This is a genomic window from Sinorhizobium terangae (genome assembly GCF_029714365.1).
Classification (GTDB): domain Bacteria; phylum Pseudomonadota; class Alphaproteobacteria; order Rhizobiales; family Rhizobiaceae; genus Sinorhizobium; species Sinorhizobium terangae.
The window spans coordinates 115,344-173,014 of record NZ_CP121661.1 but is presented as its reverse complement, the minus strand read 5'-3'; the positions used below and the strand labels follow the sequence as shown (position 1 = coordinate 173,014).

The following is a 57,671-nucleotide window of genomic DNA, read 5'->3' as shown; positions in this document are numbered from 1 at the left end:
TTCTCGACGAATGGCCGTCCACCGTCGATGCAGAACATGCCGTTCTCGTTGAGCGGCGCGTTGCCCTCGACGGCCAGGATGTACTTGCGCTTATACTTCGCCTTGGTTTCCTCGAGAATGGCCTCGGCCTGATGGCCGGCAGCGGCCATAATCATCTCATCGTAATCGAGCGAGATCATCGACAGCACGACATCCTTTACCAACGGATGGCCCGAACGGATGAAGCTTTCCGAGCAGCAGGTGCATTCGAGCCCGTGCATCCAGATGACGGGCACGCGTTCCCTGGTCTCGAGCGCCTCGGCCATGGCGGTCGCCGCACCCGGACCGAGGCCAAGACTCGCAGCCGTCAGACTGCAGAATTTGGTGAAGCTGCGCCGGGTGATCCCCTGGCTGCGAATGACATCATAGAAGGTTTCAACAGTTGCCATCGCGCTCCTCCAGCAATCCGTCCCCCCATTCAATCGTCCGGATCGGCAACCGGCTCAGTCACAGGGAGATTCTGCAAGAAACGGACCGGTCCAAGTTATTTACCGACCGCCCTGTCGCTGGCGGATTGTTCGAGTTATCTATTTCGGGGAGGAACCGAAGCGGATTGGCGTGGCAACGATCGTGATCGCCGTCCTCAAACGACATGCGAGAAGGCAGATAACGGCTCATCAATCGAGTTCGTCTTCGGCACTGCCGGTGGTCCCGCGGCTTTCGTCAACATCGTTTCGAGTGAATCGGACATTAGGCTGTCCCAGTCCTCCGAATAGTGTCCCACGAGTGGTCGTCGCCAACCCAGGCCGATGAGGGTGATTGCCGACAATTCTGTCGTATTTGTCGAACGCGCGACATAATTGGTTCGACGGCTCTTTTTCAGTTGAACGCTAATAAGCGGAGAACTACCGCGAAATCGGTTTGTCGATACCCGGCAGCGCAATCGGCATGCGTTTTGAACCTCCATGCTTGAAAGGCGGCGGGCATTGCCGAATGGCATTCAGGTAGCGGAAAACGGTGATGGCTGACGGCCAAAAAAGCATCCTGGGCGCGGGATCCCATTCGATGCAAGGGGAGAGGACGCGAGGGATCCGGACATCCTCTCGGTCCGAGTGGGGACGAAAGTCAGCCGGCATCACGGCGCCGACCTCGCTTCATACAAAGTATTATGATGCCCGCCTGCCTTGGTACACGATCTATCCAACCGTACCGGAGTTTTCCCAGGCGGTCGGCACCAAGGCCTGCGAGGAATGGCTGAAAGTTTTGGCAACTGACGATGCCGTGTCGATCTATCTCCACGTTCCATTCTGTCGGTCGATGTGCTGGTATTGCGGCTTTCCGACCAGCATCACTCGTCGGGATGCGTCGATCGTCGATTACCTGGCGATGCTACGCACGGAAATCAGTTTAGTTGCGGCGCAGGCGCCGCAGGCACTAACCGTGAGAGACGTGCATTTCGGCGGCGGATCGCCAACCATCATGCCGCCAGCGGAGTTTCTCACCCTAGTGGAACTTCTGCGCCGCCGCTTCGCGTTCGAGAAAGCGGCTACCGTCGCTGTCGAGATCGACCCGCGCACGTTCACCACGGAGATGGCCGAAGCCTTGGAAGCAGCGGAGGTGAGCCGCGCGAGCCTCGGCGTGCAGAGCTTCGATCCGATTGTCCAAAAGGCGATCAATCGAGTCCAGAGCGAGGCGCAGGTGACGGCTGCCGTCGTGAACCTGCGCCGGCATAAAGTAAGCCGCATCAATTTCGACCTCATGTACGGTCTCCCGCATCAAACAGTGCAGTCCTGTGTCGAGAGCGCGACGACGGCAATCGCGATGCGCCCCGACCGGTTTGCGGTGTTCGGTTACGCACACGTTCCTTCCTATCGAAAAAATCAGCGCCTCATCGATGAGACGGCACTGCCGGACGCGGCTGCCCGCGCGGAACAGGCAGCGGCCGTGGCCGGCACGCTGGTTGCCGCCGGGTATCGCCAGATCGGGCTCGACCATTTCGCGTTGCCGGATGACGAGCTCGCGCTGGCGCAGAGAGCCGGACGCCTGCGGCGCAATTCCCTGGGTTACTCGGCCGACACCTGCCAAACCCTGATCGGCTTCGGTGCGTCGGCTATCGGTCGTCTCGGCGAAGGATATGTCCAGAACGAAGTTACTCAGACTTCGTATAGCCGACACATCGCAGCCGGTCACCTTGCGACATCAAGGGGCTGCCGTCTCACCGGTGAAGATCGCGTGCGAGCCGAGATCATCGAGCGGCTCATGTGCAATTTAGAGGCGGACGTGCCGGCAATCTGCGCCGCTCACGGATTTGATCCGATCCTCTTTGTCGATCCAGCCGAGCGTTTGGCGATGTTGGCCGAGGACGGGATCGTGGACATTGACAATGGTTTCGTCCGCGTGCGGCAGGAGCATCGCTTTTTGCTTCGAGCTGTCGCTGCCGCATTTGACGCTTATCTCGACCGCGCCCCCTACTAGCGCCGTGTTCCCGGCATCTGCGACCGGTATCTGCAGTGCGCGACGGCGGCGCCCGCCGAGCTTGGTTCACATGCCTTGCATTCGGCAGCGCAAGTCGGACGCAGGATTTCGCAGGCTTCCAGACAGTGCAGACCACTGAGCAGATGTCGCGATTCCCTTGCTGCCGGTGTTGCTGAGTCGCACGCTACGCTTGACCACAAGCACGTGCGCAGGCCCGAGGGCCCGGCCAGCCGCCCATGGCGAAGCCCGGCCGCGCCGCGAGAGGCGAGCTTTCCCTGTGGCCCGTTATCCTTTCCTTCCCTCGAGCGGCGCTCCGACGATCATCACGGCGGGGTCAGCGGAGAGAAGCTGTTTTGCGACCGACCGGACATCCTCCACGGTTACGGCCTGGATCAGCTGTTTCCGCCGCTCGATGTAGTCGATGCCGAGATCTTCCATCTGGATTGCGACCAGAGTGTTGGCGATCGCGCTGGATGAGTTGAGATGGTCGACGGCGTAACCGCCGATCACGTTTTTCTTCGCTGCTTCGAGCTCCTCCTCGCTGACGCCCTCCTCCGTCATCCGCCTCACCTCGGCGCGAACGAGGGACAGCGTCTCTGCGGCACGATCCGGGCGGGTCCCCGTGCCGATAACGAGCGCCGAGGCATGGTCGCTGTTCACGAGGGTAGATCCGATGTGATAAGCGAGCCCTCGCTTCTCGCGGACCTCGTTCCAGAGCCTAGACGTGAACGCTTCTCCCCCGAGGATGTGGTTCATCAGATAGGCTGCGAAGAACCGCGGGTCTTTGTCGCTGACCCCGGCATAAGCCAGGCGCAGCCCAGTCTGGGGCAGGTCATACGGGATGCGAACCTCCTGCGCCAGCTTGGGCGCGGTTTCTGCAACCGGCACCAGGGAGGGTTCAGCAGGCAACCCGCCGAATATCCGATCCAGATCGCGCTTGAGCGCACCCGCGTCGATCGCTCCCGCCACGGCGATGGTCAGGTTGCCGCGCGCGAAAAGGCGCTTACGAAGCGCCTTAAGATCGGAGGGTTTGGCAGCGGCAAGGGTCTGCTCGGTGCCTTCGTCCTGCCGGGAGTACGGATGCTCGCCATAGAGCGCCTTCCCCCATGCGATCTTTGCCACCGCCTCCGGATCCTTGGCCTGCGCGGTGATGCCGGAAACGATCTGAGCGCGGACGCGATCCGTCGGTCCCTGGTCGAAGCGTGGCTGTTCGATGGCCAGCCGGAGAAGATCGAACGCAACATCCTTTTGATCGGCAAGCACTCGCATGGAGCCGTAGACCGCATCGCGCCCGGCGTCGAACCGCATCTCGGCGCCAGCATCGTCCAGCCGCTCCTGGAAGGCTTCTCTGTCAAGGTCGCCGGCCCCTTCGTCGAACAATCCGGCCATGAGATTGGCAAGGCCCTCCTTACCGGAGGGATCCTGCGTGCTCCCGCCCCGGAACGCGAAACGGACGGTAACGATCGGTATCGAATAGTCTTCCACCAGCCAGGCCTTGATCCCGCTCGATGTCCTGACTTCCTGGATGGCCATGGCCGCCCGAGCCGGTATCGCGGCAAGGCCTAAGAATACGAGCGCGACGAGCAGTGGCTTGGCGGCACCGATCGGCAGTCGGTTGAACATTGTCATCGGCGTTTGTCTCCTGAGGTCGCGCTTTCCCGCGGCAACAGATATCCCGCCACCGATCGGTCCGGATTAAGATATTTTCTGGCAACCGCCTGCACCTGCGTCGAAGTTACCGCGCGGACCCTCAACGGCCATGCCTCTAAGTCGTAAACAGTGCTGCCGGTCGCAAGCGCCTTCCCGTAGATGCTGGCCATTCCCGTCTGGCTGTCGCGTGCGAAGATCATCGAGCGCACCAAGCGGTTCTTGCCCTTCTCCAGTTCGACATCGGTAACACCGGTCTCGATGATTTTCCGGACTTCAGCGTCGAGCGCGTCTTCCACCGCCTCGATCGTCGCCTCGCCCCGCGGCGAGCCATAGATCGTGAAGCTGGACGGATCGAGCGATCTTCCCTGGAAATAGGCGCCGCCCCAGGAGGCAATTCCCTGTTTCACCACCAATTCCTGATTGATCCGGCTCCGCGTTCCTCCGCCAAGAATTTCCGCCAGAAGATCAAGGGCTTCCGCTTCACCCGGCTCGGTTATTCTGTAGCAGGGCGCCACCCACGACTTTTCGAAGCTCGGCACGGTCACGCGAGGATCGGTGAGCACGACCGTTCGTTTGGTGTTCTGCTCCGGCTCCTGCGGCCTCACCCGCTGCGGCAGGTCCGGGCCGCGCGGTATGGCCCCGTAGGTCTTGTCCGCGAGCCGCCACACCGTTCCGGCGTCCACATCGCCTGCCACGACCAGTATGGCGTTGTTCGGGGCGTAGTAGCGATCGTAGAACGCCACGGCGTCCGTGCGATCGAGCTGTTCCATCTCGTGCATCCAGCCGATGACCGGGATACGGTAAGGATGGTTCTGATAGAGCGTCGCCTGTGTCTCCTCCTCGAGAAGCCCCTCCGGATTGTCTTCGACCCTCAAGCGCCGCTCCTGGAGAATGACATCGCGCTCCGGCACGATCACCGCGTCCGTGAGCACGAGATGGCGCATCCGGTCAGCTTCGAATTCCATCATCGTCCCGAGCGCCTCCGGCGTGACAGTCTGATAGTAGGCGGTGTAGTCGGACGACGTGAAGGCGTTCTCCTCGCCGCCGATCTCTGCGACCTTTGCGTCAAACTCGCCGGCCGGGTGCTTGCTCGTGCCCTTGAACATGAGATGTTCCAGGAAATGAGCAATGCCCGATTTGCCGGGTGGCTCATCGGCGTTACCGGCTTTGTAAAAGACCATCTGCGTGACAGTCGGCGCCCGGTGATCCGGTATGACGACCACATCCATGCCGTTGCTCAGCAGGAAATTTGCGATCTCGGATTCGCCTAGCGGGGCCTCGACGGCAGCCGCTTCGAAGGTCATCAGAGTTTGCAGCGCAACGATGCTCAGGGCAAATGCACGTATACGCGAATTTATTCCTCCATGATTCATCGGCCGCCCTCCAAGCGAAGATGGCTGTTGTGGCTCGACCTATTTAGCACCGCAGCCAGGAAGGCCGGATCGAAGGCGGACCGCTTCACATCGACCGGCATGAACCGGTGCTCGCCACGACTGGTCCCGCGGTAGGCGAACCCCTCGGCCCCATTCAATCGGAACGGCCGCCGTAGGATTTTGCCGGCAAGCAGGCCATAGTGATCGTTGCGGCCGCGCAAGGACAAACTCGGCAAAAGCGCCCGTGCAGCGTCGGCTCGACTGTTGCTTGGGGGGTTCGGGCCTTTGCCTCTACGGCATTTGGAACGTCCAGCTGTGGAATGACCGGACGAAGGTACTGATAAAAAGCATGGTGGTAACATTTCGCCATCTCCGCGCGTTTATCTTTGATCCCATGACGCGTCTCAAGATGCCTGAAGCAATATGCGTGCCGAAGGAACCGTCTTTGGAACCAACGTGTTCGATTGAACCGCAGTCTCGCCATGTCCAACATTGTCGTATATCGGACAATGCCAAGCGACATTGACGTGTTGCAGGCGTGACGAGCGCAACGGACTCCTGACAGCTTCTCGTGCGGGACCGTCGCCCCAACGACTCCGATGCGGGCGCCAAGCGTCTCGATCATGAAAGGCGACGCCGGGTGAAGTGAAAATCGCTGATATGTAGGATAGTAAGCAATCAAAGAGCAAATCGGTATAAAGGCGCAGGCACTCATCGTGACCTTGCGCAGATCAAGGAAACGCCGCATATAAGTCAGAGGTTTAATCGTGATTAGAATTATGAAGAAGAGATCTGAGACAACGCCGGTAAAGGGCGGGTGGGTTAAGCGCGAAGCTGCCACAGGCCGTTTCATGGAGGTTGTCACACACAAGGGTGCTGCTAAGGCAAGCTCGAAAACGGAGGCTACGGTAAGGGAAGCTTCGTCCAAGCGCAGTTCGGCGCTGAAGCGCCTGGCAGATCGCTAGCCGTCGGCATTACAGGCTGACCCTCGCAGACGCCATCACAGCTCACGATGAAGCTCTGACGTATGGCGGCCTGGAAGGCGTTAGTAGCTTGCACTTGATCGAGTCTGCGCTGGCGCGACCCTATTCGGGCTATCATCGCCCCATTGCTCAAAAGGCCGCAGCTCTTCTGCACAGCATGGTGGGCAATCACGGTTTTGCGGACGGTAATAAACGAACAGCTTGGCTTCTTGTCGAGATCTTAATCGACCGTAGTGGATATAAGCTGGATATTCCGGACGATGAACCCGTCGATGATCTCGTCGTTGCCGTCGCCGCTGGAGAGATTGATTTCGACGAACTGGTGACCTGGTTTAAGTCTAGGTTAGTGAGAGACAGTAGCTAGCTGTGAGTTTTCCATAGGTTGTCCATCCGGTCCGGACCGGGAACGCTGAGGTTGTCGAACCGGCGATCGTATTAGCAGTTGAGGTTCGCCCGCCTGATGACGAGTTTTACGCCGGTAGGAGATCTGGCGAGGGTCTTCCTCGTAAGCGCGCGTGTCGACCTGGCAGCATCGGTTGCGGTAGTGCAAGGACTTCACCCGGCTTAGTATAGACCTTCGTCAGGCAGTCGGATTGGAGTGAATCCGTCGCGCCGAAACCAAAATTGTGCATCTCCCGCCTGTAGCCGGGGCGGATTTGGCAAACTGCAAGGTCGCGCGAATCTGGGGACCAGCTAAGTGTCGAGAAGGCATAATAGTGGCGTTCCTCCTGTCTGCATGAACAGCACGCACGTTAAAGCGCCCATTACCGCGCGACAATGAACGTGAGATTTCAGCGTTAATCAGGATGGGAGTCTGCCGCGATCGTGTAGCACAGAGACGGCGTAGCCAAAGTCCTGACCCTGGTCCGGTTTAACGCCTCGAATCTTCAGATCGCTTATCTGGGCGCCTGAGCACCGCCCACCGCGAGGCCCGGAAATTTTCAGTCGGACGACGTGCGCGGAAATACATCCATCACGTGGATACTTTCAATCAAAACAATCGATTACGCCAAGTGTCCCATGAGGAGTATGAAGACGTCACGGGCGGTCGGGCATTGCATCACAAGGAGTATTTGCGATGGAAAAGTTTTTCCGGGGCAACGATGGCGCGGACACCCTCTTCGGCAGCAATGGCGACGATGTGATCATCGATTTTGCCGGCAATGACTGGATCGACTCTCGTGCGGGCACTGACCGCGCCTTCGGCGGCGCGGGAAATGACCGGGTACTCGGCGGCTCGGGCAATGACCAGGTCTACGGCGAAGAGGGCAGCGACTATCTCTCCGGCGACAACGGCCGCGACAAACCCCGCATTGCCGGCGAGGACAATGACTATCTCTCCGGTGGTGCCGGCGATGATGTTCTCTTCGTCGGGGACGGTAGGGATTGGCTGAGAGGGGGCGACGGGGGCGACATGTTCGTGTTCCAGTTCCACAACCCGGTGCGCGGTTCCCACAACCCGATGCCAGGGGTGTTCCCCAAACAGGGGCCGGACCCGGATATCTCCACCATCCTCGATTTCGACCCGGCTCAGGATACCTTCGCCTTCGATGCGGCGGGCCTCTACAACGACGGCTTTGGCGCGAACTTCATTAACCACGCCAGCGTGCAGTCGGGCTACCCCGTAGACACCTTCTACAGCGGCGCGGCCTCGGGTGCGAAGGGCGAGCACGTCGTGGTGATCACCGACCAGAGTTTCGCCAGTGGCTCAGCCGCCGCGAGGGCGATTTCCGGCGAGGCCGCTGGCGACATCATCGTCTACCACGACCTCAAGACCCACACAGCCAACCTCGCCTATGTCACCTCGGCAAACAACGTGGACGAGTTGATTCACCTTTCTGATGTGTACAGTGTGAGCAACCTTGCCAATCTCCACCTGACCGCGTCGGACTTCACATTCGTCTGATTCCGCTATTTGCCTACGAGCCGCAGCGCCCAGCGGACACGCCGTTTTCAGCTTGCCCGTGAGTCCGCTGGTCGCAATCCCAATACTCCTGAAGGTCGGAAGCGTTCGATCGGCATGCCCCACCACCCAAATGGCGCTCGGCTTGGCGACGCGCGCCATCATGCCCGGAACCTGAGAACAACCCGAGGGGCGTGCCGCTCGCATTTAAGTTTGAAGAAGCCACACAGCCCAGCTTATCTGTGCCGGCTCACCATCTTCGCTTCGGCGCGAGAGCGCAGATTCTCAGCTTCACTGCATCGGAGAGACGCTTCAACGCATGCCGCTATGAAGCAATTCCTTGCGGAATTCGCGTATTCGGAGTGATGCAACGCTTCACGGCAGACCTGCACCGCCCGTGCGTGCTGCATCCCCTGCCTCGGCCATTCATTCTCCAGGAAATCAAGTGCGTCGTAGGGCCCGCAGAACTGGCGCTTCATGCCGTTTTGCAACGTCACCCACAGTGGGGCACGCCATGGCACTTCTCTCATTTTCGGACCTCCTCGAAGATCGTACTCAGAACCGCAAACCCCTCGTGTTCGTTCCCACGCTACAACGATTCGTTACCCTTGATGACCCATAAGCCAAGCGGCGCAAAATATCGCGCATCAGGGCAGGTCCGCGACCGGGCTAAGCTGGGCTGCACTCCCGAGTTCAAGTGACCGCGCCGACAGGAAGAACCCCTCCATGCATCGCGCACTGGGCGAGACAACCGCCCCGTTCTCCGCTGACGGAAATCGAAGATGAGAAGCAAAGACCTCTCTAGGCAAAGGAATCGCAAGAGACGCCACCGCAATTGCAGCCACCTCTATCCGCGTTTGCGGCATTTTTTGGTTCCTCCAGCACGGAGTTCAGGCAGCGCTTGAGGAGGTTGTCGGACGGATTGCCGTATTATCTGGACGCATGCTATCGGTGCGGAGCCGCTCACCAGCAGCGAGCCACCCGCGTGGAATGCTGCGACACAAATGCTCGCCGCTGAAATCCTAAGCGCCCTCACGACCGTAACCCCGGGGTGTCCCTTGGCATGGTGCTTGCGTGGGATCCCGGGACAGGCGCAGATCTTACCCGTACGCGCGGCCGATTTCATTTCGGCGGCGGAATGAAGGAGATCGGTGCCCCAACCGACTGTGGAGGTACTTTTGACGGTGAGTGCCGCAAGCCTTTGTTTTACGGCCCCCGCAACTCGACCCAATGTTGGGGCGAGATCACCGCCTCTTGCCACCCGGATTGGCAAGGCCGTGGTGAACGAGCACCGCGGCGATCAGGCTGACCGATGCCGGACATTTCACCCCGATATATCCATGGCATCGATGACCCCCATCCAAACAATCGATTGTGATTATGCTACGGCCTGTTGCATGAAGATAAACGTGATCCGAAGGCGGAGCGGCATGCATGGTGAGGAGCTGCCGGCGGGCACCAGCATGCACTCTCTTGATTGGCTACCGACGAGACAGCAATGGTGAACACAGGTCAGGCCCGGTCGGGCGAAGGGGAAACTTCGCTTCGGCGGCTCGATGCCGCCCTGAACCGGTTGAAACACCTGCACGAAACTCTCCTCGACAGGTTACAGTGCCTCGACTCCGACAATGACCAGGTGTCCAGCCTGACCGCGCCCCCGCGGACGCAGCGCTCCGAATGCATGGTTATCGTGTGGCCGGCTGCTCGTGGACACGGTGACATCGGGCCTAGGATCAATGCCGCACCCCATCTCACCGCGATCCAGCAAAAAGAACAACTCCATGGCGCTCGCGCGGATTCGGCAATGTGCTGATGCCGTGAACTACGAGGATTTATAGTTGAGGAAGCCGTCCATCCCACTCGCCACTGTTCTTTTCTGTGCAGCACTGCTTCCCTTCGGGAGTGCCATGGCGGATCAGCTGGCAGCACCTGCACTTACGGTATCGCTGGTAACGCCGGCGCTGCGGGAGTGGCCGGAAACAATTCCTGCAAGCGGATGGCTCAAACCTTGGCAGGAAGCGGTCATCGCCTCCGAGACGAGCGGGCTTCGCGTAACGGACGTTCTGGTCGATGTCGGATCGGTTGTGGCCAAGGGTCAGACGCTGGTCCAGCTTTCGCAGCAGAGCGTGCTGGCGGACCTTCGAAAGCAAGCCGCAGCCGTCGAAACCGCCAAGGCAGATTTAGCAAAGGCCAAGGCGAACGCGGACCGAGCCCGGCAGCTTGGGCCCTCGGGAGCAATTTCGGATGAGAAGGTCGCCGAGCGTTTAACTGACGAACAGATGGCAATAGCAAGCCTCGAATCCCAACAGGCCGCGCTCGACAGCCAGAAGATCAAGCTCGCTCAGACGACTGTCACTGCCGTAGACGACGGGCTGATAACGTCACGCACCGCCAATCTCGGCGCAGTCGTTTCCGCTGGCACCGAGCTGTTCCGCCTGGTCCGTCAGCAGCGCGTCGAGTGGCAGGCCGAAGTTTCGGCACGCTTCCTGTCACGCATTGCGGGAGGATTGAGCGTCAGGATCAACGTCCCGGATGAGCGCCCCGTTCAGGGTAAGGTGAGACTTGTCGGACCGTCTGTCAGCACCGAGACCGGCCGCGCAATCGTTTATGTCACGCTTCCCGCCGGCGTCCATCCGCCTGTCGGTCTTTATGTCACCGGCAGCATCGAGCTAAAGACGACTTCGGCCCTCACGGTTCCCGAGACAGCGATCGTGTTCCGCGACGGCATGAGCTACGTCTTTACGATCGGCGACGACAGGCGGGTGCGACGGGTCCGGGCGGAGACGGGCCGCCACAAGAACGGCGAAGTCGAGATTCTCTCCGGCATAGATCAGTCCTCAAGGATCGTGGCATCGGGCGGAGCGTTTTTGTCGGACAACGACCTCGTGAATGTCGCCGAGCAAGGCTGATGAATTTCTCCGCCTGGTCGATACTCAATCCCATACCGGCGATACTGCTCTTCGCAATGCTCACGATCGGCGGGATATTGGCTTTTGAGCGCCTGCCGGTCCAATACTTCCCGGATATGGACCTTCCGAGGATCAGCATAACCGCGACACTCGATGGCGCGGCGCCGGCGCAGCTCGAGACGGAGGTTGCACGCATTATCGAGGACCGGGTGGCCTCGTTGACTCATCTCAACCACATTGCCACAACGATCACCGACGGAACCGTCGCACTCAGCGTCACCTTCGAGCTGGAGAAGAACACCGATGACGCTTTAAACGAGGTCCGCAATGCTGTCGACAGTGCGAAGGGGGATCTCCCGGCGCAGATGCAGACGCCGAGCGTCACCAAAGCTACCCTGCAGAGCGCCGCGCTGGTCACCTACGCGATCCGTTCGTCTCATCTTAGTGAGACCGAGCTTTCCTGGTTCATCGACAACGACATGACGAAGGCACTGCTGTCGGTGCCGGGAGTGGGACAGGTGAGTCGCGTCGGCGGGATCGATCGCGAAGTTCATGTCGACCTCGATCCCACAACGATGGCGTCGCTCGGGGTCACTGCAGCGACTGTTTCAGCACAGTTGAAGTCGGTCCAGGCTGATACGTCGGGTGGGCTTGGAGAAATCGGCGGAGCCCGCCAGACGTTGCGGACGCTCGGCGCCGTCGCATCCGTCGAAGACCTCAAGAGACTGCAAGTTCCGCTGCCCAACGGCCAGCAGGTCCGTCTTGACGATGTCGCTTCCGTCACTGACAGCTTCGCGGACCGGTCGTCGCTTGCCTATCTCGACGGCCAGCCAGTGATCGCTGTCGCGATCAAACGCTCTAACGGGTTCTCGGACACCGGCGTTGCCGCTGACGTCGACGAGGAGGTAGCACAGTTCGCCGCCGAACATCCCGACGTGCAGATCGATAAGGTCTACAGCACCGTCGGGGCGGTGCTCGAGAACTATCACGGTTCGATGCGGATGTTATTCGAGGGGGCGATCCTCGCGGTCGTGGTGGTCTGGTTCTTCCTCCGGGATTGGCGCGCGACGATCTTGTCCGCCGTGACGCTGCCGTTGTCAGTCATACCGACCTTCCTTTTGATGTACGCCGCTGACTTCAGTCTTAATATCATCACTCTGCTTGCACTGTCGCTGGTGGTCGGCATTCTTGTCGATGATGCCATCGTGGAGATCGAAAACATCGCTCGCCACCTCCAGATGGGCAAGCGACCGATGGATGCAGCCCTCGAGGCGGCCAATGAGATCTGGTTAGCAGTTGTCGCGACCACGCTCACGCTCGTCGCGGTCTTCCTGCCCACGGCATTCATGGGCGGCATATCAGGGCTGCTCTTCCGCCAGTTCGGCATCACCGCCGCAGTCGCCGTACTCGCCTCTCTGATCGTTGCGCGCCTGCTAACGCCGATGATGGCCGCCTATTTCATGAAGCCGCATTCCACCCAGGAAGAGGATGGGCGGATCATGCGTGCCTACATGGCGATTGTGAAGGCGTCTTTGAAGCACAGGAAGAAAACGCTCCTCGTGACCGCAGTCTTCGTCGCACTCTCGCTTTCCACCATCCCGTTCCTGAAATCGGGCTTCCTGCCGGCTGCCGACGACGCCCGGACCCGGGTGACGCTGACCCAGCAGCCCGGAGCCACAATCGACCAGATGGACACAACGGTCAGGAAGGCGGCGGACATCGTAAGCAAGCTGCGCGATGTGACGCATGTCTTCTCGTCGGTCGGTTCTGCATCATCGGGTGATGGCCCGGAGATCAGTATTGGAACAGCCACGCTCGACGTCATGCTGACGCCCATTAACGAACGAGACCGCAAGCAGTCAGAGATCGAAAAGGATATCCGCTCGGCCCTCTCGGTGCTCCCCGGCGTGCGGGTTGCGGTCGACAACGGTGGCCACGGCACGCAGCTCGTCATCACCCTTGCAAGCGACGACTCAAATGCCCTTGACGAAGCAACCAATGCGCTTGAGGAGCAACTCCGAACGCTCAATGGGATCGGAGCGGTGACTTCGACCGCTTCGAGGCAGGCGCCTGAGGTTCAGATCACCCCGGACTTTGTACGCGCAGCCGCACTCGGGGTGACGTCAAGCGCCATCGCGGAAGCCGTGCGCGTTGCGACGCGTGGAGACTACTCTTCCGCCCTGCCAAAGCTCAATCTGCCTCAGCGGCAAATCCCCATCGTCGTCCGCTTCAAGCCCGAGGCACGCACAAATCTCGACGACATCAGGAACATAAGGGTGCCCGGAAGCCATGGCAGCGTCGATCTTGGATCAATCGCCGACATACGTATCGGCGGAAGTCCTTCCGAGATCGATCGCATCGATCAGATGCGCAACATGACCCTTTCCGTCGAGCTCAACGGCCGTATCCTGGGCGACGTCTATCGCGAGGCAAAGGCGCTGCCGGCTCTTGAGCACCTGCCGGCGGGCGTCACGCTCGTGAAGCAAGGAGAACTTCAGCGCAGTTCGGAACTGTTCCAAAGCTTCGCTCTTGCGATGGCGATCGGCGTGTTCTGCGTCTATGCGGTGCTCGTCCTGCTCTTCCACGACTTCCTGCAACCGTTCACCATCCTCATGGCCCTTCCTCTTTCGCTCGGAGGCGCACTGCTGCCACTAGTGGTGACCGGAACCAGCTTCTCGATGCCGGTGGTCATCGGCCTGCTGATGCTCATGGGCGTGGTGACGAAAAACTCGATCCTTCTCGTCGAATACGCGATCATGTCGCGCCGCCAGGGAATGTCGCGGTTCGATGCACTCGTCGATGCCTGCCGCAAGCGCGGGCGTCCCATTGTCATGACGACCATCGCCATGGCATCGGGCATGCTCCCGGTTGCTTTGAGCCTGACGGGGGGCGATTCAAGTTTCCGACGGCCGATGGCCATTGTGGTGATCGGCGGTGTAATGACGTCAACGCTACTCAGCCTTATTGTGATCCCCATCATCTTCACGTTCGTCGACGACCTGCTTGAGGCACTGAAACGGCTCGGACGCCGGACGCAGGCACGCAACGAAACCGCCGGGCAGGAAACGGATGCATTCGACAATTGCGAGCCGATTGCCTTCAAACGTAGCCCCGCCGCTCGAGGACATGGCCAGAGCTGATTAATTCCCAAAGCCACGTACCTGTCTGTGCCGTAGAGCCCGTGCAGGGGCTTGGCAGAGGGGATGCCCCTTTCACAACGGACCGCATGGCCGACCTGATGAGGACGCAGGCGATCGACTATAAGGTCGGCTCTCCGACGAATGATCCGGCCGATATTCTTGATCCGGTTGCCCCCCATGGAGCTTCTCGCTGTTTTCGTCGACCGGACGATGTCGTCACCGCCAACAGTCGGGCCTGGTTCCAGGCTGCGCCGAGTTCGCTCTGAAAATCGACACCCCTGGTCCCGCACGATGATGAAGTGCGCTCCGTCAACAGGGGCGATTTTGCTCGATTTGACTTGAGCGTTGGTGAATGTTAGGTGTGGGTAATCGTTAACCCTTGGTGAAGCCGTGACCGTCTCCCTCAACGACATTGCCGAACGCGCGGGCGTCTCCGTCAAGACGGTTTCCGGCGCGCTGCACGGCGGTTCGGCCCGCATGGCCGAAGCGACCAGGCAGCGCATCAAGGAGATAGCCGAGGAACTCGGCTACGTCACCAATCTCGCCGCACGCAGCATGCGGCAGGGCTGGATGCCGCTGATCGGCGTCGTTGCCGACGAGTTGATCACCTCCCCTTTCGCGACGGAAATCATCCGGGGGCTCGATGGTGCGGCGCGAGCCTCTGACATGGCCGTTTTTGCGATGACCCTGAACGGCAGCCGCGATGTGGGCGCGGTGATAGAGGAAGTGCGCCGCTTTCGCCCGCGGGCGATTGCCTACGCGGCCATGTATCACAAGACGGTCTCGCTTCCCGCCGAATTCGCCGGCACAGTTGGCGTGATGATCAATTGCCGCGAGGCGAACGATCGGGTGACGTCACTGGTGCCCGACGAATTCGGCGCGGCGCACGAGATCACCACCTACCTGATCGAGGCGGGGCGCCGGAATATCGCTTTCATCAACCTGCCGGGCCTGCTCGCCGGGGAATTGCGCGAGTCGGGCTTCCGTCAGGCGATGACCGAAGCCGGGCTCGATGGCGACGGCGCCCGGGTGCTCCCGGCAGTCCGCAGGGCGATCTACAGCGACAGGGCCCATAGCCTGGTTCTTTCGCATGTAGCCGAACTGATGGCCGGATCCGAACCGCCTGACGCGATTCTCTGCGGCAATGATCGCGTCGCGATGGAGGTCTATGCGGCGCTACGCCGCGTCGGGGCGCAAATCCCCGACGACGTCGCCGTCGCCAGCTTCGACAATCAGGTCGAAATTGCATCGCGTCTCGACCCAGCCTTGACGACCATGGCCCTGCCGCATCGGGCGATGGGGCGCCTGGCCGCGGACATCCTGCTTGCCGGTGACACGATGCCAAGCGAGGTGCACAAGCTTCCGTTCCAATTGGTGGAGCGGTCATCCGTATAAATCAGTAGTTGCGTGAACCCTGTTGAGGAGGAGATACAGTGATGGGTAATCGTTTACTTTCGTTCCTGGTGGCGTCTGTCGCGTTCGGCGGCCTGGCGGAAGCAAAAACCGTCATTCACGTGATGCACCAGGGCGACCCCGGTTGGGTCTCGACCTATGGCGAAGTTGCCAAGCGCTTCGAGGCCGCTAACCCGGACGTCGACATCGAGCTCATCTATGCTCCCCACGACGCCTATAACGAGAAGTTCAGCGCCGCCGTCATGTCCAAGCAATTGCCGGACGTCATGGAGCTCGACGCGCCCTTCCTCGCCAACTACGTCTGGTCGGGGTACCTGCAGCCGATCAAGCCGTTGATCGATCAGGATGTCATCGACGACATGACCGAATCCAACGTCGCGCAGGGCACCTACCCCATAGACAAGGAGCTTTACGCCGTCGGGCTGACCGACTCCTCCGTCGTCCTCTACGGCAACAGGAAATATCTCGAAGCGATCGGCGCCCGCATCCCCAAGTCGGTCGACGACGCCTGGACCCGGGAAGAGTTCGAGGGCTATCTCGAAAAGCTCTCGAACCTCGACGGCGTCAAATGGCCGATCGACACCTTCCGCGGCTACGGCATCAAGACCGAATGGATCACCTATGCCTACGGTCCGATCCTGCAATCGGCCGGCTGCGACCTGATCGACCGCAAGACCTGGAAGTCTGTCGGCACTCTCGACAGCGATCCTTGTGTCGATGCGCTGACGATGATGCAGAAATGGGTGAAGAACGGCTGGGTCGTGCCGCAATCCTCCGGCACCAACCAGTTCTTCGCTGAGGGACATCCAGCGGCGCTCGCGCTCGGCGGTCACTGGTTCTATGCGGAAGCCGCGGCTTCGATGAAGGACGACATCGTGGTCATGCCGCTGCCTAAATTCGGGCAGAAAAGCGCGAGCCCCAACGGCACCTGGATCTGGGGGATCACCACCGCCTCCGAACATCCGGATATCGCCGGAAAGTTCGTCAGCTTCATGCTTAAGGACAAGGCATTCCGAGATTATGCGAAGGAAGATTCCGCCTATCCTGGCTTGAAGAGCTTCGCCGCCGGTTCACCGCTTTACGCCGACGGCGGCGCGATGGCGGTGGCCTTCGAGCAGGCATCGAAAACCGCGATCGCACGGCCCCCGCATCCGGCCTATCCGATCATCACCTCGGCCTTCATGGGAGCGGTGGACGAGATCTTCAATGGCGGCGACGTCAAGGCTGCACTCACCGCGGCAGCCGAGAAGATCGACGAGGATATCGAAGAAAACGACGGCTATCCGCCCTTCGACGAACAGTAATAACTCCAGGACGGTGCGGCCGCGGCGCGAATGCCGCGCGGCCGTACGCCCGAAAGACCCGACAGCCCCAGACAGCCATTGTCGCGCGGCTCCCGATGACGCGATCTTGTGAGGAGGAGGAGATCATGACTTTGCAGCAACCGGCGCTAGCGGCGACGGCAGTCGCGGCGCGCCCGGCCAGACGGCGCGACCAGAGCCGCCTGTTCCAGGAAGTCGGCATGCTAGCGCCCGCGGTCATCCTGCTGACGATCTTCCTTGTCGTGCCGTTCCTTCTGTCTTTCTGGACGGCGATGACCAACCAGCCGCTGGTGCCGCGCCCGACCCCCGTCCGTTTCATCGGGTTCACAAACTTCCTGCGTATCTTCAAGGATGATCTGTTCTGGACGTCACTCTGGAACGTCTCGCGCTTCACCTTCTGGATCCTGCCGGTGCAATGCGGCCTCGCCTTTGCGACAGCGTTGCTCCTCCACCAGAAGCTGCCGTTCCGCAATTTCTTTCGCAGCTTGTTCTTCCTGCCCGCGATCACCTCCATGGTCGTCGTCTGCGTGATCTGGGGCACGCTCTTCCAGTATCCGACCGGCCCCCTCAATCAGGTGATCGGCTTTCTCTCGGGCGGCCACATCCAGCCGATTGACTGGCTCGGCGATCCGGACTGGGCGATGTTCTCGATCGTGCTCCTGTCGGCATGGCAGGCCTACGGCTTCCAGATGATCGTCTATCTCGCCGGCCTCCAGGGCATTCCGGACGAGCTCTATGATGCCGCCCGCATCGACGGCGCCAACGCATTGCAGCGCTTCTGGCACGTGACCATGCCGGGCTTGAGGCCGACCCATGTCTTCGTGCTGGTCATCACCACGATCCAGGCCTTCAAACTCTACACCCAGGTCGCGATCCTGACCCAAGGCGGCCCGAAAAGCAGCACCGAGACCGTGGTCCATTACATGGTGCGCTCCGGTTTCGAGGAACAGAAACTCGGCTACGCTTCGGCCGTGTCGGTCATTCTCTTCCTCATCGTTCTCGTCATCGCGCTCCTGCAGCGTCAACTTCTGAGGCGTTTCGATGTCTGATCTCGCTCTCCCCACCCTGCAGACAGAGGCAAAGCGCGAGCGCTCCGCGATCGGTTCGCTGCGCATCGTCCAGACGGCCTCGATCCTCGTGGTCGCGCTCGTTATCGTGTCGCCGCTGTTCATGCTCGTGATCGCGAGCCTCAAGGACGACCGCTTCCAGATTCTGGCCGATATGGGAAGTTTCCGGGCCTTTTGGGTCTCCAACCCGACACTCTCCAATTTCGCGGAAGTGAGCAATCTCTCAGGCGAGCTCGCCTTCGGCCGCTACCTTCTGAACTCGTTGTTCATTCTCGCCTGCACGGTCGGCGCCGGCCTGATCGTCAATTCGATGGCGGGCTTCGTGCTCGCCTGGGGTTCGCTACGCGGCCGCGCCGTGGTCCTGTCCCTGGTCATTGCTCTCTACGTGATCCCGCAGGAGAGCATCATCATGCCGCTCGTCATCATGGTGTCGCGGGCCGGCATGACCGACACCTTCGCTGTGCAGATCGTCCCCTGGATCGCGAGCCCCCTCTACATCTTCCTGTTCTACCAGTTCTTCGCCCAGCTTCCGAAGGAACTCTTCGAAGCGGCTCAGATCGACGGCGCTTCGGTGTTCCGCATCTACCGCTCGATCTTCCTGCCACTCAGCCTGCCGGCGCTCGCAACCGTCTCGATCCTCATGGGGATCGAGAGCTGGAACCAGTATCTCTGGCCGATCCTGGTAACGCAGACCGACTATGCCCGGCCGATCGCCGTCGCGATCGCCACGTTCTTCGGCCAGGACAGCATCTACTGGGACCGCGCGATGGCCGCCTCCGTCCTGATGATGATCCCGATCCTCGCCCTCTACCTCGCCTTCCAGCGCTGGTTCGTGAGTTCCTTTATTGGCTCCGCCGTGAAAGGTTGATCAATGACAGGCCATACGCCCCCCTCTTCCCTTCTCGACGGCAGCCTGAAAACACTCAGCGCCGCGCTTGCCGCCGGGACCACGCTCCACGCGTGGCTGAAGCCAGTCGATTCGGGTACGCCGGCCGAGCTGAAAGCGAGCCAAGACGGACAGGAAATTGGTCGCATAACCGCGCGAAACACCGAGGAGTTCGAGTTCCAGGCGCTCCTGATCGAAACCGCCGGCGAAATCTCTTTCAGCTATGACGCCAGGACCACCAAACTCTCCATCGTCTATGCTTTCTCGGAAACGGACGTCTTGGAAAAAGGCATCGTTGTTCTTTACAGCGGCGAGGCCAATTCGACACCCCTTGTTCCTGGCGGCTATCACTTCCGCCCGCCTTTCGGCTGGATGAACGACCCCAACGGTTTCGGCCGTTTCGGCGACAAGGTTCATCTCTTCTATCAGCACTATCCCCACAGCCTGCGCTGGAACACAATGCATTGGGGCCATGCAGTCTCGGGTGACTATCTCCGCTGGAAGCACCTTCCGATGTTTCTGTTTCCGTCGGCGGGGCTTTCGGCTCGCGCGGACGGCCGCGGCGGCGCCTTCTCCGGCTCGGCAATTCCCCTTGCGGGAGAGGAGCCCGGGATCCGTGTCTTCTTCACCGAACAGGTGAAAGATCGCGAGCCGGAAGAGCAGATCCAGTTGACTGCCGTCAGTCGCGACCAGATCAGCGCCGCTCCGGCGGAGATCATCCTGCCGCAACGGCCGTCCGGCCTCGACCTGACGCTCGATTTCCGTGATCCCTATGTAATCAAAGGTCCGGACGGCCGCTGGAAGATGCTGCTTGGCAGCCGCGATCACGCGGGGGGAGTAATCCTGCTCTACGAGACAGCCGATCCGGACGCCGCGGTTGGTTGGAGCTTCGTCGGGATTCTTCACCGCGAGAACCGCTTCGGCATGACCGCGGCCGAATGCCCTTGCATGGTCCCGCTCGGTGGTCCTGTCGACGACCCGCAAACCCGTTGGGCGCTGATCTTCGGACTGCTCACCAGCCGCGATCCGGCAACGGCGCGGCGCAACATCACGCTTGCAACCGTCGGCCGCTTCGACGGCAGCACCTTCGTCAAGGAGTTCGAGCAGGAACTCGATTTTGCCACCGACGCCTATGCCTTCCAGGCCTTCGTCGACCATTCCGGCCCCGTGGGCATCGCGTGGCTGGCGAACTGGACGGAGATCTCGAAGAGGATCGATTTTCCCACGGCCATGACGCTCCCCCGCCGGGTACTGCTTGATGAGGGTGTGTTGCTAACCCCACCGGTCGATGCGGTCGACAGCTTGCGCCAAGATTTGATCGACGAGCGGCGACTGCTTTCCGGAGACAGGGTGGAACTCGCCAACGGAGCCGTTGAGATCGTGATCGATCTCGCCGCCCCCGGCGCCGCCTTCGATCTCGAATTCGACCATCCCGACGTCGAGCTCGGCGTCCGGGTCGATCCGGAAGGGCTGAGCATCGTCTACGACATTCCCGACGGCAAACTGCTGCCCCGCTACCTCGCAGCCGGAGCAACGCCCTCGACGCTTCGCATCTTTCTGGACATGGGGTCGATCGAGGTCTTTGCGGATAACGGTCGCTGGACGGGGACCAAGCGTTTGCCCGGAGTTGCAGGCGTTCGTTCCGCCTACCTCAGCGCGCCCACAGGCAATGTCGCCGCCGCAAAGATCTGGCAGCTCAAGCTATAGCTGAGACTCAAAAGGAGAAATTTCATGGCATCCGTCTCGATGGATCAGGTTCGCAAACAATACGGCGCCGTTCCGGTGATTCATGACATCTCCATGAACATCGAAGATGGTGAGTTCGTCACCCTCGTCGGCCCTTCCGGCTGTGGCAAGTCGACCCTGTTGCGCATGCTTGCGGGGCTAGAGGACATCAGCGGCGGCGAGATCCGCATCGGTGGCCGCCTTGTCAACGACGTGGCCCCGAAGGAGCGTGACATCGCCATGGTCTTCCAAAGCTATGCCCTTTATCCGCACATGACCGTCGCGGAAAACATGGGCTTCGCGCTTAAGCTGAACGGTCAGGACAGGGCCACGATCGAAAAGAGCGTGCGCGAAGCGGCCGACATCCTGGCGCTCGGGCCGCTGCTCGATCGCCTGCCGAAACAGCTTTCCGGTGGCCAGCGGCAGCGCGTGGCAATGGGACGGGCGATCGTCCGCCAGCCGCAGGTCTACCTTTTCGACGAGCCGCTTTCGAACCTCGACGCCAAGCTCCGCGTCACGATGCGCGCCGAGATCAAGGATCTGCATCAGCGGCTGAAAACCACCACGGTTTATGTCACCCACGACCAGATCGAGGCGATGACGATGGCCGACCGGATCGTCGTCATGCGCGGCGGCAATGTCGAGCAGATCGGCAAACCGCTGGAGCTTTACGACCGGCCGGCCAACACCTTCGTCGCCACCTTCATCGGCTCGCCTGCGATGAACCTCTTCGAGGGGGCGATCGCCAATGGGCAGTTTGTCACCCATGGCGGGGCAGCGCTTCCACTACCCGATGGCTATCAAGGCGGGACAGCGGCGGTCTACGGTGTCCGTCCGGAACATCTGACGATTGGCGAGCATGGTGTCCCCGCCAGCGTGGTCGTGGTCGAGCCGACCGGGTCCGAAACACATGTGCTGGCGAAGATCGGCCCGGCAGACGTAAACCTCGTGCTGCGCGACCGGATCGATCTTCAACCCGGCCAGACGGTCATGGTCGCCCCCGACATAAGAAGGGTCCACTTGTTTACATCGCAGGGGCTACGCGCAAACTGATTGGCCTTCAGCGCACCGGGAAATTTGGCATCAGCAAGCGTGCGGCAACGCCGTGACTATCAGGTTGCTCTGGCTTCGCTATCTCGCGAATGCTCCGCAGCGTTGCCGGACGCCCCCTTGCGCCGGAATGGCAACCTTACGAGGCGGTGCAATGCCAATCGGTCATTCAAGGGGCGTAAGGTGGCCGCCCTTCCCGAAAGGCTGGCAGTTTAGGCGAGGGCGGCGGTACCGTTGTCAAACATGGAGGGGTCTTCGAGAACATTCGCCGTCAGCATTGCGCCTTCGAGGGTGGCGAGCACCTGCAGCGCGCTGTTGTGAGACAATCCTGCCTCCATTAGTTTGTCGATTCCGAGCAGGAAGAACCTTTTCACTTCCTCTCTGACTTCACCGGCCAAATCTTGCGACGTCGCCCCCAACGCGCCGCACAGGCACATTCTCCCGTCGCGATGTAGAGCAACGCGAAAGACTTGCCGCCAAGCTTCGACGATATCTTCGCCGCCGGCGACCTGGTGGTCGACGGCTGCTAGAAAACGATCCGTGTAACGGCGGGCGACTGCTGCCGCGAGCTTCTCCTTAGTCGGAAAATGATAGTGAACGCTGGCGCTCTTCACGCCTACGTCGACAGCAATCTCGCGAAAGCTAAAGCCACTGTAGCCTGCTCGGCGAATCCGCTCCTCCGCGGCGTCCATTATCGCATCTGTTGTTTCGCTCATTCTTATAGCCTTTTAGATGCCGTTCTCGATCTATCAGTAGATAGGCTAATCCGACCCAAAAAACAACGCCGAACATGATTTGCTTATCTATCGGTAGATAGGTCTTGCAAGTCGCGGAAGGAGCGGCTAAGTAATCGCCGCCTATCTATCGCTAGATAGACAGAACAATTACCGAACCGAAAGGAAGCTCCTATGAGCACTGGCAACAAGCAAAAGCGCATCCTCCTCGTCATGTCCTCGGTTGACGAAATGGGCATCAGCGGCAAGCAGACCGGCACGTGGTTTCATGAACTCGCCGCGCCCTACTATATTTTGACCGAAGCCGGCCATGAGGTCGTGTTCGCCTCTCCCCGAGGCGGCGAAGCTCCGATCGACCTTCTCAGCAGGAAGGCGCCGTTTACCACCGAATATACAGACCGTTTTCTGGCCGATCCGGTCGCTATCTTTGCTGCTCGTAATACCCGCAAGCTGCGTAACATCGACTACAGCACGTTCGACGCTGTCTTCTTCCCCGGTGGTTACGGCCTGCTGTGGGATCTCGCCTCCGACTCCTTCGCCATCAAGCTGATCCGTGACTTTCACAAGGTAGGTCGTCCGATCGCCATGGTGTGCCATGCGCCGGCGATCCTGCGCGACATCAAAAAGGACGATGGGCAGTACCTAGTGAAAGGCATAAGCCTCACCGGCTTCAAGAACGCCGAAGACACCGAAATCGAACTGCTCAACCACCTGCTGTTCTCGCTCGAGGACGAACTCAAGAACCGCGGTGCCGACTACCAGAGCAAGGCGAACTGGGAACCGAACGTCGTCATCGATGGCGTCCTGATGACGGGTCAGAGCCCGGCTTCTGCCGTGCCGCTCGCCGAAGCCCTTGCTGAGCGTCTCGGCTAAATCCTGAGCTTCTGGGGCGCTCAAGAGCGCCCCAGAAAGAGAAGCTTTCAAGCACCAAGAGACCCCAAATTGGCGCCGTGTCAACGGTTGTCGGGCGCCACGCCGATACTCGAAGACGTTGCGCGATCGGACCTGCCTTCCGCGTGATACGACTGGCTTTCGATGACCAACTTTCCCGTAGCGCAAAGCCCTGTCGATAATCAAAAGTGAGATTTCTCATGGGCGGATTGGGAGGGCGGCATCCCAAGCTTTCGGCAATCTTGGTCAGCCGGTCGCTGTTGTCGCGCTCATCCGCTTCGCTGTCGTCGGCACTGCGAAGCAGCCGCACCAGAGGTTGTTCCTCATCGACGAATCCAGCCATATAGTCTGATCCAATATCGGTCCTTTGCCGTGCAAATTCCAACGCGGCAAAGGACTGAGGATAATCAGATCACTCAATGCGCGGAGGCAATGGTCGATTCACGAAATGAGATCGCTGGAATGAGAAGCAGGGCGACGATTGCTAATATGCCAACGCCAGCAATTGCATTTGGAAGCCCAATGACCTCGGCAGCGTGACCGATGAGTGCGGGTCCGATCAAAATTCCAGCATAACCAAGCGTTCCCGTCGCGGCGATTGCTTGGGGGGCCGGCATCGATCGCTGTACCGCAGCGAGCGAGAACAGGATCGGGACTATATTTCCCGCGGCCAGCCCTGCGATGGTGATGGCTGCCAAAGTCATCGAGACAGTCTCGGCGTAGGCGGCGAAGATTATACCCAAAGCAGCCACTGAAATGCCGAAGACGAGCATCATGGACTCGCCGAGGCGTTCAACCGCCTTGTCGCCCACAAATCTACTAACGGTCATCGCGATTGCAAAGAGAGCATAGCCGCTGCCCGAAAATGAAACTTTCAATTTCTTGGAGGTCAGCAAAATGGCTCCCCAGTCGAGCATCGCACCTTCCGCTAGGAAGATGACCATCAAAAGCAAACCGACCGCGAGCACCCTTCCTCTGGGAACCGCAAAAATCGCCCCGTCGGAAGCTGGCTTCGTTTTAAGAAATCCGGGTACCGCGCAAACAATGCAAATGATCATAACCAATGATGCCACGGCGGAAGCGGCGAGGACGCCGGGCCCGACCGCGATAAGGAAAGTCATTCCTGCCGCCCCGACCAGCCCGCCAATACTGTAGACGCCGTGAAACCCTGACATCAGGGGCACGCCTGCAAGATCTTGAACTTCGGCTCCATGCATATTGGTGGCGACATCAATCGCGCCAATTGAGCAACCAAACAGCAGAAGTGCAATTGCGAGGACTATCGGGTTCGCCAGCGCCGCCATGAGCGGCAGCACCGTGGCTAGGCCCACAGCCCCGGCAATCAAGACTGGCCTGCTTCCTATCCTGTTGGAGACTATACCTGCAGTCGGCATGCCCACGACCGCGCCAAGGCCAAGGCACAGAAGCACCGATCCCAAGGTCGCAGAATCTGCGTCAATGCGGCTTTGCGCGTATGGCACCATCGGTGCCCAGCATGCCAGCGCGAAGCCTGAAATGAAGAAGGAAAGCCGCGTAGCGCGCTTACTGTCTCGCAACTGCACATCAGCATCGGGGTTGATCGCAGAATTCCTGCGGGCCAGCTTCAATTTCGAATCTGTCATGGACCCATCTTTTGATTTCCTGAGTTCCAGCCATCTAACTCTGGAACGGAGAACGGGTTTTCGATATAATGCCGACTTACGTCGCTAATCCGTCAAGAACAGGATCCGCATGCTTATGCGCGGGTCCACCCGATGACCATCACTGGATTCTGCCGACCTCCGGGCAGACGCGCGAGTTCCGACTTACGTCAACGCTTATCACGACGATCGATCCGGCGTTGCCGATGGGCAGCGTCAGTGCGGTGCAACAGGCGTGGGCGCGCAGGTAACCTGCCGCCTTCAGGTCGACGTTGGCGACGACAGGCCAGTCGAAACGTGGCTGCCCGTTGGGTCCTCTACCTGCGCGTTGGTCTCCCTCGCTTCCTCGCATCCGGCGTTCCCAGAGGTTTTAGCCGGCTCGGGATCGCGACGCTTTCAAGTTGAAACGGCAACATCGACTAAGCGGTAAGCACCCGGGCGCTTGCCCCACTATGTTAGTGCCCGCCCCTGCTCTGTAAATTCGGGTGCCACTTCCTACGTCTACGACGCTACTCCGCTGCCCCTCCTCGGCGGCTTGGAAAGGTGCTGCAGCGCTTGCGCACTATCGGTCACGACCGCGATTTGCACCAATGGGACATAGGTCAGTCAGGTTCGCGGTGATCCGCCACGCCCTTCTTCCAGTACCCGCTCGCATGAACCGCGCAGGTTTCAAGCGATTGTTGTCTTTTTAGCTCGGTCCTGATCGCCGAAACCTGGCCTGATTCTGCCGTTACCCAAACCAGGGAACCCGATGGGACGGATAGATCCTTAACAGCATCAACCAGTGTCTCGCCGAGCTCGCGGCAGAGCCAGCGCACTGAAACTGCCGCCGCTGCGCCAACGGACTGCATCTCTTCAGCATTCGCGATCTCAATGAATACTTGCGCTTCCGCCGTCGGAGGAAGCGCCTCCACGATGGCGGCGACAGCTGGCAAACCGGTCTCGTCGGCGAAAAGAATGTAGTTCCTGATTTCCGGATTAATCGAGATTCCGCTCCGCGTGTTAGGCCTGCTTATTTCCAATCTATCGCCGGCTTCTGCTCGGGACGCCCACCTGGATATGTTGCCCTCGTCGCCGTGCAATACAAAGTCGAGCTCAAGTTCACTCGTCGTCGGATTGAACCGCCTAACAGTATAAGCGCGCCCAGGCTGCCGAAATCCGTCTGAGTCGCGAACGAAAACTTTCAGGTATTGACCAGGCAGATCTGGTCGCAGCCCCGATACTTCTTGCGCATCCACGCTTATGCGCTTCAAGAGCGGGGTTATCAACGTCGCTTTTTTTACGGTCACGCTGAAGATATCGTAGGGGGGATTCACATCCGCTTTGTTCATATCCGCACGGCCTCGTCGCTATTGTCCTAGATTCACCAGGCGTTCTGGAAAGGCTTAAAGGACTTGCGCGGCGGCCGATATTGAGGAACGGACAGCCTGTAGCGATATCCTGACAGCGCCAACTGGTTTGTGAGTTTTTCTGGTTCAGCCTCGTTGAGCTTGTGACGGCTGCGAAACGCTGTGCTTTTTTGACGAACCTCGTTGCCTTGCCAAAAACCCTCAGGCTCGCGACCAAGATCGAGCGCTACATCGTGCACCCTTCGCCGAAGGAGGATCCGTCTTTCGCAAAATCCACATTTCCGTCCATAGCCGGATCCCTAGCCTGCGTGTTTGACATGGTCAGCGCTTAGCAAAGGACCTGCCCTTTTGGCATACTGTTTTGGGGGAAGGCCCATGACCCGGCGGAACATGGTGGTGAAGGCGCCGATATTGCCGTAGCCCGCCTCGAGCGCGACAGATGTCACCGGCTGCCCCGCTGAAAGACGGGGCAAGCTTGAAAACACTATCGCCTGTTGGCGCCATTTCAGAAAGCTTACGCCAGTCTCTCGGCGGAAAAAACGCGTGAAGGCTCTGCGGCTCATCCCGAGCTTCCCGGCCCAATCATCAATATGATCGTTAGGCGTTGGAGCTTCCAAGAAGCCGCGGCATAGGTTTGCGAGCCTCACATCTGAGGGCAACGAGAGCACGAGATGTTTTTCTTCCAAATTCGTGATCTCTTCGAGCAGGAGTTCTTGCACTAGACAAGACCTTGGGTTTGCGACGGCAGCTTCCTTCAGCTTGACGGCTTCCAGCAAGAGGCTACGGCCAAGATCCGTCACTTCAAAAACAAAGGGCTCTTGCCGCCCAACGCCTTCTGTCGGATTCAAATAGACGGAAACCATCATTACGTCGCTGAGGACGATGTGAGAATGTGGCAGCCCGGCAGGCACAACGAGGCCATGACCGGGCGGCGTCATAAAGCGCCCGCCGTCTGTTTCAACCAGGACCACACCGGCAAAAACGCAAATAAGCTGGACACGGGCGTGAAGATGGCGCGTGACCACGTGCGCCGACGGGTAATGATGCCATCGGAACATGACACGCGGGTCGCCAAGAGCCTCATCGCCATCATCGAGCATTTCGAGTGTCGTGTTCGACGCTGATATCGTGCGATCATAGTCCATCATGACACCCTTTGATTGCGCCGTGCTTGGCTCCAACGGGTGCGAATAGGAAACGCAGTCGGTAGGATAATTTGTTCTGTCCTCTCCACGGCTTCGGGCCACGTGGCTGCGCAGTAGGCGCCCCGCCCCGCCTGCGACAATGTAGAGGCGGGCGCGTTGCGTCTCTCGTGGTGAAGTGCGGGCCAGAATATCAGCCGATTCAGCGAGGTAATATCTGCAGGCGGCCAATATTTATTGATGACGCGACAGCGCCACGGCCGGACTCGCGATCGGCGCTTCCCGTCCATGCCGTCAGAGCGGATGTTTCTCCAACTGGATCGCACGACGATTTATCGATATAATCTGCGTCTATGTTGCCCTCTCGTCAAAACGACTCCGATCCTGATTTCGCCTCCGCTCCTGTTGTGGGCCAGGTCGAAAGCTGGTCATCAAGTGAGGGATCTTTCCACAATCACCGGCGCCACCAACTGATTTACGCGATAAAAGGTGTGATTCACGTATCGACACAAGCTAGCAGATGGGTGCTTCCTCCCACACGGGCATTGTGGATATGCGCAAATACAGACCACAAATTGAGCGTGGCGAGAGCAGCCGAAATCCGCGTTCTTTACATCGACCCGGATGCTGTTTGTGCACCGACCTCATCGTCGTGTGTTGTTGTGGAGGTGACGCCGCTTGTACGCGAGCTGATCTCATCGTGCGCGGGTCTGTCGTGGAACTATCAGTCAGGTTCGAAGGAAGCTCGGCTTTGCGAGGTTTTGCTTGACCAGATCGCGACGCTCGACCGCTCGCCTGTCGATCTGCCTGTCCCCAGTGATCCACGGGGTTTGCGCATAGTGGAGATCCTCAAGCGCGATCCCTCGAGTCGCGAACCACTCGCCTCATTGGCTGCACGAGTGGGGGCGAGTTCAAGAACCGTCGAACGCATTTTCGTGCGGGAAACCCATCTTGCGTTTGGTGCCTGGCGTCAACGTCTCCGCTTGCTGGCGGCACTTGAACTTCTGGCTTACGGAGAAGCTGTGACCAATGTCGCCTTGGATGTCGGTTACGAGTCCGCCTCCAGTTTTGTAGCAGCGTTCCGCGAAACGTTCGGAACAACACCCGCCCGGTTCTTCAAGTGAGCCGCCCCGGTTTATGTGAGCACAAGCTACTAACGTCCCACCCGAGTGCCGGCTCGATCGGTGCAGCAACGTCCAAAGACTTTATCTGCAGCAGGATGACCCTCTGTGCAGATGGTCATCAGGTCTGCCATGCGCCAACGGGTGCGCAAGAGTTTTACGGCAGCTGTTGCGCAGGTGGGGGCGGAAACTGTGACTGAGTGGCGGCACAGCGACACAAGGGCGAGCACAAGCGACGTGAATTCGTGGCCGAGTGGAAGCCGGCAAAGGTCAGTTTAATATCGCGTCCTGGGCTACTCAGCGAGAAGGAAGGGGCGCGACGCACGTCGTCATGACGCTGCTTGAGCGTGAGTTGAGGCCCTGACGGAAGACATGCGCTTTGAAAGGCTTTAGCGAGGTATTCAGAACAGACATCGAAGCTCCTGGGTGTGTGACGGAAGCTGAAATGCAACGCGAGACGCGCGCTTGGCTAGGAGTGTGATTGCTGGCGATCCGCGGTAATAACGACGTGCTCCGAGAGTTCCATTTCGATGGAACGCGTTATCCGCGTGCGAAAAGGGCTGGGCTTCCCCCGGTGTGCACGAAAACCACATCACTGCCTGCCGGGATCGTCTCCCCGAGGGATGCGATCAAACCCGCGAAGACCTTTCCCGTATATGTCGGGTCCAAAAAAACCCCTTCAGCTCCTGCTACCTTGCGGATTGCAGCATTCCCTTCTTCGCTGGCGATCCCGTATTCCGGCCCGATATGCTGATAGTTGAGCAACAGATCTTCCGCATCCCAGCGCCGATCGACACCGGCAAGTCGGGCGGTGTCGTTCGTCAATGACGCCGCGCATTCGCGCGAAGCAAAGGCCGCTGTTGTAATAACGATACCGAGAACTTGCGTGTTGGGCAGATATCGCGCGCATCCTGCGACGAGGCCGGCATACGTGCCGCCCGAGCCCATTGCGACCACGATATAATCCGGATGTCTCTGCCGGCGCGCATCGAACTGCTCGCGCATCTCTTTGGCGCAATCGACGTAACCAAGAGCTCCCAAGGGGCTCGACCCGCCAATCGGGATGACATAGGCGCGCTCGCCTGAGGCTTCCAGCTCTGCCTTGCGCTCCAGCATAAGGTCCACGACCATGGCGTTGAAGTCGTCACGATCGTGAAATTCCAACTCCGCGCCCAAAAGTCGATCGAGAAGCAGGTTTCCCGAGGGGTTGGAGGGCAGCTGCCCGCGAAGCAGGGCTAAAGGCCGCATGCCATGTTTTCTGGCGACAGCCGCGGTTTGCCGGACATGGTTCGATTGCGCGGCGCCCGCCGTGATCAGCGTCGTTGCCTTTTCCGCTTTGGCTTCGGCAAGAAGATATTGCAGCTTCCTGATCTTGTTTCCGCCGCCGCCCAGGCCGGAAAGATCATCCCGCTTCGCGCTGAGCGAAATGCCGAGTTCACGCCCAAGGTTTTCCCAGTTGTCGATCGGGGTTGGGAAGAAGCCAAGTGGGACCAAATCAACTTGATCTGTCATCGCGCTAACCTCTAAGGGGATGCGTTTTCATTACAAGGCCGCCGCGGCGCAGGATCCCTTACAAACATGATCCGCTTCACCTGGAATGACGGCGATAGCCTCGATTTCAACTTGAGCGCCCATCGGCAACGCCGCCACCTGATAGGTCGCGCGTGCCGGACAGGGCTTTGAGAAGGCCGCAGCATAAATCTCGTTCAACTGCTTGAACTTCGAAAGATCGGTCACGAGCACGGTCGTCTTCAGGACATTGGACATCTTTGCCCCCGCCGCAGTCACAATCGCTTCGATATTTGCCAGCACCTGGCGCATCTGCGCTTCCGCGTCGCTCGCCATGGTCCCTGTCACGGGGTCAAGAGGCAGTTGGCCTGAAACGAAAAGCAGATTTCCATGGCGTCTCGCCTGGCTATAGGGACCGACAGCTGCGGGCGCGTTAGGGGTCGAGATTTCCATGGCTTCCTCACAAGAGTTGGAGATGGGCGTCTTACGCAATGCATCACGGCATATCGAATTCGAACGGATCGCGTGTCGGCACTTGTTCGCGCCGACATATCGTTGAGTGATAGCTAACAGGGGGGGAATGCCGCGATCATCTTTCGTGGCTGGACAATGCTTCCGCCATTCGCTCGAGTCCTTGAGCAAGAACAGACCTTGGCGTGCCGATATTCAGGCGGATATGTCCTTCACCGCCGGGCCCATAGTCTTCACCATAGTTGAGGACGAGGCCGTGCCTTGTTTCAAACAAGTCGAGCATTTCCTGGTGCGACATGCCGTAATCCGACAGGTCAAGCCACATGAAGTAGGTGGATTCCGTCGGGCGCGCGCGAATACGCGGAAGTCTTTCCTTGAAGAAAGCCTCGGCGAAGGCATAGTTTCCGGCAACATACCTCATGAGATCGCCCAGCCACCCATCGCAATCCCGGTATGCCACCTCGGTCGCGGCGTGGCCGAATAGAGAACCGCCGTAGCCGGAGGTATCGCGCTTCAACCCCTCGAGATACTCATGCATGAGCCGAGGATTGGCGGCAATGACTTGAGAGTGCTTCAGTCCGGTCAAATTAAACATCTTGCTGGCGGAAAGCAGGCTCACCGAATTCATGAGAGCCTCTGATGAAACGCTCGCGAAAGGAGTAAAGTGAGCGCCTTCGTGCAGCAGGCCGCAATAGACCTCGTCGGAAACGACAACGACGTTGTGCTGCTGGCAAAATTCCGCAAGCCGCGCCAATTCTTCTCGCGACCATACCCGGCCGACAGGGTTGTGAGGGTTGCAAAGCAAGAGCAGTCTTGTGCGGCTGCTTACGCAGCGGGACAGCTGATCGAAGTCGAATTCATAACGGCCATTGCGTAGCATCAGAGGGTTTGCAACCGGCACGCGACCGGCGGCGGCCACTATATTCCTGAACTGGAAGTGGACCGGCGGCTGGTAGATGATCTCGTCGCCCTCGACACTCAGGCGATCGATCAAGGGTCGCATGGAGGGGTAGATGCCAACATTGTGGGCGATCCACTCGCGCCTGATCTCCCACCCGAAATGCCTCTTGTAGAAGCCGCTCAGCGCGTCGTAGTAGCTGTTTGGCTTGTAGGGGTACCCGAAATGGCCAAGCCGCGCGGTGCGCTCAAGAGCCGCTGCAATTGGCTTGGGCGACCGGAAGTCCATATCTGCTGTACCGAAGCCGAGCAGGGATTTGTTCCCGGTACGATCAATTTCCATTTCCCATTTGACGGTGCTCAGGGTCGAGCGGTCGAGGACTTCGTCAAAGTTGGTCGTTTCCGCGGCGGCGTCGGCCGGCGCCCGGTGCAAATCGTGCATAATATTCTCCGATTATCTGTCTGGTCGTTCCAGCGCGGCTAAAGGACTTTGGCCAGGAACTCGCGTGTGCGGGGTGACTTGGGGTTGGCGATCATCTCGCGCGGATCGCCTTGTTCCATGACGGTTCCCCCGTCCATGAAGATCAACTGGTCCGCGACTTCACGGGCGAATCCGATTTCATGCGTGACCACGACCATCGTCATCCCGTCACGGGCCAGGTCCTTCATGACTGAGAGGACCTCGCCGACCAATTCGGGATCGAGCGCCGAGGTCGGCTCATCGAACAGCAACACTTTCGGGCGCATCGCCAAGGCTCGCGCGATCGCAACTCGCTGCTGCTGGCCGCCGGACAGTTGTCTTGGATAGGCGGAAGCCTTTTCGGCCAGCCCTACTCGGCGCAAAAGCTCCAAAGCGTGTTGCCGCGCTTCGACGCGCTTCTCACCGCGGACGCGGACCGGAGCTTCCATGAGGTTTTCAAGCACGGTCATATGCGGGAACAGATTGAAATGCTGGAAGACCATGCCGATTTCGGCACGCCGTGCACAAATCTGCGACGCCCTCAGTTCATGGAGCCTGTCGTCTTTCAAGCGGTACCCAACGAAGTCCCCATCGACCAGCAGCAGTCCGCTGTTGATCTCCTCGAGATGATTGATGCACCTGAGAAATGTGCTCTTACCAGAGCCGGACGGTCCGATAATGCAGGCGACCGATCCGTTCGGCACCGAGACATTCACGCCCTTCAGTACTTCATAGCTACCGTAGGATTTCCTGACATCTGACGCGTGTATCATGACGGAGGAAGAGACACCGAACCGTTCGAAGTGATTGGTCTTCATTGTGCGGCTCTCCATTTTTCACGCATAGTGAGGATCAAACCAAGCCGTGATAGGCCAACCGGAGCGGAGTCGTGTCCGGCTTCATCTCTTGAGTAGTAACGTTCCAGGTAGCCTTGACCGACGGTCATTATGGAGACGACAACGAGGTACCAGAAAGTGGCGACGAGCAAGAGAGGGATGGTTTCGAACGTCCGGGCATAAATCGCCTGCGCCGAGTACAAAAGGTCGCCGACGGCAATGATACTGACGAGGGACGTCGTTTTGAGCAGATTGATCGTCTCGTTTCCGGTCGGAGGAATGATGACGCGCATCGCTTGAGGGATAACAATCCGTCGCAGCAACAGAGACGGTTTCATCCCAAGACACAGAGCCGCTTCGGTTTGGCCACGGCTCACTGATTTCAATCCGTTTCGGATGATCTCCGCCATATAGCCCGCTTCATGGAGGGACAGCGCAACGACCGCCGCAACCAACGGCGTCATTATCGTGTTCGTGGGAATCGAAAAGATCGTACCAAGGCCCGGCAACCAAAGCGTGATGTCTTTGAAGATGAGCGACAGGTTGTACCAAAGGATAAGCTGGACGAGCGCTGGTGTGCCCCGGAACCACCAGATGAACCCTGCGGCCGGGAGTGACAGCATTCTGCTCGGCGAAAGCATCATCAAGGCGACGATCATGCCAATGACGCTGGCAAAAAACATGATGGCCAGGGTCAATCCGACAGTTATCCATAGCCCTTGCAAGATAATCGGGTTCAGGATGTAGGAGGCTACGACGGGCCACTGAAGGTTGGGATTGCTGACGACTGCCTGCATCAGCAGAAGCATAAGAATTGCGACCAAACCAGCAGCCGTCCAGCGCCAGGGATGACGGAGAGGCACCACCTTGAACTGCGTCGTGTGCTTTGCAGCGACGCTATCGTCTTTGAGGGGGAGAACGTTCAAGTCCTCGATTCCTTCTTAGAGTGATATGATGACTTTTCGCAAATCGAGTTGCGGCCGAATTACCTGTTCTCCCCGCTCTGCCAGATCGGCAGAGCGGGGAGATGGAGGTCAATCTTTGAGCTGGGATACATCCGTGTAGACGATCGGCTTTGCGATCGCGGCCGAAGACATGCCGTATTTGTCGAGGATGGCCTTGTAGGTGCCGTCGTCAATCAATTTTTGGATCGTGGCAGCAAGCATGGTGGCGGTTTCGGCGTCGCCCTTCTTGATGATGTGGCCGATAGGTTTCTTGTGAAAGACCTCGCCCGTCAGAACGAGTTTTCCCTTGCTGACCTGCGAGTAGTATCCGGCTGACGTAGAGTCATCCAGATAAGCGTCAGCCCGTCCGGTGATGACGGCCTGAACAGTGTCCTGCTGCGACGGATATATATCCTTCTTGAATTCCTGAAGGCCGGCGGTTTTGCACTCCTGGTTCAGCTGATCCGCAGAAAAGTCGGCTGCCGTGCCGGACTGAACCGCGACCGTGCCACCACACAGTGCCGTGCGCTTCGCGTATTTGTCTTTGTTTTCGGGGAGGGTCGAAGCGATGGTGCCGTCCTCCATCCACGCGACGAAATCCGCTTGCTTGAGACGTTCTTCAGTTACCGATGCATTGAGCCAGGCGATCTTGATCCGGTCAGCACTCAAAGACGGAATGAGAGACGTAAATGGGACCTGGTCGATGGTCAGCTCGACGCCAAGTGTTTTGGCAGCTGCCTGAGCCAATTCGACGCTGAGACCGACCTGCTTGCCGCTCTCGTCGATGTAAGAGAAGGGAGCATAAATGGTGGTCGCGATTGGCAATTTGCCGCTGTCCTTCACATAGGCCGGAAGCGGAACCTCGTCTGCGAGCGAAGCAGTTGCGCTAGCCATCAGCACCGCTGTCGAAAGCATTACAGATTTAATGGCAGTCATTTTATGTTCCCTTGTTGCGTTTGTCTTCATCGCCCTGGTTTCGACGCACGTCGGCCATCAGAGATGCAAGTGTGACTTGCCTCTCTGTCCGAACAGTGCGCGAGAACAGGCTTTGTAGGGTGCATCCTCTCTACACCCGCGAAAGGACCATACCGTCTGGTCCCTTGGGCGGCGAATGAATATTCGGCATGGTAATATGAGCCACATTCATTATTATACCGGGCCAAAACGTAAAACGAGGCTCGGATGAGAAGCGATTTCAGTCTTAATCAAATTGACCTGAACCTACTGAAAGTTTTTGATCTTCTCATGCAGGAACGCAGTGTCACTCGCGCCGCAGAGCGGGCTGGTCGAACACAATCGGCGATCAGTCATTCGCTGAATAGGTTGCGCGAGATCTTTGGAGACGAGCTGTTCGTCAAGCATGCCGGGTCAATGAACCCGACTGCTCAGGCCAGAGAATTGGCAGCCGTAATCACGCAAGCGCTGTCCGATATTCAGGGAGTGGTATCCCAACACGTCAATTTCAAACCGAGTGAAAGCCAACGCCAATTTCGAATCGGTGTCACAGACTATACCAGTGCCCTGTATATTCCTGCGCTCCTAGAGGAGTTCAACGCCAAAGCACCTCACGCTCGACTTCGCATCGTGCCGGTATATCTCTATGAGGCTTCCGAATTGCTGAGCGATCCGGATCTCGATTGCGTGTTACTCGGCAATCCTATCATTCGGGAGGCGCATGTGGTCGAAACTATTCTCGCACGACATCAAATGCTCTGCGCCGCCTGGGTAGCGAATCCGGTCATAAAGGATCTGACACTAGAGAAATATCTTGCGATGCCTCATTTGCAAATATCTCCGGATGGCGATGAATCCGGCGTAAGCGATGGGGCACTGAAGGCAATGGGATTGTCACGCCGCGTTGCCGCGACTGTGCCGTACTACATGGTTGCTCCGAAAGTGCTTAAGGGTACACAAATGATTGCAGCATTCGCCGATGGCATGCTGTCACTTTTGGATGAAAGCAGCGAAATAGTGGTCACGCGTCCGCCCTTTGCTCTCCCTGACGTTCGAGTTTCTTTGATTTACGTCCGAGCGAAGCAGACAGACGCAGGGCACATTTGGTTGAGAAGTTGTATTCGCTCGATTGTGGCGGGTTGTGAGGAAAAAAAGAAGGCGTCCCTTCACCAAATCATTGGCCATGGGTAACCTCCAATCGCTCTTGGAGCCAACTCTTCCCAATGACCCAATGCGTGACAAGGTGGGCTCACGAAAAAATGCCCGATATCGCGGATACGGGGCGAAGAGAGGCGACGTTAGCCTCTGGGGAACAGTTAAATGTTTCAAAAGCTGTAGGCGATCAACAAATCCTTGGCATCGATCTGGTCGCCGGCCCTGACCAACACCTCGGCGATCACGCCGTCCTTTTCGGCGTGCAAAGCCGTCTCCATCTTCATCGCCTCGATGGAGAGCAGCACGTCGCCGGCCTTGACCGGCTGGCCGGGGTGAACCGCCACCGTCGAGATGACGCCCGGCATCGGCGCGCCGAGATGGGCGGCGTTGCCGGCTTCCGCCTTGCGCCGGATCGCGGCGGAGGCGCCGCGGTTCCTGTCCGGAACCTTGATCGAGCGCGGCTGGCCGTTCATTTCAAAGAACATCTTGACCATGCCCTTCTCGTCGATCTCACCCTGCGCCTGGTTGAGGATGACGAGCGTCTTGCCCTTCTCGATGTCAGCGAAGAGCTCCTCGCCCGGCGCCATGCCGTAGAAATAGGCCGGCGTCGGCAGCACGCTGACCGGCCCGTACGTCTCCGCGGCCAGCGCATAGTCGGTGAAGACCTTCGGATACATCAGATACGAGGCAAATTCGAAGTCGGTGACCTCGCGGCCGAGCTTCTCCTCGATGGACTTGCGCTCCGCGTCGAGATCGGCAGGCGGCAGCATCGAGCCCGGCACGGCCGCATAAGGCTCCTCGCCCTTCAGCGCCTTCTTCTGCAGAGCTTCCGGCCAGCCGCCCGGCGGTTGGCCGAGATCGCCCTTGAGCATCGAGATGACCGAATCCGGGAAGGCGATGTCCTTCGCCGGGTTCTCGACATCGGCAACGGTCAGGTCCTGGGAAACCATCATCAGCGCCATGTCGCCGACGACCTTCGACGACGGCGTCACCTTGACGATGTCGCCGAACATCTGGTTGGCGTCGGCATAGGCCTGCGCCACCTCGTGCCAGCGGGTCTCGAGCCCGAGCGAGCGGGCCTGCTCCTTCAAGTTGGTGAACTGCCCACCCGGCATTTCGTGCAGGTAGACTTCAGAGGCCGGTCCCTTGAGGTCGCTTTCGAAGGCGGCATACTGGTGGCGCACCGCCTCCCAGTAGAAGGAGATGCGGCGGATCCATTCCGGATTAAGGCCGGGATCGCGCTCGGAGCCGGAAAGCGCCTCGACAATCGAGCCGAGGCAGGGCTGCGAGGTGTTGCCGGAAAGCGCATCCATCGCCGCGTCAACGATGTCGACGCCAGATTCGATCGCGGCAAGCACGGTCGCGGCGGCGATGCCCGACGTGTCGTGCGTGTGGAAATGGATCGGGAGGTCGGTCGCTTCCTTCAACGCCTTGAACAGCACGCGGGCGGCTGCCGGCTTCAGAAGGCCCGCCATGTCCTTGACGGCAATGATGTGGGCGCCGGCCTTCTCCAGTTCGGCGGCAAGCGCCGTGTAGTACTTGAGATCGTACTTCGGCCGGGCGGAATTCAGGATGTCGCCGGTATAGCAGATCGCCGCCTCGCAGATCTTGTTCTCCGCGGCGACCGCGTCCATTGCGACGCGCATGTTCTCCACCCAGTTCAGGCAGTCGAAGACGCGGAAGACGTCGATGCCGCCCTTCGCCGCCTGGGCGACGAAGTATTTGACGACGTTGTCGGGATAGTTCTTGTAGCCGACGCCGTTGGCGCCGCGCAGAAGCATCTGCAGGAGCAGGTTCGGCGCACCTTCGCGCACCATCGCGAGCCGCTCCCACGGATCCTCGGTGAGGAAGCGCATCGATACGTCGAAGGTCGCGCCGCCCCAGCATTCGAGCGAGAAGAGGTTGGGCAGCGCCCGGGCATAGGTGCCGGCGATGCGGGCGATGTCGTAGGTGCGCATGCGCGTGGCGAGCAGCGACTGATGGCCGTCGCGCATCGTCGTGTCGGTCAGTAGCACCTGAGGCTGCGCCTTGACCCATTCGGCAAACTTCTTCGGCCCGAGCTGATCGAGCCGCTGCTTGGTGCCTGGCTGCACGTCGCCGCCGATGAACGGCACCACGGGAGCGGCGATGTCATCATTGGGCTTCGGCCGGCCCTTGGCCTCCGGATGGCCGTTGACCGTGACGTCGGCAAGATAGGTCAAGAGCTTGGTGGCGCGGTCCTGACGCTTCACCTGCTGGAACAGCTCCGGCGTCGTGTCGATGAAGCGGGTGGTGTAGCTGTTGTCGTGGAAGCTCGGATGGCTGATGATCGCTTCCAGGAAGGTGAGGTTGGTCGCCACGCCGCGGATGCGGAATTCGCGGAGCGCCCGGATCATGCGGTGGATCGCCTCGTCCGGGTTCGGCGCCCAGGCCGTCACCTTTTCCAAGAGCGGATCGTAGTAGCGGGTGATCACCGCCCCGGAATAGGCCGTGCCGCCGTCGAGACGGATACCGAAGCCGGTGGCGCCGCGGTAGGCGGTGATGCGGCCGTAGTCCGGAATGAAGTTCTGCTCGGGGTCTTCGGTCGTGATGCGGCACTGCAGCGCATGGCCGTTCAGCCGGATGTTCTCCTGCGAGGGCACGCCCGATTCCGGCGAGCCGATGGCATAGCCGTCGAGGATGTGGATCTGGGCTTTCACGATGTCGATGCCGGTGACGACCTCGGTCACCGTGTGCTCGACCTGGATGCGCGGATTGACCTCGATGAAGTAGAATTTTCCGGAGTCGGCATCCATCAGATACTCGACGGTGCCGGCGCCGATATAGTTGGTCGCCTCGGCGATCCGCTTCGAATAGGCGGCAAGCTCCTCGCGCTGGGCTGCGGTGAGATACGGTGCCGGTGCGCGCTCGACGACCTTCTGGTTGCGGCGCTGGATCGAGCAGTCGCGCTCGAAGAGATGCACGACGTTGCCGTGGGTATCGCCAAGGATCTGGCTTTCGACATGGCGGGCGCGCTCGACCAGCTTTTCCAGATAGACCTCGTCCTTGCCGAAGGCGGCCTTCGCCTCGCGCTTGGCCTCGGTCACCTCGCGGATCAGGTCCTTGGGCTCACGGATCGCCCGCATGCCGCGGCCGCCGCCGCCCCAGGACGCCTTCAGCATCACCGGATAGCCGATCTCTTGCGCCAGCCGCTTGATCTCCTCCGGATCGTCGGGCAACGGATCGGTCGCCGGCACGACCGGTACGCCGATCGAAATCGCCAGGTTGCGCGCCGCCACCTTGTTGCCGAGCTGGCGCATCGTCTCCGGCTTCGGGCCGATGAAGGTGATGCCGTTGGCGGCGCAGGCTTCCGCAAATTCCGGGCTTTCGGAGAGCAGGCCGTAGCCCGGATGAATGGCGTCGGCGCCGGAAAGCTTGGCGACGCGGATCACCTCGTCGATCGACAGATAGCTCTCGATCGGCCCGAGATCGCGGGCAAGGTGCGGGCCGCGCCCGACCTGATAGCTCTCGTCCGCCTTGAAGCGGTGCAGCGCCAGCTTGTCCTCCTCAGCCCATATCGCGACCGTTTTAAGTCCCAGCTCGTTGGCCGCGCGGAACACACGGATGGCAATTTCAGAGCGGTTGGCAACGAGTATCTTGGAAATGGGCATCGCAACTCTTCTTCACAAACGAGGTGGCCGAGAGCAGGCCCCGGCCTGCATGGCTGAGCCTGCTCTCTTCGATAATCGGATGAAGGTATTCGCGCTTAGAGCGCCGCGATCGTTTGAACCTCTACGAGGAACGGTTCCTTCACCAGCCGGTCGACCATCAACAAAGTGTTCGGCGGATATTTCCCGTCCGGGAACATCTTGGGAAATTCACGCAGGCGGAACTCCATGAACTTCGGGATGTCCTGCGAGTGGACCAAATAGGTCGTGAACTGCACGACATTGCTCCAGGATGCCCCGGCAGATTTCAGTGCGGCTTCGACGTTTTTGAAAACCTGCGCGGTCTGGGTGTCAAAGTCACCTTCACCGATGACGTTTCCCGCGGAGTCACCGGAAAGCATTCCGGCGATGAACAGAAACTCGTTCGCCTTTACACGGGTGACATGTGTGTACTGACCCATGGGCGGGCCAAGCTTCTCCGGATTGTAAATATTGATATCGGCCATTCTATACTCCTATCTTCGATGTGCGATGATTATCCGACCGGATTTTCGAGCGTCCCGATTCCGTCGATTTCGACGCGAACGCGATCGCCACGGTTGAGGTATTTCGGCGGCGTGAAGCCGATGCCGACACCGACCGGGGTGCCGGTTGCGATAATGTCGCCGGCTACCAGCGAGATCGAGCGGCCGATCGAGCGTATGAGGGTCGGAATGTCGAAGATCAGGTCGCCGATGCGAGCGTTTTGACGCTGCTCATCATTCACGTGGCAGCGAATGCCCCTCGAAGAAATGTCGCCCATTGCTTCCCGGGTGACGATCGCAGGGCCCATGGGCGCGAAGGTGTCGATACCTTTTCCGAGCAGCCACTGCTTATGGCGCTTCTGCAGTTCACGCGAGGTCACGTCGTTGATGATGGTGTAGCCGAAGACAAAATCCATTGGATCATCGTTCTCGGTGACGCGGCCGGCACGACCGATAATGACAGCAAGCTCGGCTTCGTAGTCCACCGACTGATAGGGATCATTCGCCCACTCGATCGTCGCGCCCGGGCCGATCACCGATGACGGCGGTTTGCTGAAGATGATCGGATATTCCGGAACTTCTGAGCCGCCGATCGATCCCGCGTCGAAGCCACTGCGCCCGAACTCTGCAGCATGTTCATGATAGTTCTTGCCAACGCAGAAGATGTTCCGGCGTGGGGTCGGGATAGGCGCGCGAAGCTCCACCTCGGAGAGCTGCAATACGTTGGCTTTCTCTTGGACAAGCCTCGCGATCTGGGCGGTGTGCTGATCGTAGTTTTCGATCAGATCCTGCATATCTGCTGCGAGGCCTGCCGCAGTAAGATCGACCAGGCGCGAACCGTCATCGACCAAAACGCCGACGGCAGTGTTGCCCCGATGCTGGAACGTAACAAACTTCATCAATTTACTCCTGTCTGAGGGGATGGGTGGGCACCGCGCCACCCACGGGGGATGCGAGCTCGGGGGACTCTTAACGGCGAGCCGAGCGCTGCCGGAGCCGGTCGAGGCAGACTGCCAACAGAATAACGAGGCCGACCGCCAAGGTCTGGAAATAGGCGGACACGCCAATCATGTTCAGGACATTCGAGAGCATCCCGAGCGTGACGACGCCGAAGACCACATGGATCATTCCACCGCTGCCGCCCTTGAGGGCCACCCCACCGAGGACAACGGAGGCTAGGGCTTGCAAGGCGAGGTTAGGTGCCGCAATCGGTTGGGCAGCGCTTGTCCAGGCGGTCACGACAACCGCGCCAATCCCGGCGCAGACGCCGCTCAAGACATAGACGAGCACCGTATAAAACCGGACGTCGACGCCTGAATGCGAAGCTGCCGAAAAGTTCGAGCCCATCGCGTACACGTACCGTCCAAAAACGGTAAAGCGCAGCAGGACCCAACAGCAAGCCAAGACCGCCAGGCCGATCAAAACCATCACCGGGATTCCGGCAAGTGAGGTAAAGCCGATCAGATCGGTATATTCGCCGGGAACGTCATAAATCGGCACGCCGTTCGCCAAAATCAGCGCGAAAGCCTGTGTGATGGAAAGGGCGGATAGGGTGACGATGAGCGGACTTGCCCCTGTCGCGGCGACGACGAAGCCTGAGAACAGCCCACAAAACGCCCCAACAGCAACCATCACGCAGACGCCGGCACCAATACCCAGCTGCGGCATCACGAGGACGCCTGCGACCCCGGCCACAGACAACACGGACGATTGGGAAAGATCTAGCCCGCCGGACATGATCACGATGCCTTGCGCGGCTGCGAAAATCAGCAATGGCGTCAATTGCCGAAGAAGATTGAGCAGGTTGTTCGTTGAAAGAAACCGCGGCTCGATCATCACTGCGACGAGCGCCAGCAATAGTATAAGCAACGGCAACATCAAATCGGCATAGCCGACGTGTCCGAACAGATGCCGCACCTTCGGAGGACCGGCCTGGTTGATACTTTGCGAACTCATAGAACTTCCTCCCTGTCTTTTGCATGTGTCGCGCCAACCACGTCCGCCGAGATCGACGACATGTCGCCGGTGGTCGGGGCGCTGTACGTGCGCACGCACTGTCCGTCGAACATCGTGTGAATGCGGTCGCTGAGGGCGATCGCTTCTTCGAGATCGCTGGACACAAGAAGGATCCCCCATCCCTTGCCAGTGCATTTGCGCAGTAGATTGTGAACGTCCGCTTTTGCGGCGATATCGATTCCGGCCGTCGGCTCCTCGAGCACAAGCAGACGGAGGTCGGATCCGAGCAGCCGACCGATAAGGACTTTCTGCTGGTTGCCGCCGCTCAAGCTCGTAATCGGATCTTTCGCATTTCCGTATCGAACGCCGATTTCCGACAGTTCCTTGTCAGGATCTCCGCCCGTCGGAGCGAGCGTCGCCCGCTGATTGCGGCTGCGAGGACGCAGATAGAGGTTTTCGCTGATACTTCTCGTCGGGAGGATCCCGTTCGCGGCGCGGCCGTTTGGAAGATGCCCTATTCCGAGCCTGCGAGCCCGAACTGGCGTATTGATGGCGATCTTTTGCCCCTCGACTTCCATCGCGACGGATGCGGCATCCGATTCCTGGCCCGACACGATCGATGCAATCCGCTCGCTACCGCAGCCGATGACGCCATAGAGCCCGACGACTTCGCCAGGCGCGACGCGAATTGCTTCGGTGCTACCGTCCAGACGCGGCACCACGAGCGAGAGCAGATCGGCGGTGTCATTGTCGGGATTTTGCACGACCTGGCGCTGCCGATGCGGTGCGGGAATGCCTCCGCCGCCGAGACGCTCAACGATCTGATCGACGGTCTGGCGCCCGGCAATGCTCTCAACGAGAGCGCCGTTGCGAAGCACGGTGACGCGGTCGGCGAGCTCGGCGACTTCTGATACATGATGGGTAACGAAGACGATCGCAGTGCCGTTGGCCTTAAGCTCGCCCATGATCCCGTGCAGGTGTTTGCGCTCGGCCAGACTAAGCATGGCCGAGGGTTCATCGAGCACGAGAATTCTCGGGTTACGCGCCAGGGCCTTGCTGATTTCAACAAGCTGCTGCTGGCCAGGCGGGAGTTGGCCGACTGGCCGCTTGATCTCAATCCTGCCGAGGCCCACCGCTTCCAGAACGCTCTGGCATTGCGACCGCTCTCGCGAACGTCTGAGGACGCGAAGAGGGTTGCGTGTCGGCTCAGCGCCCAGGAAAAGGTTGTCTTGAATGCTCAGGTCCGGCGCCAGCGAAAGCTCCTGGAAAACCATCGCCAAACCGGCTGCTCGCGCTTCGTCAGGAGTAAAAAACGGAACTTCCTTGCCGCCATACCAGAAGCTGCCGGTATCTGGCCGAACAAAGCCCCCACAGATTCTGCCCAAAGTGGACTTGCCCGCCCCGTTTTCCCCGATGATGCAATGAATCTCACCGGGGAAAATATCGATGGAGACCCCCCGGAGCGCTCTTGTCGCTCCGAAGGACTTGCTGACGTCGACTAGTCGCAGGAGTGGTGTCATCAGGGCACCGTCACTGCTTGATGTTCAAGGACCAATCCTTCGGGGGAAGGTCGTAGACATCGTAGCCGTAGGAATCGACGTTCTTCTTTGTGATCACGGCATTGTTGGTGAAGATCGTTGGATAGGCCATGCCCTGCGTCTTGAACTCGTCACCTTTCGAGAGTTTCTCATGATCTCGAATGGCGAACTGCACGATCAGACGGCCCATCAGGATGCCCGGCTCCGACGTGAGCGCCAACAAGCGGTCGTTCTTGATCAACGGCAGTGCCTCGCGGACGATCGTGGCAGAAACCACCTGGGCTTGGATGCCGCTCTGCCGAGCAGCCTGAGCCGCACCCAGTCCCAGCGGTATCACCGGCGTGAAGATAAACTTCGTGTCCGGATTCTTCTGAAGCATATCCGATACCTGGGTGAGGCCCTGCTCCAGCTCAAGCCCGCCGGTAACAGCACCCTTGACCAAGGCTACGTTCGGACACGCTTTCAGGCCTTGCTCGAAGCCATCAAGCCGCAAGCGCGCCCATTCAGCGCCGGCGGGACCCGGTAGGGCAATGGCGCCGGCCTTGTCTGGTCCGGCAGCCGCGCAGATCTCCTTGGCCAGACCGAGACCGATTGCTTCGTCATCCTGCGTGACACCGAAATCGACGTTCTTGCTGTCGACCGGGATGCCCGCAGCAATGACGCCGATGCCCGCATCCTTAAGCCGCTTGAGCTGGGGATCATAGCCTTTGTAAGCAGCAGCGCCGAGCACGACATAGTCGACACCAAGGCTTTGCAAGGTTTCGATCTGCGAGAACTGTTGCGTCACGTTCCCATAGGCGCCGGCGATCGAAATCTGGGCGACCGTGACATTGTTTCGCTTTGCCTCGTCGGCAATCCCGTAGGCGATGCCTTTCCAGAAATCGTCATTGAGGTGAACCAGCGTTACGCCGAGTTTGAGCGGCTTGGTCGCGACGACCGGCTCAACGATTCCGGCCAGCCGGTCGGGCTCCTCGGCCAAGCTGGAATGCGACGCAAAAAGTGATCCAACGACGACAGCACAGGCGATGCGGGCAAAGCTGAGTTTGGATTTCGAAATTCCGGTAACCATAGTAGAACCCCTCTAAGGTGTTGTTATTTTATTGTGGTTGCGGGAACAGCGTATGAGCGGCGGACAACAGCGCGTCCGTTCGCTCAAGCGCCACTGAGTGAGAGCAATTTGCGAGCAGGACGACGTCCGCTTGCGGTATGTGGTCGGCAAGTTTGAGAGTGGTCGCTGGCGGGAACGGTTCGTCCACTCTTCCGTGCAGCATCGTCACTGGACACTTGATACGGGCCAGCACCGACGGGTCGATGATGGCGAGGTCCGCGTAACGCTGCCGGTCGCCGGCAAACATCCGCGAAAAGTAGTCCTTGTAGCTGGGATCCTCGTGGAGGACTTTTACCCGCGCGTCCAGATAGGCGTCGTCAATCAGCGATTTGTCATTGATCAGGAACCCAATCGCTTTCTGCAGATCCGCCCGGGTTTCCGGAAAGGTCCAGCAGGCGACCGTACCTTCGTTGACATTAAATTTCGCTCCCATCGCCCCGGTGGTCAGCACCTGGCCTACGCGGGCTTCGGAAGCAGCGACCTGCAGGGCGAGCGAGGCCGAAATGGAGTGAGCGATGATCCCAACTGTTTCGCCCGGGATCCTTGCCAGCATGGCCTTGCATTGCCGGACCCAAAGATCGAGGTCAAAGAAGGGTTCTGATTTCTTCCGGTCCGACTTTCCAAAGCCAATCAGATCCATTGCATGGACATGATATCGCTCAGACAAGGGCCCGAGGACGCGGCTCCAGTTTCCCAACGTGGATGCGCCGGGACCGGACCCATGGATCATCAGCAAGGGATAACCCTTGCCGCCCTCGATATAAGCGACCCGGTGGCCGTCAATCGAGAACTCTCGGTCTTCGAAATGGGGCATGTGAAGCTCCAGAAACGCCAGCTACGTTCTTGCCGAATGAATGCGTGAACCCGCACCGCACTTGTCCCGGTGCGGGTTGCTGTTATCGGCAAATCGATGGATGAGTGCAGTTAAGCTGCAGCGTCGTAGGCGATGTAGCCCATGCCGCAGATCCACTCGACGACCGGCTCATAACCGATCACATCGGCCTTGGACCCGCCCATGGCGCCCATCACGGCCATCCAGTTGAGGATCTCGTGACCACCGTGTCCGCCACCCTCTTCGACGCTTTCGAACGTGCAGTTCCGAAGATAATCGGTGTCGCCTCTTCCGAAGGCATCGATGATTTCGCGGTCCCAAGCCGCGTTGACCAGGGGGTGCTGATGGCGCAGCGGCCACTGCATTTTGTCGGCCATTTCGATCTCGTAGGCGGCCAGGTCGGAATAGAGCGTCGGATCTTCCTCCGCGACGTGCTTCCCCTCGCTTTGATAGCGCTTCATACGCTGGAGGAACTGGTCGTCTTCCGGCGCACCTTCGGTCCAGACGGGAGGCCAATGCGACAGCCCGCCGGTCGCCAGGAACGCAACCCGAAGGCCGGCCGGCAGTTCGCGTTCAATGATATCGCGCACCGCTGCACCCATGTCGTATGCACGCGCCATGCTCGGGAGCGGCGGCGAGAATACGTTCGTGTAGATCGGAATGACAGGAATGTCGTATTGCGGTCGGATCAGCTTCCACGGCACAAGAAGGTTGTTGCCGTATTCGATCTCGCCCATGCGAGCTGCGTCGAAGTTGCGCTTGATGAGCCCACGAAGCAATGTCTCCGCATGCTCGACATTGCTCTCGATCACGACTTTCTCGTCGAACTTGAGAGCTTCCATCATATAGTCGGCGGGACCGCTATGGGACGCCGAGATGCCGACGGCAAAGGCCGGCATCATCTTGCGAAAATGGTTTTCGAAATGGTCGTCCAGGAAGGCGATGATCAAGTCGGGGCGTGCCGCGTCGAGACGCCGAGCGCATTCCTGATGGGCTTCGTGGATGCTCTTTTTTACCGCTTCGGATGGCGCGTCCGCCCATCCAAGGACGCCGGGGGCATGGGACATGCTCAGGGCGCAGACAACTTCAGCCATTAACTTCCTCCTCATTGATGCGTTCGTTCAGCCGGTCAACGGCCCGACGACGCGGTTTGTCGGCGGCGAATAGGCGCCAACTTAATCTGCATGTCTTTCGGATACAGAATACGGGATTCAGGATACATACGTGACAAGCGATTGCAAGTGGTTTATGGTTGCAGATAACGATTTGGTCAGACGGGCGAGCTGACGCGCGAAAATGAGGAAGACGGCCGATGTGCATGTTCCCCTCCGGCTTGTGACCTGCAGACCCGAGGAACTGAGTTTTCGGGAGGCGTAGCCGCGCCTGCCGAAATGAACGTTAAAGGATGAATACGAATGGTTTCAGAGACCGGTCCGAAGCGCCAAATGCAGAGATCCAAGCTCTCTTCCCAGCTATACTCGATGGTCAAGAACGACATTCTGCAAGGACAGTTGCTTCCAGGTAGTCCCATCTCGGAAGAAGCACTGGCCGAAACCTACGGTGTCAGTCGCTCTCCGGCCCGCGAGGCGCTGGCGGAACTGGAGCGTGCCGGGCTTACCCAACGCTCGGGAATGCGGGATCGGAAGATAACGGTCCCAAGCCTTGAGATGATTCGAGAGAAGTTCGAACTGTGGTGGATCGTCGATGTGGGACGGACCTACCTCGCCTCGCTATCGGCGAGTGAAGACGACGTCGACGAGCTTGAGCGATATGCCGAACAGATGGCCACCGCCGTCGAACAGAACGATGTCAGGACCTATAAGAGCGTCTCCCATAAGTTCCACCTCAAGATCCGGCATTCTTGCCGTAATGAAGCGGTGAACGAAGTCGGGCGCGACTGCGATGTTTACCTGGACTGGTTCGAGAACCTGTACGACCGCTACCCGGAGTGTTCGATGGTCATCGTGCAGGAGCACCGGTCCATTCTGGATGCTTTCAAACGCCGTGACCTGGCAGGCTTGTCCGAAACGATAAGAAACCACATCGAGCGGCAGCGTGACCGGATTCTAGAGCACTTCCAGGCCGCACAAGAAAAACCGAAGACACGGTCAAAGCTGTCGGCTCGACAGCCTGCCTCCTAAACTTCAAACGGCTGCTGCCTTAGCCGTCCAAGACATCTTGCGAGACTCATTTGCCGCTACAAAGCTGACCGGCCGGTTTCGGCCGTTGATAGCGACCTTCCCGCCTTCCGCAACGGGACGAGCGGCCACTTCCTTGCCGATGCCTGAACCCGCCGCCGGTGATGGCGGCTACCTTGCCTTCAAATCGCATATTGATCTCTGTTTCTCTATCTATCGATAGAGAGGATTTTGGCAAAATGAGCGAAACAGCCGAAGCAATCATGGACGCCGCTGAGGAGCGTATCCGTCAAGCAGGCTATAGTGGCTTCAGTTTTCGGGAAGTCGCTGCGGATATCGGTGTTAAGAGTTCGAGCGTCCACTATCACTTCCCGACCAAGAAGAAGCTCGCAGCGGCAGTCGCCCGCCGTTACACCGACCGCTTTCTGGATGCGGTGGATCAGAAACAGGCTACGGGCAACGACATCGTCACAGCCTGGCGGCAGGTCTTCCGCGATGCCTTGCACCGCAACGGCAGGATCTGCCTCTGCGGCGCCATGGGAGCAGTGTCCCACGACCTGGCCGGGGAAGTGAGGGAAGAAGTAAAACGGTTCTTCGTGCTCGGAATCGAAACGCTCACGCGAGGGGGCTGGGCCGCGACACCGCCGTGCGGGTACTTGCTACCCTCGAGGGCGCGATGTTCACCGCCAACGTCCTCGACGATCGTTCGATGTTCGAGAGCGGAACAGCCGCTCTCGTACAGGCCAGTCTTCCTCGGGCGTCATTGGCAGTTGTTCGACATAAATTGGCATATTGTCAAAATACAGCCAGCGGCAATCCCGTATAATAGCCGAAATGGGCGCTGATGCGTGCCCGATCCTGGTTTGAGGAACCTGCCATGACCCACATCGACAGCCGTGGCCTACCACTCTCGACGACATCCAATCTCGCGGCCGAACACTACCGGGAGGGGGTCGACCTGCTCCTCTCGGCCTGGCCGGGTGCGGCAGAGGCTCTAGACGAGGCCATCGCAGTTGATCCGGATTTTGCTCTTGCACATGCGGCACGCGCGCGCCTGCATGCCGTCCGCACCGAACTCGCAAGCGCTAAGGCGAAGATCGCGAAAGCCGAAGAGATCGTCTCCCGGTACGGGACCGAGAGGGAGCGAAGCCATGTCCAGGTCCTCTCGCTTGCCATCAACGGGCAGGCGGCGAAGGCGCTGGAGCGAGCTCTCGACCACGCCGACCGCTGGCCGCGCGACATCCTTATCCTTTCATTGCCTCTTGGCGCCTTCGGACTCTTCGCCTTTTCCGGCATGTCCGACCACGACCAGGCGCGTGTGGATCTTTGCGAACGTCATGCGCGCCACTTTAACGGCGACGATTGGTGGTTCCTCACGTATCTGGGCTGGGCGCATGCCGAGAACGGAAACGTAACCCACGGCCGAAAACTCACCGAGCGCGGCTACGAGCTCAGGATCGACAATGCAAATGCGGCACATGCGCTTTCACATGCCATGTATGAAGGCGGCGCGGGCGAGGACGCCGAGAGGCTGGTCGCGAACTGGCTGCCCCGCTACGACCGCGCTGGCATCCTTCACGGCCACATTGCCTGGCACTCGGCGTTGGGCGCCCTGGAGCGGGGTGATCCCGAGCGAGCACTTGCGATCTACGAGAACTACATCCAGCCGTCGGTTACGGCCGGTATGCCGGTCAACGTGGTCAGCGACACGGCCTCTTTCCTGTGGCGGCTCCAGGCCTACGGTCACACGGTGCCGGCGGGGCTGTGGGCGGCGGCGGCAACCTATTCCGGGGAATATTTCCAGAAGGCCGGCTTCGCCTTCGCGGATGTCCACATGGCCATAATCGCGGCGGCAGTCGGCGACAGGGCTGCAGTCGAGCAGCGTGTGCAGGTGTTGACTGGCTTGATCGATGCCGGAGCCTTGGCCGCGGGGCCAGTCGTACCGGCGATCTGCCGCGCCGCCTTGTCCTTTGCGGAGGAGGATTACGCAGGCTGCGCCCGTATCCTGGAGCCGGTCGCAGTCGACGTCGCGCGCATCGGCGGCAGTGGCGCCCAGCGCGAGATGATCGAAGACATGCTCCTCCTCGCCCTCATGCGGAGCGGCGAAGCCGCGAAGGCCCGTGCGCTGCTCGACCGCCGCCTTCATCGTCGCCCATCACCGCGCGACACGCGCTGGCACGGCCTGCTCGCAGCGTAAAGATCCCTATGTCATATGCGAGCAGCAAGGTTGCCACCGGACCCCCGGGTCGAGCGAGTGCGGAATCTCGACGTCGCGAAGTTCGCGACCGGTCACCCACTCGTTCAGGTGCTTCACGGATCCAACAGCGTCGGAGACGCAAAGGCCTATCTGGAAAGCGCGCTGTTTAACGACGATGTCGTCGAGGTCTGAAGCCGCTTCTGGCTGCCGCCGCGGAAGTCCGCATCTACGCTGTGGCCTAGACTAAGCCCAGCCCGGTTGTACTGGAGGGCCCGGACACCGGCCCTCACTCTTCACGAGGAGCTGTCCCTTGTCACAATCCATTCTGATCGTTGGAGGCGGACTTGCAGGCCTGAGCGCGGCCCGGTTCCTCCATCAAGCCGGCCTCGGCTTTCAGCTTCTTGAGGCCCGTGAGCGCCTGGGCGGACGCATTCTCTCCGTCGACTGCAGCGGTGAACCATCAGGCGACGGCTTCGATCTTGGCCCGTCGTGGTTCTGGCCTGACATGCAGCCCGAGATGGTGGACTTCGTCCACCATCTCGGGCTGAACTATTTCGAGCAGAACAGCGACGGCGACGTGATCTTTCAGCGGATGTCCCGCGAAGCTCCTCAGCGCTATCGCGGAATGCGGCAGGAACCGCAGGGCATGCGGCTCGTCGGGGGCATGGGAGCGGTCATATCGACGCTTGCCGAAACCCTGCCCGCACAAAGCATTCAACTGAATGCCCGCGTCACGCATGTCTCGCTCGACGGCGAAGGCGTCGTTGTGCAGTACGTCGATGCGAGCGGGTCGTCCCATAAAGAGCGGGCGTCGCATGTCCTGTTCGCACTGCCGCCGCGTCTCATCGAGGCAAAGGTTTTGTTTTCGCCATCGCTCGATTACGCGACAGCCGAGCGATGGCGGCAGACCCCGACCTGGATGGCGCCGCATGCCAAGTTCTTCGCACTCTATGACCGCCCATTCTGGCGCGACGCCGGCCTCTCGGGAACGGCGCAAAGCTTGGTGGGGCCTTTGGCCGAGATTCACGACGCGACAACCGCCTCGGGCCGAGCCGCACTGTTTGGCTTCGTCGGCGTCCCGGCCGGTGAGCGCGCATCTGTCGGACGCGATGCAATCGTCACCGCTTCGATTCAGCAACTCGCCCACATGTTCGGGCCGGAGGCCACCAGTCCCCGCGCGACATTGTTCAAGGACTGGACGGACGACCCGTTGACTGCAACTGCGGACGACAGGCAGGCCGGTGGCCATCCCACCCCCGATCGACGGCCATGGGTCAACGGAAAATGGCGCGATTACATTTCGCTGGCCGGGAGCGAAACCAGCATCAGTGAACCTGGTTACCTGGCCGGTGCGGTCGAAGCCGCCACCCGGATCACAAACGAACTCGTCGGCAGACTGAGCAAGGTCGAGACACACACATTCACGGCTTTCACCGAAGCATCCCAGACCGTGGGGAATTGAAATCATGAAAACTACCTATCGAGCGATGCAGGTCACTACACGCGGTCGCCTGGAACTGGTGGAGCGGCCAACGGCGAAGCCAGGGGTGAATGAGGTGCTGATCGCCGTCGAAGCCTGCGGTATCTGCGGCGCCGATGCCAGCGATATCGACCGGGCTGATCCGGCGCTTGAGCCGCCTCGTGTTTCCGGTCACGAGGTCGTCGGCCGCATCGCAGCACTGAGTCCCAACACGCCGTCGATCTGGAAGGTGGGGCAGCGCGTCGGCGTTGGCCGTCTGGGCGGTCTTTGCAACGAATGCGGCGAGTGCCGGCGAGGACGTTTCAACCTTTGCCGCAACCAGCCCATTGTCAGGTCTTCCTGCGACGGCGGCTGTGCCGAGATGATGATCGCGCGTGCAACAGGCCTTGTCTCTATCCTGGACGAATTGTCGTCAGAAGAAGCGGCACCCATCCTCTGCGCGGGTATCGCCACGTTCAATGCCTTGAAAAAATCGGGCGCCGAAGCAGGCGACACCGTCGCCATTCTCGGAATCGGAGGCCTCGGCCACATGGCGCTCCAATATGCCCGCAGGATGGGATTTCGGGTGGTGGCGGTAGGTCGAGGCGAGGATATCGCCACCGATGCAATGAACCTGGGCGCGCATCGCTACATCGACATGGAGAGCGAAAACGCCGCAGATGTGCTGAACGGGTTGGGCGGCGCGAAAGCGATCCTGACCACCACCGGCAATTCGACAGCCGTTACCGCGCTGATGCCCGCGCTTCAGCCGGAGGGGCGTCTGATCGTGCTTGGCGTCGGCAAGGATCCACTGCCGGTCTCGACGGGCTACCTGGTGGGGGCTGAACGGGGCATTATCGGCTCGATCACCGGCTCCCTGTATGAGAACGAAAAGACGCTTGATTTCAGTGTGCTTGCGGGCGTCAGGCCTATGATCGACACCATGCCGCTGGAGAAAGCCCAGGAAGCTGTCCAGAAGATGAGATCCCGGGACGCGAAGTTCCGGATCGTGCTGACGATGGGAGACCAGACCAATGCGCATCAATGAAGACCTGACGAAACCGGTTATCGTCCATTCGGCCAAGCTCGACTGGGTCGCCAGTCCGTCCGCCGGCGTCGATCGCCACATGCTCTATCGCGTCGGCGGCGAAGTTGCGCGCGCCACCACGATCGTGCGCTATGCGCCGGGAAGCGCCTTCCCCCGCCACGTCCATAGCGGCGGCGAGGAAATCCTCGTGCTCGAGGGCACGTTCCAGGACGAACACGGTGACTATCCCGCAGGCTGCTACTTCCGCAACCCGCCCGGTACCTCCCATGTGCCGGCGTCGAAGGATGGCTGCACGATCTTCGTGCGTCTCTGGCAGTATCGGGATGGCGACCGCACGCAGATCGTTCGCCAGCCTGGCGAAGGTGAGGCAGCACCCTTGCGCGATGGAGCCGAGGCAGCGCGGGTCCTGTTCGACGACGGGAAAGAATGCGTATCGATCGAGCGCTGGCGGCCCGAGGCCACCGTGACGGTCGAAAATCGCCGCGGTCTCGAACTCCTCATGCTTTCCGGTAGCCTGACAGTTGGCACCGAGCAACTGGAAGCGCACAGCTGGGGACGTTTGCCCGCTGGCCTGCCGCTTGAGGCGATGACCGGCCCCGAGGGCGCCGAGATCTGGATCAAGGACGCCGCCCTTCAGCACGCCGACGTGCTGCAGATGCCGGCCTGACCAAGCTCTGATTTTGGCCTCTACCGCTGCGGCGCGGGATCATCCCGCCGCGACGGCTGCCTTGAGCCGCGCATACGCCAATCGCAGTCACCGCGACCCCGCCGCACCGCGCACGCAGGTCCCACCCAGCGCAAGAAGGGCGAGCACGAGGGGAATGAAGGAAAGCGCGAGGATGGTATTCCATCCGTACGCTGTCAGCAGTCCCCCGGAGAGGAACGAGCCGAGGGTCATCGTTCCGAATACTGCGAAGTCATTGAGCGACTGAACCCGCGCCTTCTCTTCGGGACGGTGGCATTCGAGCACCAGGGCCGAGGCCCCGAGGAAACCGAAGTTCCAGCCGACACCGAGCACGATCAGGGTGATCCAGAAATGCGCCACATCGACTCCCGTCAATCCGACGGCTGCGGAGATGCCCGTCAGCACCAGGCCCGTCATGACCACGCGGGGTGCGCCGAAGCGCGTGATCAGCCGCCCGGTAAAGAAACTTGGGGCATACATCGCAACCACGTGCCATTGAATGGCGAGGTTTGACGACTCCTGCGACAGCCCGCAGAGCTGCATTGCCAAGGGTGCCGCGGTCATCAGGAAGTTCATGAGCAGGTAGGAGACGACCCCGCAGATGACTGCCGTGATGAACCGGGGCTGGCGGGCGATAACACCAAGGGGACGACCGCCTGCGGCCTCCACCTTGGTCGGGGCCGGAAGGCGAACGCCGATCAGAAGCAGTGCGGAGAGTGCCGCCACTGCCGCCTGCGCGAGGTAGCTCGCCGCGAACATATGCGGCATCCAGAGATACATGGTGTTGTTGACAAGCTGCGGACCGATCACGCCGGCCAGGACGCCGCCGGCCATGACGAGAGACAGGGCGCGCGGACGCCGGTCAGCCGGAACGCAGTCTGCAGCCGCGAAACGAAACGAAAGCACTACGGCGGCATAGGCGCCCCCGAAGAGCGTCGCGGCGCAGTATAGCCAGAACGAGCCGATCACCACCGCAACCGCCGCCAGCAACCCGACGAGCACGCCGCAGCCCGTCCCAACCAGAAATGCGGTACGTCGGCCGTAGCGTTGCGCGATGGCACCGGCGGGCAGCGTCGAGACCGCCATCCCCACCACGAACATCGATATCGGCATCGTGGCGAGCGCGGGGGTAGGAGCAAGCGTGTTTCCGACGATCGCCCCGGTGGAATAGATGCCGGCCGAATTCGCGCCCCCCAACGCCTGTGCAATGGTCAGCCTCGCAAGGTTGCCGCGTGCGGCGTCATAATGAGATGAGGCAGCGGGTTCGAGCACTTTGCTTGCGGTAATTTCTGACATCCGGCTTCACAAGGCATGAGGGGACTGATCCGGCGCGAGGTCTGGTCGCGTCGGTCGGAAAAGGCGCTTAGCATTCGATTTGACCAAAGATTAGCGAATTTCGATTTGGCTGTATTTCAATGGACTGACAATCTATGTAGAATACCTGCCAAAGCGAGAGATAAACATGATCTGGCATCCGATCGCCGCGCCGCCGGGGGTTCGTCCTCCTCAACCGATCACGGTGCGAGCGCAATCCATTCCCGCGCGTCATTATTTTCCGGACCACTCCCATACTTGGCACCAGCTGGTCTATGCGATCTCCGGAGTGCTGACGGTTTACACGGAAGCCCAATCCTTCGTGATCACGCCGGATCAGGCAGTGTGGTTGCCGACCGGCGTCGTGCACCGCGTCGGCTCGCTTCTCGGCGCGGTATTTCGAAGCCTCTGGATCGCGGATGCCGCCGGCGCAAACCTACCGAGAGTCCCGACGATCTTCATGATGTCACCCTTGCTGCAGGCCTTGATCATCGAGGCCACGGAACTCGAGGGCGAGCCGGAAGGAGATGGCTATTCAGGTCGCGTGACCGCCCTCATCCTCGATCAGCTCGTGCGGGTCCAGCCGCTGCCATCGGCTTTGCCATGGCCGCGCAACAAGCCGTTGACCACGCTGTGCGAGGCGCTCTATCTGGACCCTACGGATGACCGAAGCCCGCAGGAATGGGGGCTGGCGCTGAATATTTCGACCCGAACATTGGCGCGCCGCTTCAACACGGAGCTGGGCATGAGCCTGCGCTCATGGAGACGGCGCCTTCGGCTCTTCCGTGCAATAGAGCTTCTGGGCGGTGGTCTGGGCGTGACACAAGTCGCCATGGAGCTTGGTTACGGCTCGACATCGGCTTTCGTGTATGCGTTCCGCATCGAAATGGGCAGTAGTCCCCAAGCTTACGTGCGCCGCCATGTCATGGAAGGCGCAAGCGCGCCAACGGGCTCAGCCTTTCAAAAGGTGCAGAGCTGAACGATGGATCCCCCGTCGGGGCCGGGCACGTTGGGCCTCGAACAGCCATCATGCCGGCGGGTCGAAGGCCCCGATCTCCGGCAGGTTGTCGTCGAAACGCTCCACCTGCACGGTCGTCAGTTGCACAGTGCAGCCCTGCGCCAGGGCCGAGGTACCTTAGCGCATCTCTAACTGGCTGTACCGCAACGTTTGCCAATCTATATTGATTATCTACCAGTTTGCAGGTGCTCAATACACGGCAACCGGCCACGTGCCCTCCGGGTTGGCACTACGCCCTCGGTAGGGCCGCCACGGGGCACCTGTGGCGCGGCCGGAAGGCTCATCTATTCTTAGATGGAACCGATCTGCCATCTGACGTGCTTGCGGCGCACCCTCGCGAGTACGTGTAAATCCGCTACGGCTTCGGCTTACGATCTCGACAGAAGGATGCCTCTCCAGCCATTGCCCCACCCACCGCTCTCCGGACACCAGCGCCTGCCTTATATTCATCATACTTATTGTTCTTATATTGCACTGCAACAAAATCAGCCTGTCTGTCCGAACTTCTGTGACGGCCGGCTCGCTTAGGGCGCACCATCGAGGGATCAACCCATGACAACTTCAATGAGAGATATAAGGGCGCCCGTCGCAGACCGAGGCTACGGCGATACAGGAGCCGCGGTTCGGCGATCTCGCGAAGCGGTGGGATATAGCGTTGAGGAGCTTGCAATAACCTGTGGCCTGACTGGCGCCGAAATCACAAGGATTGAAATAGGTGCTGATGCCGACCCGGGCAGACTCCGGCGCATCGCTGCTGCACTTCGAGTGCCAACCTCCACGTTCCTACTGAACTAGCGGAACGGGCGTCGCGCTGTTTGCGGAGCCCCCAAAATCTCCTGAGTTGATGCCGCCGCGGCTTTGTTGAACGCTGCTATCCTTGTCGTCAACCGGGAAGATTGTCCCGAATGTTGAACTTTGATTCCGAATCAATGAACTTATCCGCGAGGTACGTGAATCCTCGTGCACCAAGTGCGCGGAAAACCTGATCAGAATGAGACGGCGCACTGCCACATGTACAAAGGCGGTTTGCACCATCATGGATGTCGCCATTGAATTGACGGCACGGAAAGGAGGCTACATGCGTGCGCCATCAGGTGCTGTTGCGGGACTTTGCTCTGCCTCCGCGACCATGTTCGCAGTGGGAATGGCGTTCCTTGGCTATTGGGGATTGTATGAGCCCGACGACTGGCGCAGCGCCGATCTTGTCATTGTGATTTTGGCGCTCGTCGGATTTGCAGCGCTTGGCTCGGTGCCCTGGATTGTGACTACCCCCGTTGCAAATGACGGCGAGGAGAAGGTCCTAGCCGCCAGGCGAGCGTTGGCGTTGGGAGTCATCTTGATCTGGCTGTCCGTTCTCGTCTCGGTATTCACCTAATCTCGCCCCATCGGCTGCCTCTGGCGTCCTCGTGCAAGGCTCCTCCCTCACACTTGCGACCCCAACGCACGGATCAGTTGACGCTGGATGTCGTGATGTTTCTCCCATTCGCAATGTGCTCCAGGCTCTCCCATATGGGCCCCGCGACGCTTCAAGACAGGACTCCCTTAAGGTTGTTCATTCAAGAAACGCGGTTGCAGGCGCGGGCAGCAGCGAATAAGGTTCGCCGGCGGCGCCGACGCCGCTCAGCTCACGAGGATGTTCATGGCGACCGGTACCGTAAAATTTTTCAACCAGGACAAGGGCTTTGGCTTCATTACACCCGACAATGGCGGAGCGGACGTGTTCGTCCATGTTTCGGCTGTGCAGGGTGGGGATCCGCTTCGCGACGGTCAGAAGGTCAGCTATGACCTTGGGCAGGACCGCAAGACGGGGAAGTCGAAAGCGGAAAACGTCAGATCCGTCTGATCGGCTACCTCATAGAGTCACCGGTCCTCGCAGCTAAATCTCGAGACCGACGATGCGTATGTAAAGCGATCTTGATCTCGTCCTGATGCAGTAGAGAGTAGCGCCTCTTCTAGCCGCTGAATCTCGAGAGATCATTGAATTCGTTATCTTTGAGGACAGGTTTTTCCGATCGACCAACTGCGCAATGTAGCGAGCGCCTGATCCTCCGGCGCATGTGCCAATCGCAAGCAGGCTGCGAGGGGAACGGACAAGCGTACCGGCGGTATTGACGCGCTTCGCCAGCAAGGGGTGCCGTGCGACCCATTTTACAGTCCTGGCCCCGATGAAGTTTGTGGATCAGAGGTGAGCCGGACAATACTCGTGTTTGTCCGGGTTGATGAGGGGCTCGGCCGTGGCAAGCGGCGAAC

Annotated in this window: 49 protein-coding genes (2 of these 49 cut by a window edge); 25 read left to right on the top strand and 24 right to left on the bottom strand. The window is 59.8% G+C overall.

The window, feature by feature from the left end:
- Positions 1-428: the 5' portion of a hydrogenase small subunit gene (locus QA637_RS29080; protein ID WP_283067903.1), read on the bottom strand. Its footprint begins 652 nt before the window's first position; the window shows 428 of its 1,080 coding nt (coding positions 1-428); the start codon lies at positions 426-428; its stop codon lies off the left edge, out of view.
- Between the two features lie 616 nt (positions 429-1,044).
- Here QA637_RS29080 and hemN point away from each other — a divergent pair.
- Positions 1,045-2,454, top strand: coding sequence for an oxygen-independent coproporphyrinogen III oxidase (gene hemN / locus QA637_RS29075; protein ID WP_283068035.1), 1,410 nt, complete (start codon positions 1,045-1,047; stop codon positions 2,452-2,454).
- Between the two features lie 285 nt (positions 2,455-2,739).
- Here hemN and QA637_RS29070 read toward each other — a convergent pair whose 3' ends face one another.
- Both QA637_RS29070 and QA637_RS29065 read right to left on the bottom strand, forming a co-directional pair.
- Entirely contained in the window at positions 2,740-4,083 is a 1,344-nt protein-coding gene (locus QA637_RS29070) for a M16 family metallopeptidase (protein ID WP_283067902.1), read from the bottom strand.
- On the bottom strand, positions 4,080-5,408 hold the full coding sequence (locus QA637_RS29065; protein ID WP_283067900.1) for a M16 family metallopeptidase: 1,329 nt from the start codon (positions 5,406-5,408) through the stop codon (positions 4,080-4,082). The genes QA637_RS29070 and QA637_RS29065 overlap by 4 nt, the downstream gene beginning before the upstream one ends.
- Before the next feature lie 1,122 nt (positions 5,409-6,530).
- Between QA637_RS29065 and QA637_RS29060 the strand changes: the two genes are divergently transcribed.
- Both QA637_RS29060 and QA637_RS29055 read left to right on the top strand, forming a co-directional pair.
- A complete protein-coding gene (locus QA637_RS29060) occupies positions 6,531-6,824 on the top strand; it encodes a type II toxin-antitoxin system death-on-curing family toxin (protein ID WP_283067899.1) in 294 nt (97 codons plus the stop codon).
- Positions 6,825-7,538: 714 nt separating this feature from the next.
- On the top strand, positions 7,539-8,366 hold the full coding sequence (locus tag QA637_RS29055; protein WP_283067898.1) for a calcium-binding protein: 828 nt from the start codon (positions 7,539-7,541) through the stop codon (positions 8,364-8,366).
- A 233-nt stretch (positions 8,367-8,599) separates the two neighbouring features.
- Here the strand turns inward: QA637_RS29055 and QA637_RS29050 are convergent, their stop codons facing one another.
- Entirely contained in the window at positions 8,600-8,842 is a 243-nt protein-coding gene (locus QA637_RS29050; RefSeq protein WP_283068033.1) for a DUF982 domain-containing protein, read from the bottom strand.
- 1,359 nt (positions 8,843-10,201) lie between these two features.
- Here QA637_RS29050 and QA637_RS29045 point away from each other — a divergent pair.
- The 8 genes from QA637_RS29045 to QA637_RS29010 all read left to right on the top strand — a co-directional run bounded on the left by QA637_RS29045 (position 10,202) and on the right by QA637_RS29010 (position 21,878).
- A complete protein-coding gene (locus tag QA637_RS29045) occupies positions 10,202-11,272 on the top strand; it encodes an efflux RND transporter periplasmic adaptor subunit (protein ID WP_283067897.1) in 1,071 nt (356 codons plus the stop codon).
- A complete protein-coding gene (locus QA637_RS29040) occupies positions 11,272-14,412 on the top strand; it encodes an efflux RND transporter permease subunit (protein ID WP_283067896.1) in 3,141 nt (1,046 codons plus the stop codon). The genes QA637_RS29045 and QA637_RS29040 overlap by 1 nt, the downstream gene beginning before the upstream one ends.
- 390 nt (positions 14,413-14,802) lie before the next feature.
- Entirely contained in the window at positions 14,803-15,807 is a 1,005-nt protein-coding gene (locus QA637_RS29035) for a LacI family DNA-binding transcriptional regulator (protein WP_283067895.1), read from the top strand.
- A 41-nt stretch (positions 15,808-15,848) separates the two neighbouring features.
- Positions 15,849-17,129 carry an ABC transporter substrate-binding protein gene (locus tag QA637_RS29030; protein WP_283067894.1) on the top strand — a complete coding sequence of 427 codons (1,281 nt, stop codon included), beginning with the start codon at positions 15,849-15,851 and terminating at the stop codon, positions 17,127-17,129.
- Positions 17,130-17,254: 125 nt separating this feature from the next.
- Complete coding sequence (locus tag QA637_RS29025) at positions 17,255-18,196, top strand: carbohydrate ABC transporter permease (RefSeq protein WP_283067893.1); 942 nt, start codon at positions 17,255-17,257, stop codon at positions 18,194-18,196.
- The gene (locus QA637_RS29020) at positions 18,189-19,082 is read left to right on the top strand and encodes a carbohydrate ABC transporter permease (RefSeq protein WP_283067892.1); all 894 of its coding nucleotides are present in this window, start codon (positions 18,189-18,191) and stop codon (positions 19,080-19,082) included. The genes QA637_RS29025 and QA637_RS29020 overlap by 8 nt, the downstream gene beginning before the upstream one ends.
- Positions 19,083-19,085: 3 nt before the next feature.
- Positions 19,086-20,807 carry a glycoside hydrolase family 32 protein gene (locus QA637_RS29015; protein WP_283067890.1) on the top strand — a complete coding sequence of 574 codons (1,722 nt, stop codon included), beginning with the start codon at positions 19,086-19,088 and terminating at the stop codon, positions 20,805-20,807.
- A gap of 24 nt (positions 20,808-20,831) precedes the next feature.
- Entirely contained in the window at positions 20,832-21,878 is a 1,047-nt protein-coding gene (locus QA637_RS29010) for an ABC transporter ATP-binding protein (protein ID WP_283067889.1), read from the top strand.
- Positions 21,879-22,087: 209 nt separating this feature from the next.
- Here the strand turns inward: QA637_RS29010 and QA637_RS29005 are convergent, their stop codons facing one another.
- Positions 22,088-22,591, bottom strand: coding sequence for a TetR/AcrR family transcriptional regulator (locus tag QA637_RS29005; protein ID WP_283067888.1), 504 nt, complete (start codon positions 22,589-22,591; stop codon positions 22,088-22,090).
- Positions 22,592-22,783: 192 nt separating this feature from the next.
- Here QA637_RS29005 and QA637_RS29000 point away from each other — a divergent pair, with 192 nt between their 5' ends.
- Positions 22,784-23,482 (top strand): type 1 glutamine amidotransferase domain-containing protein, encoded by a 699-nt coding sequence (locus QA637_RS29000; RefSeq protein ID WP_283067886.1) that lies wholly within the window; start codon positions 22,784-22,786, stop codon positions 23,480-23,482.
- A gap of 434 nt (positions 23,483-23,916) precedes the next feature.
- Here QA637_RS29000 and QA637_RS28995 read toward each other — a convergent pair whose 3' ends face one another.
- From QA637_RS28995 to QA637_RS28985, 3 genes are all read right to left on the bottom strand, one after another.
- The gene (locus QA637_RS28995) at positions 23,917-25,122 is read right to left on the bottom strand and encodes an MFS transporter (RefSeq protein ID WP_283067885.1); all 1,206 of its coding nucleotides are present in this window, start codon (positions 25,120-25,122) and stop codon (positions 23,917-23,919) included.
- 620 nt (positions 25,123-25,742) lie between these two features.
- Positions 25,743-26,471 (bottom strand): siderophore-interacting protein, encoded by a 729-nt coding sequence (locus QA637_RS28990; protein WP_283067884.1) that lies wholly within the window; start codon positions 26,469-26,471, stop codon positions 25,743-25,745.
- 317 nt (positions 26,472-26,788) lie between these two features.
- Positions 26,789-27,637 (bottom strand): AraC family transcriptional regulator, encoded by an 849-nt coding sequence (locus QA637_RS28985; RefSeq protein ID WP_283067883.1) that lies wholly within the window; start codon positions 27,635-27,637, stop codon positions 26,789-26,791.
- Positions 27,638-27,984: 347 nt separating this feature from the next.
- Here QA637_RS28985 and QA637_RS28980 point away from each other — a divergent pair, with 347 nt between their 5' ends.
- Positions 27,985-28,755 (top strand): helix-turn-helix domain-containing protein, encoded by a 771-nt coding sequence (locus QA637_RS28980; protein WP_346283799.1) that lies wholly within the window; start codon positions 27,985-27,987, stop codon positions 28,753-28,755.
- 537 nt (positions 28,756-29,292) lie between these two features.
- Here the strand turns inward: QA637_RS28980 and QA637_RS28975 are convergent.
- From QA637_RS28975 to QA637_RS28950, 6 genes are all read right to left on the bottom strand, one after another.
- Positions 29,293-30,264, bottom strand: a complete 972-nt coding sequence (locus QA637_RS28975; RefSeq protein WP_283067879.1) for a 1-aminocyclopropane-1-carboxylate deaminase/D-cysteine desulfhydrase — start codon at positions 30,262-30,264, stop codon at positions 29,293-29,295.
- Between the two features lie 30 nt (positions 30,265-30,294).
- Entirely contained in the window at positions 30,295-30,714 is a 420-nt protein-coding gene (locus tag QA637_RS28970) for a RidA family protein (RefSeq protein WP_283068032.1), read from the bottom strand.
- Between the two features lie 136 nt (positions 30,715-30,850).
- Positions 30,851-32,071 (bottom strand): MalY/PatB family protein, encoded by a 1,221-nt coding sequence (locus QA637_RS28965; protein WP_283067877.1) that lies wholly within the window; start codon positions 32,069-32,071, stop codon positions 30,851-30,853.
- 38 nt (positions 32,072-32,109) lie between these two features.
- Positions 32,110-32,907, bottom strand: a complete 798-nt coding sequence (locus QA637_RS28960) for an amino acid ABC transporter ATP-binding protein (RefSeq protein WP_283067875.1) — start codon at positions 32,905-32,907, stop codon at positions 32,110-32,112.
- Positions 32,904-33,851: an amino acid ABC transporter permease gene (locus QA637_RS28955; RefSeq protein ID WP_283067873.1), complete on the bottom strand. Its 948-nt coding sequence runs from the start codon at positions 33,849-33,851 to the stop codon at positions 32,904-32,906. Before QA637_RS28955 ends, QA637_RS28960 begins: the two co-directional genes overlap by 4 nt.
- Before the next feature lie 108 nt (positions 33,852-33,959).
- Positions 33,960-34,805, bottom strand: coding sequence for an ABC transporter substrate-binding protein (locus QA637_RS28950; protein ID WP_283067872.1), 846 nt, complete (start codon positions 34,803-34,805; stop codon positions 33,960-33,962).
- A 246-nt stretch (positions 34,806-35,051) separates the two neighbouring features.
- On the opposite strand from QA637_RS28950, the gene QA637_RS28945 reads away from it, so the two are divergent.
- Complete coding sequence (locus tag QA637_RS28945) at positions 35,052-36,014, top strand: LysR family transcriptional regulator (RefSeq protein ID WP_283067870.1); 963 nt, start codon at positions 35,052-35,054, stop codon at positions 36,012-36,014.
- A gap of 134 nt (positions 36,015-36,148) precedes the next feature.
- Here the strand turns inward: QA637_RS28945 and pyc are convergent, their stop codons facing one another.
- From pyc to QA637_RS28905, 8 genes are all read right to left on the bottom strand, one after another.
- Positions 36,149-39,607 (bottom strand): pyruvate carboxylase, encoded by a 3,459-nt coding sequence (gene pyc / locus QA637_RS28940; RefSeq protein WP_283067868.1) that lies wholly within the window; start codon positions 39,605-39,607, stop codon positions 36,149-36,151.
- A 95-nt stretch (positions 39,608-39,702) separates the two neighbouring features.
- Positions 39,703-40,110: a RidA family protein gene (locus tag QA637_RS28935; RefSeq protein ID WP_283067866.1), complete on the bottom strand. Its 408-nt coding sequence runs from the start codon at positions 40,108-40,110 to the stop codon at positions 39,703-39,705.
- Positions 40,111-40,139: 29 nt separating this feature from the next.
- On the bottom strand, positions 40,140-41,027 hold the full coding sequence (locus QA637_RS28930) for a fumarylacetoacetate hydrolase family protein (RefSeq protein WP_283067864.1): 888 nt from the start codon (positions 41,025-41,027) through the stop codon (positions 40,140-40,142).
- A 70-nt stretch (positions 41,028-41,097) separates the two neighbouring features.
- Positions 41,098-42,006, bottom strand: coding sequence for an ABC transporter permease (locus tag QA637_RS28925; RefSeq protein ID WP_428843193.1), 909 nt, complete (start codon positions 42,004-42,006; stop codon positions 41,098-41,100).
- A gap of 74 nt (positions 42,007-42,080) precedes the next feature.
- Complete coding sequence (locus QA637_RS28920) at positions 42,081-43,604, bottom strand: sugar ABC transporter ATP-binding protein (protein ID WP_283067860.1); 1,524 nt, start codon at positions 43,602-43,604, stop codon at positions 42,081-42,083.
- Positions 43,605-43,614: 10 nt separating this feature from the next.
- Positions 43,615-44,691: a substrate-binding domain-containing protein gene (locus QA637_RS28915; RefSeq protein ID WP_283067858.1), complete on the bottom strand. Its 1,077-nt coding sequence runs from the start codon at positions 44,689-44,691 to the stop codon at positions 43,615-43,617.
- A gap of 28 nt (positions 44,692-44,719) precedes the next feature.
- Positions 44,720-45,544 carry an alpha/beta fold hydrolase gene (locus tag QA637_RS28910; protein ID WP_379937340.1) on the bottom strand — a complete coding sequence of 275 codons (825 nt, stop codon included), beginning with the start codon at positions 45,542-45,544 and terminating at the stop codon, positions 44,720-44,722.
- A gap of 110 nt (positions 45,545-45,654) precedes the next feature.
- Positions 45,655-46,656, bottom strand: a complete 1,002-nt coding sequence (locus tag QA637_RS28905) for a DODA-type extradiol aromatic ring-opening family dioxygenase (RefSeq protein ID WP_283067856.1) — start codon at positions 46,654-46,656, stop codon at positions 45,655-45,657.
- 321 nt (positions 46,657-46,977) lie between these two features.
- Here QA637_RS28905 and QA637_RS28900 point away from each other — a divergent pair, with 321 nt between their 5' ends.
- The 7 genes from QA637_RS28900 to QA637_RS28870 all read left to right on the top strand — a co-directional run bounded on the left by QA637_RS28900 (position 46,978) and on the right by QA637_RS28870 (position 53,071).
- On the top strand, positions 46,978-47,703 hold the full coding sequence (locus QA637_RS28900) for a GntR family transcriptional regulator (RefSeq protein ID WP_283067855.1): 726 nt from the start codon (positions 46,978-46,980) through the stop codon (positions 47,701-47,703).
- Between the two features lie 236 nt (positions 47,704-47,939).
- A complete protein-coding gene (locus QA637_RS28895) occupies positions 47,940-48,545 on the top strand; it encodes a TetR/AcrR family transcriptional regulator (RefSeq protein WP_283067853.1) in 606 nt (201 codons plus the stop codon).
- Positions 48,546-48,577: 32 nt separating this feature from the next.
- Positions 48,578-49,897, top strand: coding sequence for a tetratricopeptide repeat protein (locus tag QA637_RS28890; protein ID WP_283067851.1), 1,320 nt, complete (start codon positions 48,578-48,580; stop codon positions 49,895-49,897).
- A gap of 57 nt (positions 49,898-49,954) precedes the next feature.
- Positions 49,955-50,089: a hypothetical protein gene (locus tag QA637_RS28885; protein ID WP_283068075.1), complete on the top strand. Its 135-nt coding sequence runs from the start codon at positions 49,955-49,957 to the stop codon at positions 50,087-50,089.
- Positions 50,090-50,207: 118 nt separating this feature from the next.
- Complete coding sequence (locus QA637_RS28880; protein WP_283067849.1) at positions 50,208-51,359, top strand: flavin monoamine oxidase family protein; 1,152 nt, start codon at positions 50,208-50,210, stop codon at positions 51,357-51,359.
- Positions 51,360-51,363: 4 nt separating this feature from the next.
- Positions 51,364-52,404, top strand: a complete 1,041-nt coding sequence (locus QA637_RS28875) for an alcohol dehydrogenase catalytic domain-containing protein (RefSeq protein WP_283067847.1) — start codon at positions 51,364-51,366, stop codon at positions 52,402-52,404.
- Positions 52,391-53,071, top strand: a complete 681-nt coding sequence (locus QA637_RS28870; RefSeq protein WP_283067845.1) for a cupin domain-containing protein — start codon at positions 52,391-52,393, stop codon at positions 53,069-53,071. Before QA637_RS28875 ends, QA637_RS28870 begins: the two co-directional genes overlap by 14 nt.
- Before the next feature lie 87 nt (positions 53,072-53,158).
- Here the strand turns inward: QA637_RS28870 and QA637_RS28865 are convergent, their stop codons facing one another.
- Positions 53,159-54,385, bottom strand: coding sequence for an MFS transporter (locus QA637_RS28865; RefSeq protein WP_283067844.1), 1,227 nt, complete (start codon positions 54,383-54,385; stop codon positions 53,159-53,161).
- A 166-nt stretch (positions 54,386-54,551) separates the two neighbouring features.
- On the opposite strand from QA637_RS28865, the gene QA637_RS28860 reads away from it, so the two are divergent.
- The 4 genes from QA637_RS28860 (at position 54,552) to QA637_RS28845 (ending at position 57,264) form a co-directional block, all read left to right on the top strand.
- The gene (locus QA637_RS28860; RefSeq protein WP_283067842.1) at positions 54,552-55,382 is read left to right on the top strand and encodes an AraC family transcriptional regulator; all 831 of its coding nucleotides are present in this window, start codon (positions 54,552-54,554) and stop codon (positions 55,380-55,382) included.
- Positions 55,383-55,973: 591 nt separating this feature from the next.
- Entirely contained in the window at positions 55,974-56,216 is a 243-nt protein-coding gene (locus QA637_RS28855) for a helix-turn-helix domain-containing protein (RefSeq protein ID WP_379937343.1), read from the top strand.
- A 283-nt stretch (positions 56,217-56,499) separates the two neighbouring features.
- Entirely contained in the window at positions 56,500-56,796 is a 297-nt protein-coding gene (locus tag QA637_RS28850) for a hypothetical protein (RefSeq protein WP_283068027.1), read from the top strand.
- Between the two features lie 264 nt (positions 56,797-57,060).
- Complete coding sequence (locus QA637_RS28845) at positions 57,061-57,264, top strand: cold-shock protein (protein WP_283067840.1); 204 nt, start codon at positions 57,061-57,063, stop codon at positions 57,262-57,264.
- A 336-nt stretch (positions 57,265-57,600) separates the two neighbouring features.
- Here QA637_RS28845 and nodD2 read toward each other — a convergent pair whose 3' ends face one another.
- A protein-coding gene (nodD2, locus tag QA637_RS28840) for a transcriptional regulator NodD2 (RefSeq protein WP_283067838.1) crosses the window boundary here: on the bottom strand, positions 57,601-57,671 show its 3' end. The gene runs 904 nt beyond the window's last position; the window shows 71 of its 975 coding nt (coding positions 905-975); the start codon falls outside the window, past its right edge — the gene reads right to left on this strand; its stop codon occupies positions 57,601-57,603.

Coding starts and splice junctions, on each gene's coding strand:
- QA637_RS29040 (WP_283067896.1), top strand. CDS start 11,272: ATGAATTTCTCCGCCTGGTCGATACTCAATCCCATACCGGCGATACTG.
- QA637_RS28935 (WP_283067866.1), bottom strand. CDS start 40,110: ATGGCCGATATCAATATTTACAATCCGGAGAAGCTTGGCCCGCCCATG.
- QA637_RS28845 (WP_283067840.1), top strand. CDS start 57,061: ATGGCGACCGGTACCGTAAAATTTTTCAACCAGGACAAGGGCTTTGGC.
- QA637_RS28960 (WP_283067875.1), bottom strand. CDS start 32,907: ATGAAGACCAATCACTTCGAACGGTTCGGTGTCTCTTCCTCCGTCATG.
- QA637_RS28970 (WP_283068032.1), bottom strand. CDS start 30,714: ATGGAAATCTCGACCCCTAACGCGCCCGCAGCTGTCGGTCCCTATAGC.
- QA637_RS28975 (WP_283067879.1), bottom strand. CDS start 30,264: ATGACAGATCAAGTTGATTTGGTCCCACTTGGCTTCTTCCCAACCCCG.
- QA637_RS28870 (WP_283067845.1), top strand. CDS start 52,391: ATGCGCATCAATGAAGACCTGACGAAACCGGTTATCGTCCATTCGGCC.
- QA637_RS29020 (WP_283067892.1), top strand. CDS start 18,189: ATGTCTGATCTCGCTCTCCCCACCCTGCAGACAGAGGCAAAGCGCGAG.
- QA637_RS29050 (WP_283068033.1), bottom strand. CDS start 8,842: ATGAAGCGCCAGTTCTGCGGGCCCTACGACGCACTTGATTTCCTGGAG.
- QA637_RS29070 (WP_283067902.1), bottom strand. CDS start 4,083: ATGACAATGTTCAACCGACTGCCGATCGGTGCCGCCAAGCCACTGCTC.
- QA637_RS29000 (WP_283067886.1), top strand. CDS start 22,784: ATGAGCACTGGCAACAAGCAAAAGCGCATCCTCCTCGTCATGTCCTCG.
- QA637_RS29065 (WP_283067900.1), bottom strand. CDS start 5,408: ATGACCTTCGAAGCGGCTGCCGTCGAGGCCCCGCTAGGCGAATCCGAG.
- QA637_RS28855 (WP_379937343.1), top strand. CDS start 55,974: ATGACAACTTCAATGAGAGATATAAGGGCGCCCGTCGCAGACCGAGGC.
- QA637_RS28920 (WP_283067860.1), bottom strand. CDS start 43,604: ATGACACCACTCCTGCGACTAGTCGACGTCAGCAAGTCCTTCGGAGCG.
- pyc (WP_283067868.1), bottom strand. CDS start 39,607: ATGCCCATTTCCAAGATACTCGTTGCCAACCGCTCTGAAATTGCCATC.
- QA637_RS28990 (WP_283067884.1), bottom strand. CDS start 26,471: ATGAACAAAGCGGATGTGAATCCCCCCTACGATATCTTCAGCGTGACC.
- QA637_RS28860 (WP_283067842.1), top strand. CDS start 54,552: ATGATCTGGCATCCGATCGCCGCGCCGCCGGGGGTTCGTCCTCCTCAA.
- QA637_RS28985 (WP_283067883.1), bottom strand. CDS start 27,637: ATGATGGACTATGATCGCACGATATCAGCGTCGAACACGACACTCGAA.
- QA637_RS28850 (WP_283068027.1), top strand. CDS start 56,500: ATGCGTGCGCCATCAGGTGCTGTTGCGGGACTTTGCTCTGCCTCCGCG.
- QA637_RS28865 (WP_283067844.1), bottom strand. CDS start 54,385: ATGTCAGAAATTACCGCAAGCAAAGTGCTCGAACCCGCTGCCTCATCT.
- QA637_RS28890 (WP_283067851.1), top strand. CDS start 48,578: ATGACCCACATCGACAGCCGTGGCCTACCACTCTCGACGACATCCAAT.
- QA637_RS29025 (WP_283067893.1), top strand. CDS start 17,255: ATGACTTTGCAGCAACCGGCGCTAGCGGCGACGGCAGTCGCGGCGCGC.
- QA637_RS28910 (WP_379937340.1), bottom strand. CDS start 45,544: ATGCCCCATTTCGAAGACCGAGAGTTCTCGATTGACGGCCACCGGGTC.
- QA637_RS28995 (WP_283067885.1), bottom strand. CDS start 25,122: ATGACAGATTCGAAATTGAAGCTGGCCCGCAGGAATTCTGCGATCAAC.
- QA637_RS28950 (WP_283067872.1), bottom strand. CDS start 34,805: ATGACTGCCATTAAATCTGTAATGCTTTCGACAGCGGTGCTGATGGCT.
- QA637_RS29015 (WP_283067890.1), top strand. CDS start 19,086: ATGACAGGCCATACGCCCCCCTCTTCCCTTCTCGACGGCAGCCTGAAA.
- QA637_RS28980 (WP_346283799.1), top strand. CDS start 27,985: ATGTTGCCCTCTCGTCAAAACGACTCCGATCCTGATTTCGCCTCCGCT.
- QA637_RS28925 (WP_428843193.1), bottom strand. CDS start 42,006: ATGTTGCCGTTGCTTATACTATTGCTGGCGCTCGTCGCAGTGATGATC.
- QA637_RS28900 (WP_283067855.1), top strand. CDS start 46,978: ATGGTTTCAGAGACCGGTCCGAAGCGCCAAATGCAGAGATCCAAGCTC.
- QA637_RS29005 (WP_283067888.1), bottom strand. CDS start 22,591: ATGAGCGAAACAACAGATGCGATAATGGACGCCGCGGAGGAGCGGATT.
- QA637_RS28965 (WP_283067877.1), bottom strand. CDS start 32,071: ATGCACGATTTGCACCGGGCGCCGGCCGACGCCGCCGCGGAAACGACC.
- hemN (WP_283068035.1), top strand. CDS start 1,045: ATGCAAGGGGAGAGGACGCGAGGGATCCGGACATCCTCTCGGTCCGAG.
- QA637_RS28895 (WP_283067853.1), top strand. CDS start 47,940: ATGAGCGAAACAGCCGAAGCAATCATGGACGCCGCTGAGGAGCGTATC.
- QA637_RS28945 (WP_283067870.1), top strand. CDS start 35,052: ATGAGAAGCGATTTCAGTCTTAATCAAATTGACCTGAACCTACTGAAA.
- QA637_RS29030 (WP_283067894.1), top strand. CDS start 15,849: ATGGGTAATCGTTTACTTTCGTTCCTGGTGGCGTCTGTCGCGTTCGGC.
- QA637_RS28875 (WP_283067847.1), top strand. CDS start 51,364: ATGAAAACTACCTATCGAGCGATGCAGGTCACTACACGCGGTCGCCTG.
- QA637_RS29010 (WP_283067889.1), top strand. CDS start 20,832: ATGGCATCCGTCTCGATGGATCAGGTTCGCAAACAATACGGCGCCGTT.
- QA637_RS28930 (WP_283067864.1), bottom strand. CDS start 41,027: ATGAAGTTTGTTACGTTCCAGCATCGGGGCAACACTGCCGTCGGCGTT.
- QA637_RS28915 (WP_283067858.1), bottom strand. CDS start 44,691: ATGGTTACCGGAATTTCGAAATCCAAACTCAGCTTTGCCCGCATCGCC.
- QA637_RS29055 (WP_283067898.1), top strand. CDS start 7,539: ATGGAAAAGTTTTTCCGGGGCAACGATGGCGCGGACACCCTCTTCGGC.
- QA637_RS28905 (WP_283067856.1), bottom strand. CDS start 46,656: ATGGCTGAAGTTGTCTGCGCCCTGAGCATGTCCCATGCCCCCGGCGTC.